Source organism: Streptomyces sp. NBC_01176, assembly GCF_045039825.1.
Classification (GTDB): domain Bacteria; phylum Actinomycetota; class Actinomycetes; order Streptomycetales; family Streptomycetaceae; genus Streptomyces.
This window is the reverse complement of record NZ_CP108600.1, coordinates 3326671-3384341: the sequence shown is the minus strand read 5'-3', so window position 1 is coordinate 3384341 and position 57671 is coordinate 3326671. Positions and strand designations below refer to the sequence as shown.

At 71.0% G+C, this 57671-nt stretch carries 50 protein-coding genes and 5 tRNA genes (2 of these 55 only partly in view); 34 read left to right on the top strand and 21 right to left on the bottom strand.

From position 1 onward, the window contains the following. The 8 genes from OG199_RS14355 to OG199_RS14320 form a co-directional block, all read right to left on the bottom strand. Positions 1 to 384 carry the 5' portion of an ATP/GTP-binding protein gene (locus OG199_RS14355; RefSeq protein WP_030793786.1) on the bottom strand. 198 nt of this gene lie to the left of the window's left edge, so only the first 384 of its 582 coding nucleotides appear in the window; the start codon lies at positions 382 to 384; its stop codon lies off the left edge, out of view. Continuing rightward, a complete protein-coding gene (locus OG199_RS14350) occupies positions 365 to 955 on the bottom strand; it encodes a DUF742 domain-containing protein (RefSeq protein WP_266701590.1) in 591 nt (196 codons plus the stop codon). Before OG199_RS14350 ends, OG199_RS14355 begins: the two co-directional genes overlap by 20 nt. Positions 956 to 1049: 94 nt before the next feature. Further along, the gene (locus OG199_RS14345) at positions 1050 to 1463 is read right to left on the bottom strand and encodes a roadblock/LC7 domain-containing protein (RefSeq protein ID WP_005479603.1); all 414 of its coding nucleotides are present in this window, start codon (positions 1461 to 1463) and stop codon (positions 1050 to 1052) included. Between the two features lie 10 nt (positions 1464 to 1473). Beyond that, positions 1474 to 4725: a nitrate- and nitrite sensing domain-containing protein gene (locus OG199_RS14340; protein WP_405829767.1), complete on the bottom strand. Its 3252-nt coding sequence runs from the start codon at positions 4723 to 4725 to the stop codon at positions 1474 to 1476. A 350-nt stretch (positions 4726 to 5075) separates the two neighbouring features. Next, positions 5076 to 5651 (bottom strand): ATP/GTP-binding protein, encoded by a 576-nt coding sequence (locus tag OG199_RS14335; RefSeq protein ID WP_028802395.1) that lies wholly within the window; start codon positions 5649 to 5651, stop codon positions 5076 to 5078. After that, positions 5632 to 6030, bottom strand: coding sequence for a DUF742 domain-containing protein (locus OG199_RS14330; RefSeq protein WP_148010631.1), 399 nt, complete (start codon positions 6028 to 6030; stop codon positions 5632 to 5634). The genes OG199_RS14335 and OG199_RS14330 overlap by 20 nt, the downstream gene beginning before the upstream one ends. A gap of 111 nt (positions 6031 to 6141) precedes the next feature. Beyond that, complete coding sequence (locus OG199_RS14325; RefSeq protein ID WP_010984127.1) at positions 6142 to 6555, bottom strand: roadblock/LC7 domain-containing protein; 414 nt, start codon at positions 6553 to 6555, stop codon at positions 6142 to 6144. Positions 6556 to 6564: 9 nt separating this feature from the next. Further along, the gene (locus OG199_RS14320) at positions 6565 to 10362 is read right to left on the bottom strand and encodes a nitrate- and nitrite sensing domain-containing protein (RefSeq protein ID WP_405829765.1); all 3798 of its coding nucleotides are present in this window, start codon (positions 10360 to 10362) and stop codon (positions 6565 to 6567) included. A 598-nt stretch (positions 10363 to 10960) separates the two neighbouring features. Between OG199_RS14320 and OG199_RS14315 the strand changes: the two genes are divergently transcribed. From OG199_RS14315 to OG199_RS14270, 10 genes are all read left to right on the top strand, one after another. Beyond that, complete coding sequence (locus OG199_RS14315; protein WP_356807643.1) at positions 10961 to 11149, top strand: hypothetical protein; 189 nt, start codon at positions 10961 to 10963, stop codon at positions 11147 to 11149. Positions 11150 to 11269: 120 nt separating this feature from the next. After that, complete coding sequence (locus OG199_RS14310) at positions 11270 to 12058, top strand: fumarylacetoacetate hydrolase family protein (RefSeq protein WP_266701605.1); 789 nt, start codon at positions 11270 to 11272, stop codon at positions 12056 to 12058. Next, positions 12051 to 13565: a glutamate--tRNA ligase gene (gene gltX / locus OG199_RS14305; protein WP_356807641.1), complete on the top strand. Its 1515-nt coding sequence runs from the start codon at positions 12051 to 12053 to the stop codon at positions 13563 to 13565. The genes OG199_RS14310 and gltX overlap by 8 nt, the downstream gene beginning before the upstream one ends. 173 nt (positions 13566 to 13738) lie before the next feature. Then, a complete protein-coding gene (locus OG199_RS14300) occupies positions 13739 to 15976 on the top strand; it encodes a FlgD immunoglobulin-like domain containing protein (RefSeq protein WP_405829764.1) in 2238 nt (745 codons plus the stop codon). Positions 15977 to 16012: 36 nt separating this feature from the next. Next, on the top strand, positions 16013 to 16744 hold the full coding sequence (locus tag OG199_RS14295) for an HAD family hydrolase (RefSeq protein WP_356807638.1): 732 nt from the start codon (positions 16013 to 16015) through the stop codon (positions 16742 to 16744). A 90-nt stretch (positions 16745 to 16834) separates the two neighbouring features. Continuing rightward, positions 16835 to 16906 (top strand) — tRNA-Gln (locus OG199_RS14290). A 42-nt stretch (positions 16907 to 16948) separates the two neighbouring features. After that, positions 16949 to 17021 (top strand) — tRNA-Glu (locus OG199_RS14285). A gap of 62 nt (positions 17022 to 17083) precedes the next feature. After that, positions 17084 to 17156: transfer RNA gene (locus tag OG199_RS14280), tRNA-Glu, on the top strand. A gap of 33 nt (positions 17157 to 17189) precedes the next feature. Beyond that, positions 17190 to 17261: transfer RNA gene (locus tag OG199_RS14275), tRNA-Gln, on the top strand. A 29-nt stretch (positions 17262 to 17290) separates the two neighbouring features. Continuing rightward, a tRNA-Glu gene (locus OG199_RS14270) sits at positions 17291 to 17363 on the top strand. 102 nt (positions 17364 to 17465) lie between these two features. Here the strand turns inward: OG199_RS14270 and OG199_RS14265 are convergent. Further along, positions 17466 to 18110, bottom strand: a complete 645-nt coding sequence (locus OG199_RS14265; protein WP_356806427.1) for a MerR family transcriptional regulator — start codon at positions 18108 to 18110, stop codon at positions 17466 to 17468. Between the two features lie 81 nt (positions 18111 to 18191). Between OG199_RS14265 and OG199_RS14260 the strand changes: the two genes are divergently transcribed. Beyond that, on the top strand, positions 18192 to 18731 hold the full coding sequence (locus OG199_RS14260; RefSeq protein ID WP_405829762.1) for a DUF4188 domain-containing protein: 540 nt from the start codon (positions 18192 to 18194) through the stop codon (positions 18729 to 18731). Between the two features lie 182 nt (positions 18732 to 18913). Here the strand turns inward: OG199_RS14260 and ndgR are convergent, their stop codons facing one another. Then, the gene (ndgR, locus tag OG199_RS14255; protein WP_037625007.1) at positions 18914 to 19630 is read right to left on the bottom strand and encodes an IclR family transcriptional regulator NdgR; all 717 of its coding nucleotides are present in this window, start codon (positions 19628 to 19630) and stop codon (positions 18914 to 18916) included. Between the two features lie 190 nt (positions 19631 to 19820). Between ndgR and leuC the strand changes: the two genes are divergently transcribed. The 4 genes from leuC (at position 19821) to OG199_RS14235 (ending at position 23166) form a co-directional block, all read left to right on the top strand. Continuing rightward, on the top strand, positions 19821 to 21257 hold the full coding sequence (gene leuC, locus OG199_RS14250) for a 3-isopropylmalate dehydratase large subunit (protein ID WP_356806432.1): 1437 nt from the start codon (positions 19821 to 19823) through the stop codon (positions 21255 to 21257). 3 nt (positions 21258 to 21260) lie between these two features. Then, complete coding sequence (gene leuD, locus OG199_RS14245; RefSeq protein ID WP_356806434.1) at positions 21261 to 21854, top strand: 3-isopropylmalate dehydratase small subunit; 594 nt, start codon at positions 21261 to 21263, stop codon at positions 21852 to 21854. A 289-nt stretch (positions 21855 to 22143) separates the two neighbouring features. Then, positions 22144 to 22374, top strand: coding sequence for a hypothetical protein (locus OG199_RS14240; RefSeq protein ID WP_168530399.1), 231 nt, complete (start codon positions 22144 to 22146; stop codon positions 22372 to 22374). Positions 22375 to 22512: 138 nt separating this feature from the next. Next, positions 22513 to 23166, top strand: a complete 654-nt coding sequence (locus OG199_RS14235; protein ID WP_356806436.1) for an HU family DNA-binding protein — start codon at positions 22513 to 22515, stop codon at positions 23164 to 23166. A 92-nt stretch (positions 23167 to 23258) separates the two neighbouring features. On the opposite strand, the gene OG199_RS14230 is transcribed toward OG199_RS14235, so the two are convergent. Together OG199_RS14230 and cofC are read right to left on the bottom strand one after the other, a co-directional pair. Continuing rightward, a complete protein-coding gene (locus OG199_RS14230; RefSeq protein WP_099943501.1) occupies positions 23259 to 23462 on the bottom strand; it encodes a hypothetical protein in 204 nt (67 codons plus the stop codon). A 628-nt stretch (positions 23463 to 24090) separates the two neighbouring features. Further along, entirely contained in the window at positions 24091 to 24738 is a 648-nt protein-coding gene (gene cofC / locus OG199_RS14225; protein WP_356806438.1) for a 2-phospho-L-lactate guanylyltransferase, read from the bottom strand. Between the two features lie 145 nt (positions 24739 to 24883). On the opposite strand from cofC, the gene OG199_RS14220 reads away from it, so the two are divergent. The 3 genes from OG199_RS14220 (at position 24884) to OG199_RS14210 (ending at position 28030) form a co-directional block, all read left to right on the top strand. After that, positions 24884 to 25720 carry a lysophospholipid acyltransferase family protein gene (locus tag OG199_RS14220; RefSeq protein ID WP_401799921.1) on the top strand — a complete coding sequence of 279 codons (837 nt, stop codon included), beginning with the start codon at positions 24884 to 24886 and terminating at the stop codon, positions 25718 to 25720. Beyond that, on the top strand, positions 25717 to 26727 hold the full coding sequence (locus tag OG199_RS14215) for an NAD(P)H-dependent glycerol-3-phosphate dehydrogenase (RefSeq protein WP_266701633.1): 1011 nt from the start codon (positions 25717 to 25719) through the stop codon (positions 26725 to 26727). The genes OG199_RS14220 and OG199_RS14215 overlap by 4 nt, the downstream gene beginning before the upstream one ends. Before the next feature lie 145 nt (positions 26728 to 26872). Beyond that, positions 26873 to 28030 carry a D-alanine--D-alanine ligase family protein gene (locus OG199_RS14210; protein ID WP_356806442.1) on the top strand — a complete coding sequence of 386 codons (1158 nt, stop codon included), beginning with the start codon at positions 26873 to 26875 and terminating at the stop codon, positions 28028 to 28030. A 98-nt stretch (positions 28031 to 28128) separates the two neighbouring features. Here the strand turns inward: OG199_RS14210 and OG199_RS14205 are convergent, their stop codons facing one another. Continuing rightward, entirely contained in the window at positions 28129 to 28623 is a 495-nt protein-coding gene (locus tag OG199_RS14205) for a DUF3515 domain-containing protein (protein ID WP_356806444.1), read from the bottom strand. A gap of 20 nt (positions 28624 to 28643) precedes the next feature. Beyond that, complete coding sequence (locus tag OG199_RS14200) at positions 28644 to 28877, bottom strand: Lrp/AsnC family transcriptional regulator (RefSeq protein WP_003997603.1); 234 nt, start codon at positions 28875 to 28877, stop codon at positions 28644 to 28646. Positions 28878 to 29083: 206 nt separating this feature from the next. Between OG199_RS14200 and OG199_RS14195 the strand changes: the two genes are divergently transcribed. After that, on the top strand, positions 29084 to 30049 hold the full coding sequence (locus OG199_RS14195; protein ID WP_266701639.1) for a thiamine-phosphate kinase: 966 nt from the start codon (positions 29084 to 29086) through the stop codon (positions 30047 to 30049). A 144-nt stretch (positions 30050 to 30193) separates the two neighbouring features. Here OG199_RS14195 and rpmB read toward each other — a convergent pair whose 3' ends face one another. Beyond that, positions 30194 to 30379, bottom strand: a complete 186-nt coding sequence (gene rpmB, locus OG199_RS14190) for a 50S ribosomal protein L28 (RefSeq protein ID WP_003973430.1) — start codon at positions 30377 to 30379, stop codon at positions 30194 to 30196. A 260-nt stretch (positions 30380 to 30639) separates the two neighbouring features. Here rpmB and OG199_RS14185 point away from each other — a divergent pair, with 260 nt between their 5' ends. Then, on the top strand, positions 30640 to 32400 hold the full coding sequence (locus OG199_RS14185; protein WP_405829759.1) for a DAK2 domain-containing protein: 1761 nt from the start codon (positions 30640 to 30642) through the stop codon (positions 32398 to 32400). A gap of 434 nt (positions 32401 to 32834) precedes the next feature. On the opposite strand, the gene OG199_RS14180 is transcribed toward OG199_RS14185, so the two are convergent. Together OG199_RS14180 and OG199_RS14175 are read right to left on the bottom strand one after the other, a co-directional pair. Further along, positions 32835 to 35870, bottom strand: a complete 3036-nt coding sequence (locus tag OG199_RS14180; protein ID WP_405829758.1) for a tetratricopeptide repeat protein — start codon at positions 35868 to 35870, stop codon at positions 32835 to 32837. Next, complete coding sequence (locus tag OG199_RS14175; protein ID WP_405829756.1) at positions 35867 to 37705, bottom strand: HSP90 family protein; 1839 nt, start codon at positions 37703 to 37705, stop codon at positions 35867 to 35869. Before OG199_RS14175 ends, OG199_RS14180 begins: the two co-directional genes overlap by 4 nt. Before the next feature lie 166 nt (positions 37706 to 37871). On the opposite strand from OG199_RS14175, the gene recG reads away from it, so the two are divergent. The 8 genes from recG to mutM all read left to right on the top strand — a co-directional run bounded on the left by recG (position 37872) and on the right by mutM (position 45844). Beyond that, positions 37872 to 40097, top strand: coding sequence for an ATP-dependent DNA helicase RecG (recG, locus tag OG199_RS14170; protein WP_356805449.1), 2226 nt, complete (start codon positions 37872 to 37874; stop codon positions 40095 to 40097). A gap of 587 nt (positions 40098 to 40684) precedes the next feature. Then, the gene (rsmD, locus tag OG199_RS14165) at positions 40685 to 41272 is read left to right on the top strand and encodes a 16S rRNA (guanine(966)-N(2))-methyltransferase RsmD (protein WP_356805451.1); all 588 of its coding nucleotides are present in this window, start codon (positions 40685 to 40687) and stop codon (positions 41270 to 41272) included. A gap of 26 nt (positions 41273 to 41298) precedes the next feature. Continuing rightward, positions 41299 to 41778, top strand: a complete 480-nt coding sequence (gene coaD / locus OG199_RS14160) for a pantetheine-phosphate adenylyltransferase (protein ID WP_266706294.1) — start codon at positions 41299 to 41301, stop codon at positions 41776 to 41778. A 99-nt stretch (positions 41779 to 41877) separates the two neighbouring features. Next, positions 41878 to 42948: an ATP synthase F0 subunit B gene (locus tag OG199_RS14155; protein WP_401799936.1), complete on the top strand. Its 1071-nt coding sequence runs from the start codon at positions 41878 to 41880 to the stop codon at positions 42946 to 42948. A 132-nt stretch (positions 42949 to 43080) separates the two neighbouring features. Further along, positions 43081 to 43737, top strand: coding sequence for a YceD family protein (locus tag OG199_RS14150; protein ID WP_356805464.1), 657 nt, complete (start codon positions 43081 to 43083; stop codon positions 43735 to 43737). Between the two features lie 2 nt (positions 43738 to 43739). Beyond that, positions 43740 to 43913: a 50S ribosomal protein L32 gene (rpmF, locus tag OG199_RS14145; protein ID WP_006139588.1), complete on the top strand. Its 174-nt coding sequence runs from the start codon at positions 43740 to 43742 to the stop codon at positions 43911 to 43913. 19 nt (positions 43914 to 43932) lie between these two features. Further along, the gene (gene rnc / locus OG199_RS14140) at positions 43933 to 44790 is read left to right on the top strand and encodes a ribonuclease III (RefSeq protein ID WP_356805453.1); all 858 of its coding nucleotides are present in this window, start codon (positions 43933 to 43935) and stop codon (positions 44788 to 44790) included. 193 nt (positions 44791 to 44983) lie between these two features. Next, the gene (gene mutM, locus OG199_RS14135) at positions 44984 to 45844 is read left to right on the top strand and encodes a bifunctional DNA-formamidopyrimidine glycosylase/DNA-(apurinic or apyrimidinic site) lyase (RefSeq protein WP_356805454.1); all 861 of its coding nucleotides are present in this window, start codon (positions 44984 to 44986) and stop codon (positions 45842 to 45844) included. A 59-nt stretch (positions 45845 to 45903) separates the two neighbouring features. On the opposite strand, the gene OG199_RS14130 is transcribed toward mutM, so the two are convergent. Beyond that, entirely contained in the window at positions 45904 to 46311 is a 408-nt protein-coding gene (locus OG199_RS14130; protein ID WP_356805456.1) for a helix-turn-helix domain-containing protein, read from the bottom strand. A gap of 100 nt (positions 46312 to 46411) precedes the next feature. On the opposite strand from OG199_RS14130, the gene OG199_RS14125 reads away from it, so the two are divergent. Further along, entirely contained in the window at positions 46412 to 46996 is a 585-nt protein-coding gene (locus OG199_RS14125) for a flavodoxin family protein (protein ID WP_351717732.1), read from the top strand. 187 nt (positions 46997 to 47183) lie between these two features. Here the strand turns inward: OG199_RS14125 and OG199_RS14120 are convergent, their stop codons facing one another. Then, entirely contained in the window at positions 47184 to 48158 is a 975-nt protein-coding gene (locus OG199_RS14120; RefSeq protein WP_356805458.1) for a CAP domain-containing protein, read from the bottom strand. Positions 48159 to 48300: 142 nt separating this feature from the next. Between OG199_RS14120 and OG199_RS14115 the strand changes: the two genes are divergently transcribed. The 4 genes from OG199_RS14115 to OG199_RS14100 all read left to right on the top strand — a co-directional run bounded on the left by OG199_RS14115 (position 48301) and on the right by OG199_RS14100 (position 54809). Beyond that, complete coding sequence (locus OG199_RS14115) at positions 48301 to 48582, top strand: acylphosphatase (RefSeq protein ID WP_356805460.1); 282 nt, start codon at positions 48301 to 48303, stop codon at positions 48580 to 48582. A 381-nt stretch (positions 48583 to 48963) separates the two neighbouring features. Next, positions 48964 to 49167, top strand: a complete 204-nt coding sequence (locus OG199_RS14110) for a hypothetical protein (RefSeq protein ID WP_107021972.1) — start codon at positions 48964 to 48966, stop codon at positions 49165 to 49167. A gap of 208 nt (positions 49168 to 49375) precedes the next feature. Next, positions 49376 to 53086 (top strand): AAA family ATPase, encoded by a 3711-nt coding sequence (locus tag OG199_RS14105; RefSeq protein ID WP_405829752.1) that lies wholly within the window; start codon positions 49376 to 49378, stop codon positions 53084 to 53086. 304 nt (positions 53087 to 53390) lie between these two features. Further along, positions 53391 to 54809 carry a sugar porter family MFS transporter gene (locus OG199_RS14100; protein ID WP_356809176.1) on the top strand — a complete coding sequence of 473 codons (1419 nt, stop codon included), beginning with the start codon at positions 53391 to 53393 and terminating at the stop codon, positions 54807 to 54809. A gap of 83 nt (positions 54810 to 54892) precedes the next feature. Here OG199_RS14100 and OG199_RS14095 read toward each other — a convergent pair whose 3' ends face one another. Both OG199_RS14095 and OG199_RS14090 read right to left on the bottom strand, forming a co-directional pair. Next, a complete protein-coding gene (locus OG199_RS14095) occupies positions 54893 to 55873 on the bottom strand; it encodes an LLM class flavin-dependent oxidoreductase (RefSeq protein ID WP_356809177.1) in 981 nt (326 codons plus the stop codon). Positions 55874 to 55919: 46 nt separating this feature from the next. After that, positions 55920 to 57362, bottom strand: a complete 1443-nt coding sequence (locus OG199_RS14090; RefSeq protein WP_405829750.1) for a cytosine permease — start codon at positions 57360 to 57362, stop codon at positions 55920 to 55922. A gap of 129 nt (positions 57363 to 57491) precedes the next feature. Here OG199_RS14090 and ftsY point away from each other — a divergent pair, with 129 nt between their 5' ends. Then, positions 57492 to 57671, top strand: the 5' end (the start) of a protein-coding gene (ftsY, locus tag OG199_RS14085; protein WP_401799953.1) for a signal recognition particle-docking protein FtsY. 1032 nt of this gene lie beyond the right edge of the window; the window shows 180 of its 1212 coding nt (coding positions 1-180); the start codon lies at positions 57492 to 57494; the stop codon falls past the right edge of the window.

Below are 57671 nucleotides of genomic sequence, written 5' to 3'. Positions count from 1 at the left end.
GAAGTAGTCGACCGCGGGGAAGCAGTCGGCGAGACGGCGGGTGTCGACCAGGACGATCGCGCCGATGGCGCCGCGGACCAGGTCGTCCCACATGAACCAGAAGCGGTCCTGACCAGGGGTGCCGAAGAGGTACAGGATCAGGTCCTGGTCCAGGGTGATGCGGCCGAAGTCCATGGCGACGGTGGTCGTCGTCTTGTCTCCGGTGTGCGTGAGGTCGTCGATGCCCGCGGACGCGGACGTCATGACGGCCTCGGTGCGCAGGGGGTTGATCTCCGAGACGGCGCCGACGAACGTGGTCTTGCCCACGCCGAAGCCGCCCGCCACCACGATCTTCGCGGACGTGGTGGAGCGGGAAGGCCCTCCGCTAGAGCTTGCGAAGTCCACTGAGCACCCTTTCGAGCAAAGTCACGTCTGGCTGGCCGCCGGCGTTTTCGTCGCCGCCCGGCTGATGGATGGCGACCAGGCCCGCCTCCGCCAAGTCGGCGACGAGAATCCTGGCCACGCCGAGAGGGATGGTCAGCAGGGCCGAGATCTCGGCCACCGACTTGATCTCCCGGCAGAGATTGCAGATCCGCTGATGCTCGGGCAACTGGCCCTGCATCTGGTGCGGTTGTGCGGTGGTGTGCACCAGCGCCTCGATGGCGAGCTGGTAACGGGGCCTGGTGCGGCCGCCCGTCATGGCGTACGGGCGCACCAGAGGGTTGTTCGACGAACCCGCGGGCGCCGCCTCCGGTGTGCGTCGCTGTGGCTGCACGGGCTGGATGCGCGGCGCCGGGGGCTGGTCGTACGGCGAGGGGCCGGGGCCCTGCGGCGTGTACGGCTGCTGACGGCGGTGGCTTGGTGCGGAGGGGAAGTTGTACCGGTTCGGGTTCTGCGAACCGTCACCCTGGCCCTGCCCCTGGCCGGGGCCGTACGACCAGTTGCCCGAAGACGAACCGCCTGGGGGTGTTGCCACTTTCTCCTCCTCCGACTGTGCCTGGCACCCATCAGTGTGGGACCGCGTCCCGAAACCTTACGGCCCCGGGACGCCAAAACGCACGGTCTGACTGTTAGTTGAGAAGGCTCCCTTGGAGCTCCGCTCGAAGATCCGGTGTCAGGACCGTACCCGCACGGTCCACCAGAAGGGCCATCTCGTACCCGATGAGACCGATGTCCGCTTCGGGATGTGCAAGGACCGCGAGCGATGAACCATCGGAAACGGACATGATGAAGAGGAATCCTCGCTCCATCTCCACAACTGTCTGGTTCACACTGCCGCCCTCGAAGATGCGGGACGCACCCGCGGTCAGCGAGGTCAGACCGGACGCGACAGCCGCGAGCTGGTCGGCGCGGTCACGGGGAAAGCCTTCGGACATCGCCAGAAGGAGTCCGTCGGCGGAGACCACCACGGTGTGGGACACCCCGGGGGTGTTGTCCACGAAGTTGGTGATCAACCAGTTCAGGTTCTGCGCCGCCTGGCTCATCGGGCTCACACTAACGCTCCTGGTTGTAGGTGCTGTCAGAACCGAAGCCCTGACCGTTCGTGTCACTACTGGCATTGCGTCCCTGCTGCACGCCGCGGCGCAGGTTGCTGAGCCTGCCCCGGATGTCCTCGGGAGCGCGGGAGACCTGAGGGCCACCCTGCGGGGTCGATTCCGCGGTTCCCTCGACCAGGTTGGCCTTGGGGACCCGACGCGGCAGCCCGGACGAGGTGACCCCGCCCGCCTTGGGCTTCTTGAGCTGCTCGGCACGCTGCCAGCGGTCGTCGTTGTTCGAACGCCAGTCGTCGTTGCCGTTGCCGTCGCTGTTGCCCGCGGGCGGTGTCTGGACCTCCTGGGCACCCGGGACGGCAGGGCGCCGGCCGTTCGCCCCGTTCGCGGCCGATCCGCGGCGCGGCAGCCCGGCGTCGGTCATCTGGTGCGCGGACGAGGGGGCAGGTCCCGGTCGGCCGAAGCCTACGCGGTCCTGCTCACCCGCGTCAGCGACCTGCGCGGATTCCGTCTCCGGAGCGTACCCGGACCGGTAGTCGTTCTGGTACGCGTCCCGCTGCGGCCAGTCGTCCTGGTAGGACGGCTCCTCGAACGCGGAGAAGGTCTCCGGGGCGGCGCCGCGGGCCTCCACGGGCTCCGCCTGGGAGGGCTCCGGGTACCCGGGTTCCGGGTAGCCACCGTTCGTCGGGAAGTACGTCTCGTCGTACGTCGGCTGCTGCGGTGCCTCGTACGCCGACTGCTGGTCGTACGCCGCGGGCTGCTCCTCGTACGCGCTCTGCCCGTTGCCGTACGCCGGCTGTCCGCCCTCGAAGGACGGCTGAGCGCCTTCGTAGCCGGGCTGGGGCGCGTTGAAGTCGTCCGGGTACTGCCCGGCCTCCAGCGCGTCCGGCTGACCCGTCGTCTGGGCCTCCAGGGCCGCGCGGCGCTCCTCGCGGACCAGAGAGCGGCCGACCGGGTCCAACTCGCGGATGTCGTCCGGGACTTCGGTGTAGCGGCTGTCGTCGAAGCCGAGTTCCGCGGCGGTGCGCGTCGACTCGGCCTGGAAGGACTCCGCGCGGAAGGACTGCTGTTCCGGGATGATCTGCGACACGGTGAACTCGTCGCGCTGCACCTGCTGTTCGCCTCCACCACCATGGGTGATCGCGTCGGGGAGCATGACCAGCGAGGTCGTTCCGGCCTGCTCGCCCGAGGGACGCAGCTGGACGCGGATGCCGTGCCGGTCGGACAGCCGGCCGACCACGAACAGGCCCATGCGCTGGGAGATCGCGGCGTCCACGGTCGGCGGGTTGGCCAGCTTGTGGTTGATGTCCGCGAAGTCCTCGGCGGTGAGGCCGATGCCCTTGTCGTGGATCTCGACCATGACGCGGCCGTCCGGGAGACGGGTCGCGGTGACGCGGACCTTGGTCTGCGGGGAGGAGAACGTGGTGGCGTTCTCCAGCAGCTCGGCGAGCAGGTGCACGAGGTCGGTCACGGCGCGGCCGTGGATCTCGGCCTCCGGGACGCCGGAGAGCTCGACGCGCTCGTACTGCTCCACCTCGGAGGAGGCGGCGCGCAGGACGTCCACGAGGGGCACCGGCTGGTCCCAGCGGCGGCCGGGCTCCTCGCCGGCGAGGACGAGGAGGTTCTCGCCGTTGCGGCGCATACGGGTCGCGAGGTGGTCCAGGCGGAAGAGGTTCTCCAGCTGGTCCGGGTCGGCCTCGTTGTTCTCCAGGTCGGTGATCAGGGTCAGCTGGCCCTCGATCAGCGACTGGTTGCGGCGCGACAGGTTGGTGAAGATCGCGTTGATGTTGCCTCGCAGGAGGGCCTGCTCGGCGGCCAGTCGGACGGCCTCGCGGTGGACCTGGTCGAAGGCGCGGGCGACCTCGCCGATCTCGTCCGTGGTGGTGATCGGGATGGGCTGGACGCGGGTGTCGACGCGGCCGGGATCGGTGCGCGAGAGCTGGTCGACCAGCATCGGCAGACGCTGTTCGGCGACACCGAATGCCGCGTTGCGCAGCTGGCGCATCGCGCGGCTCATCTGGCGGGCCACCATGCCGGCCAGGATGAACGCGAAGAGCAGGGCGAGCACGACGGCGCCACCGGTGATGAACGCGTCGGTCTTGGCGCTGTCGGCGATGTCGGCGGCCTCGGCCACCGCCTTGTCGGCGAGGTCCGACTCGATCTGCCGGTAGCCGTTGTACTTGGCGGTGTTGACCGCCCACCAGTTCTGCGGGGTGACGCCCTCCGCGGCCAGCGCGGCGCGGTCGGAGTCGAGCGGCGACTTCAGGCCGACGACCCGCGCGAGCATGTCGCCCGGCGGGGGGACGTACTTCTCGCCCTTGGCCGCGGCGGCGGTCGCGGCCTGGGTGGCCTGGCTCTTCAGCTCGACCGGGATCTGCTTCTGCAGCGCGTCCAGCTTGGCCGCGTCGGCCTCGGTGCCACCGCCGAGGTACTCCTCGACGGCGATGCCCTCCAGGTAGGCGAACGAGGAGAGAGCGGTGCGCTGGGTGGTGAGAGTGCCCAGGCCCGGGCCCGGCTTGACCAGGAGGTGCATGCCGATGGACCGCTCGAGGGACAGGGCGGCCTTGGAGAGCGAGATCGCGTAGACCGTACGGCCGTAACTGGTGATGTTTCCGGTGCCCAGACCGAGCTCGTTGGCGAACTCCATCAGCGGGTGCTGGATATTGAGGTAACCCTGCTCGGTCTGTACGCCCGGGTTCGATCCGCCCTCGGCCTTGGCCGTGTAGGCGACCTTGCGCAGGGTGGCCAGTCCCGGCTCCACCTTGCGGAAGTTGGCGAGCCGACGCTCCAGTCCCGGCGTCTTCGGCATGTTCTGGGCGGCCTGGTTGAAGACGGTCGCGGCCTGGTCCGTCTCCTTGTAGGCCTTGACGACCACGGGGTCGCTGGCGCCCTTGCCGTCCTTGTTCTCCAGCAGCGGCTGGGCCGTGACGTCACGCTCGACGAAGAGCTTGTCGCCGTAGGCCAGCGCGGCCTGCACCAGACGGGCCGTCTTCTCCGCGTCCTGGGCCTGCTGCCAGGTGTCGATCGAGCCCTTCACCTGGAAGCCGCCCATGATGAGGCCGACGACCACGGGTATGAGCAGGATCGCGTTCAGCCTGGTGGGTACACGCCAGTTGCGGGGGGACAGACGACCGCCGCTCGGCGCGGGCGCCGGCACGGACTCCGGAACAGGCACCTGTGCGGGCGCCGCTCCGCGCGGCGGCGGGGTGAAGTTGCCCCGTGCCGACGGCTCGGGACCGTTCTTGCTTCGCCTCACTCGACCAACAACCTCTCGGCGTCGGCACCTACGTTGTGCCGCGGTGTCTCCAGCGCCCTTGACTACTGGGCAGTTCAGCGCATTCCAGCACGTCAGGCGGCGCCCTTCCAAACACTCGGAACCGACGGTTCCGAGTGATGCATCCCCCAGATAAAACGGTCATAAAGAACGAGCCCCGTCAAAAGACGGGGCTTTTGTGAGCGCAGCGGCACCGGGTGACCGCGATGCGTGGTGGTGCCCATCGAATTCCATGTCGAAACGTTATGAACACTGTGGCCGGCCGTGTCAAACGACACAGCCGGCTCCAATGCGTCTACGACAACTTCCTTATGAACCTGTCGACTTGAGTGCTAACGCAGGCGTGCCATGAGCGCGTGCTCGACCAGCGTGATGAGCGCGCTCTTCGCGTCCGCGCGGTGCCGGGCGTCCGTCGTGATGATCGGAGCGTCCGGGCCGATCTGCAGTGCCTCGCGCACTTCTTCGGGGTTGTAGGGCTGGTGTCCGTCGAAGCCGTTGAGGGCGATGACGAAGGGCAGTCCGGAGTTCTCGAAGTAGTCGACCGCGGGGAAGCAGTCGGCGAGGCGGCGGGTGTCCACCAGGACCACGGCGCCGATGGCGCCGCGGACCAGGTCGTCCCACATGAACCAGAAGCGGTCCTGGCCCGGCGTACCGAAGAGGTACAGGATCAGGTCCTGGTCCAGGGTGATGCGGCCGAAGTCCATGGCGACGGTGGTGGTCGTCTTGTCTCCGGTGTGCGTGAGGTCGTCGATGCCCGCGGACGCGGACGTCATGACGGCCTCGGTGCGCAGCGGGTTGATCTCCGAGACGGCGCCGACGAACGTGGTCTTGCCCACGCCGAAGCCGCCCGCCACCACGATCTTCGCGGAGGTGGTCGCCCGACCTCCGTCAGAGCTTGCGAAGTCCACTGAGCACCCTTTCGAGCAAAGTCACGTCTGGCGCGCCGCCGTTGTTCTCATCGCCGCCAGGCTGGTGGATGGCGACGAGTCCGGCCTCCGCGAGGTCCGCGACGAGGATCCTGGCCACACCGAGAGGCATGGACAGGAGGGCCGACACCTCGGCCACCGACTTGACCTCACGGCACAGGTGGCAGATCCGCTGGTGCTCCGGGAGCAGCCCCATCAACTGCGTGGGGTCGGCCGTGGTGCTGATCAGCGCCTCGATGGCGAGTTGGTACCGCGGCCGGGTCCGGCCGCCGGTCATCGCGTACGGACGTACCAGCGGCTGGTCGCCCTCGTCCCCGTACGGCTCAGCGTACGGATCATGAGAGGCGGTGGGCGGGGTCATGAATCCTCCGGGCGGGACAGCAGGTCGGTCAGTCGTGCCGTCTGTTGGGGCCGGTGGGGGGATTGTGGCGGCCGGACGGTGATTTCGTGCAGTCGGTAGAACCAGGAGCCGTCAGTGGAGCAGACTTCCCTGTAGTTCGGCGCGCAGGTCCGGAGTGAGTACAGCGCCCGCCCGGTCGACGAGCAGTGCCATCTCGTAGCCGACAAGGCCGATGTCGCACTCCGGGTGTGAGAGGACCGCCAGGGACGAGCCGTCCGAGACGGACATCAGGAAGAGGAAGCCGCGCTCCATCTCGACGACCGTCTGGGCCACCGTGCCGCCCTCGAAGATCCGGGAGGCCCCGGCGGTCAGTGAGGTCAGCCCGGAGGCGACGGCCGCGAGCTGGTCGGCGCGGTCGCGCGGGAATCCTTCGGACATCGCCAGAAGGAGCCCGTCGGCGGACACGACGACGGTGTGGGACACCCCGGGGGTGTTGTCCACGAAGTTGGTGATCAACCAGTTCAGATTCTGTGCGGCCTGGCTCATCGGGCTCAACTAACGCTCCTGCTGGTGAGTGGGGCTGGGGAAGCTGCCGGTCTGGCCGGTACCGGCCTGGCGACCCTGCTGAATGCCCCGACGGAGATTGGTCAGCCGGCCGCGTACGTCATCGGGCGCACGGGAGACCTGCGGACCTGTTTGGTGCTGTTGCTGCTGTGCCGTGCCCGCGACGAGATTGGCTCGCGGGACCCGGCGCGGCAGGCCGGAGGTGGTGACCCCGCCTGCCGACGGTTGACGGACGCGCTCGGCCTGACGGACGAGGTCGTCGTTCGGGGACGTCCGCCAGGAGGCGGAGGCCTGTGGGGTGGCGGCCCGCTGGGGGGCGGCGGGAGCCTGGGGCTGCTGCTGGGGAGGCTGCGAGCCGTTGGTGTGGGCGCCGTTCTGGACACCGCTCTGGGCGCCGTTCTGAACGTTGTGGTGAGCTCCCGTCTGGGAGCCGTTCGCCTGACCGTGGAACCAGTTGGTCTCCAGCGTGTCGTACAGCGGCGTACGTCCGTCACCGGGTCCGGCGGCCGGCGGCAGCGCCTCCGGCTCCTGGGCACGCGCGGGCCGCTGCTGCGGCCGCTCGTACTGACCGCTGGACGAGGGATCCTGCGGGTTGCCGTAGCCGGGGTTGGCGAACTGGCCGGTGGACGAGGGGTCCTGGCCGTTGCCGTACCCCGGCCGCTGGAACTGGCCGGTGGACGAGGGGTCCTGCGGGTTGCCGTAGCCGGGGTTGGCGAACTGGCCGGTGGACGCAGGGCCCTGGCCGTATCCCGGGTTCGCGAACTGACCCGTGGAGGACGGATTCGTGGTCGCGGTGCCGAACACGTCCGGGCGCACGAACTGGCCGGTGTTCTGGCCGTGGTTCTGCCCGTTGTTCTGCGGCGCGCCCATACCGGGGCGGGGGCCGTTGAAGTCGGGGCGGGTGAACTCGGAGGTGACGGCGGGACCTTGACGGTCGTCGATGCGCGGCATCTCCGAGGTCGAGGCCGGGCCGTGCCGGTCGTCGATCCGCGGCATGCGCGAGGTGGCGTCGGGCTCCTCGTGACCGCGCGGGGAGTCCAGCGAGGCGCGCGGCACGGGCGGCTGCGCGTTCTCGTCGCTCCAGCTCGGCCGGGACTGCTGCGGGCTGCCACCGGGCAGCTCGGCACGCGGACCACCGCGTCCCGGCAGCTGCGGCCGGCGACGGCCGCCGCCCTTGTTGCCCGAGGGCTGCTGCTGCGGGGGCGTCGCCGCGGGGGCGCTGTCACCGAAGCTGAAGCCCTGGCGGGTGCCGGATCCGTCGCCGAAGCCCTGGGGCGTGCCGGTTCCGGTGGACTGCGGACCCTGCGAGGCACCGGGCGCGCTCTGTCCGAAGACACCCGCACCGGCACCGGCCGGGGCCGGCCTGCCCTGCTGCGGGTTGCCCGGACCCTGCGGTCCGCGCGCTCCACCCGGAGCACCCGGGTGACCGCCCTGGCTGCTGCCGGGAAGTGCGGCCCGCGGGCCCTGTCCCGCGCCGACCTGTCCGCGCTGCGGCGCGCCGCCGAGCAGACCGCCGCCGGCGGCGGGCGCGCCCGCTCCGAGGGACGGACCGCCCTGGCCGCCGCCGCGGCGGGCCGCGGCCACACCGGCCGAGGCCTGCGCGGCGGCCGGGCCGCCGGAGGAGGGAGCACCCTGGCCCGGCTTGCCCGGAGCCTTCTTGCCGCCCTGGGCGACATCGACGGGGAGCATGACGAGCGCGGTGGTGCCGCCGGAGTCCGACGGACGCAGCTGGATGCGGATGCCGTGACGCTGGGACAGACGACCGACCACGAAGAGGCCCATGCGCCGGGAGACGGAGACGTCCACGGTGGGCGGCGCGGCGAGCCGCTCGTTGATCGCGGCGAGGTCCTCGGGGGACAGGCCGATACCGGTGTCGTGGATCTCGATCAGCACCCGGCCGTCGGGCAGCGCGTGACCGGTGACCTTGACCTTGGTCTGCGGGGAGGAGAACGAGGTGGCGTTCTCGAGGAGCTCGGCGAGCAGGTGCACGAGGTCGTTGACGACGCGGCCCGCGACCTGGGTCGTGGGGACGGACGCCAGCTCGATGCGCTCGTACTGCTCCACCTCGGAGGCGGCGGCGCGGAGCACGTCGACCAGCGGGACCGGGCGGGTCCAGCGGCGGCCGGGCTCTTCACCGGCGAGAACGAGGAGGTTCTCACCGTTACGGCGCATGCGGGTCGCGAGGTGGTCGAGCTTGAACAGGGAGGACAGCTGGTCCGGGTCGGCCTCGCGGGACTCCAGTTCGGAGATGAGCGAGAGCTGACGCTGGATGAGGCCCTGGGAACGGCGCGAGAGGTTGGTGAACATCGCGTTGACGTTGCCTCGCAGGAGGGCCTGCTCGGCGGCGAGGCGGACGGCCTCGCGGTGCACGTCGTCGAAGGCCGCGGCCACCTTGCCGATCTCGTCCCGGGAGTGCACACCGACCGACTCGACGGAGGTGTCGACGTCCTGCGGGTCCGACTCCGAGAGCTGCTTGACCAGCTCGGGCAGCCGGTCCTGGGCGACCCTGGTCGCGGTGTCCTGCAGCCGGCGCAGCGAGCGGATCATGGACCGGGCCACGACGAAGGCGCCGACGAGGGACACGCCGAGGACGAGGAGGATCAGCGCACCGGAGATGATCGCTTCCTGCTGGGAGGCGTTCTTCAGCTCACGGGACTTCTGCGTCATCTCGCCGAGCAGCGAGAGCTCGATCTTCGCCATCTGGTCGATCTTGGCGGTGTCGGCGTCGAACCAGTCGCTGTACGACTTCTTGTCCTGGGTGCTCAGACCACCCGCCGAGTCCAGTACGCGCTTGGAGTACTGGTCGGCCGCCTGGATGGTCGGGTTGCCCTGGTCGATCGGCTCGGTGAGCTTCTCGGCGCCGGCGCCGTAGATGCTCGCGAAGCTGGTGCGCTCGGAGGCCTCGCTGTCCTGGGCCGAGGTCGCGTACAGCCGGTCGTTCTCGGAGAGCTTGCCGAAGGTGTCGTCCTTCGTCGGCAGCGCGGCGGCGATGATCGCGCGCTGGACGGAGGCGTACTCCTTGGCCGAGGAGAAGGCCGACAGGGCGCGGGTGCGCTGGATCATCTCCGGGTTGCTGGTCGCCTCCGCCATGTCCTGCGACAGGTCGATCAGCTCGGTGATGAGGCGGTGGTAGCCGTCGACCGTCTGTGAGGCGTTCTGCGGGTCGCTGTAGGACGAGTTGCGGATGGTGCCGAGCTTGTTCAGCTCGCCCGCGATGGCGACGAGGCTGTCACGGACACCGGAGAGCTGTCCGCTCGCACTGGCGTCGTCGATCTCCTGGGTCCCGGAGAGGAACTGCGTCTTGGCACGGTCCGTCGCGTCGCGGATCAGTGTGATCCGGGAGTCCTTGGCCGAGACGCCGTGCGCCATGGGACCGGCCGACCCGTCGCGCTCCTTCTGGAGCGCCGCGGCGAGCTCGGTCGCCTGCTTGGTCATGTCGGTCAGCAGCTTCATGTTCTCGAGCTGCTGGATGTCGTCCATGGACTGGTTGATGCGCAGCGCGCCCAGCGTGGTCGCGGCGACCACGGGGAGCGCGAGCAGCGACACCAGTCGCGTGGAGATGCGCCAGTTGCGCAGAGCCACTCGGGGGCCGGGGCCCGGAGGGGCCTTCGGCTTCACGGGCGGTGTGTCGGGAGCCGTAGCGCCGGGGCGCGCGGAGCGCTCACCACCACCGCCGAGCTCTGATTGTCCCGGGTTCTGGGCGTGCTGGGGCGAGGAACCGCGGTCGGTCCCGCCGTGCGGCTCCGGCTCCGCCGAAGCGCTGCCATCCCTCTTGAAACGTCCCTGCACTAGCGTCGCAACCTCTGGACCAGGCGCCCCTCCGCGCAAACGGCGGGACGGTGTCGGCGTCGTTCAGGGGCGCAGACGCGCCCCCTGGTGTGGTCGTGAGTGACCGGCGCTGCTCCCCCTCCCCGCCGCCACTCGGCGCTGAGTCGCGCCTCCTGCGCGCCGGTTCGATCCCGCGGCGGTCCGTGGAATTCCAGCACAGTGCAGGATCTCCAACAAGGCCCATGTACCAGGCTGTGACCACCGTGACAGCTTGTGAGGGCAAGGTCACGACACGTAGAAAGTGATCTCGTACATTCCGGTCGTATCCCTACGATCCAGCGAGGTGCGAGGGGTGTCCCAGTCGCCATGATCAGGAGCGGAATGTTGGGTTCAGTGAACCAATGTCCGTTTCGCCGGAGCGCGTTGACGGCCTGAATTGACCGGTTTGGCAACCCCTGAGTGAGCAAACTCACATGCCGATCATGAGGTCTTCACGGCTTCCACCGGGAATCGCATGTTTAGCCTGGCGCTTTACAGGGATGGCAAATCCGACAACCTGCGCCGACGCGGGGGCTCTTGAGCCCACCCGGCGCCCGCTCCGACGAGGTCGAAGAGAACAGTGAAGACGACGATGATGTTCCGCAACATAGCCAACCCGCGACGCACCACGCTGGCGCACCTCGAGGACGCCGACGCGCTGCCGGCGCAGGAGCAGCCGGAGCACTCCGTCGACCTTCCCGCCCAGACCGCCAACCCGCGCCGCACCATCCTCATGGAAGCCCCGGTGGCGGCCTCCGTCGCCGACTAGTACGCACGCCGGCCCCCGCCCGCTCACCGCGCCGACGGATATGCGCGGGGCGCGGACCCCTCTCCGCGTTAGCCTGGAGCGTCAGACTCCAGCCAGCTCAGTGAGGGGCGCAAGGATCCCGTGCGCATCGCCAGGTTCTCCATCGACGGCAACGTCGCGTTCGGCGCGGTCGAGGGCGACAAGCCGGACGAACTCGTCCTCGACATCATCAAGGGCATCCCGTTCGCGGACTTCGAGCTCTCCGGAACGAAGGTCCCCCTCAGCAAGGTCCGGCTGCTGCCGCCGGTGCTCCCGAACAAGGTCGTGGCCTTCGGCCGCAACTACGCGGAGCACGCGAAGGAGCTGGGCAACGAGGTGCCCGACGCCCCGTTCGCCTTCTTCAAGCCGTCGACCTCGGTGATCGGCCCCGGCGACGACATCCAGTACCCCTCCTTCTCGAACGAGCTGCACCACGAGGCCGAGCTCGCCGTGGTGATCGGCCGGATGTGCCGCGAGGTGCCGCGTGAGCGCGTGAAGGACGTCATCCTCGGCTACACCTGCGCCAACGACGTCACCGCGCGCGACGTCCAGAAGCGCGAGAAGCAGTGGGCGCGGGCCAAGGGCTTCGACAGCTCCTGCCCGCTCGGCCCCTGGGTGGAGACGGACCTGGACCTCGCCGCGATCTCCGAGGGCATCACCATCCAGTGCACCGTCAACGGTCAGCAGCGCCAGCTCGGCCGCACCAGTGAGATGACCCACTCCGTCGAGGACCTGATCGTCAACATCACCGAGGCCATGACGCTGCTCCCCGGCGACGTGATCCTCACCGGCACCCCCGCTGGGGTCGGCCCCCTGAACGTCGGCGACGAGGTCGCCGTCACCATCGAAGGCATCGGCACTCTCACCAACAAGGTGATCAAGCGTGGCTAACGCGAATTCCCCCAAGTCCTCGGCGCCGCTCGGACAGGGGGTGCCCCCACGCGTACGTTTCTGTCCGTCCCCGACCGGCAACCCCCATGTGGGCCTGGTCCGTACGGCCCTGTTCAACTGGGCGTTCGCCCGGCACAACGAAGGCACTCTGGTCTTCCGCATCGAGGACACCGACGCGGCCCGCGACTCCGAGGAGTCGTACGGCCAGCTGCTCGACGCGATGCGCTGGCTGGGCTTCGACTGGGACGAGGGCCCCGAGGTCGGCGGACCGCACGCGCCCTACCGCCAGTCGCAGCGGATGGACCTCTACAAGGACGTCGCCCAGAAGCTGCTGGACACCGGCCACGCGTACCGCTGCTACTGCTCCACCGAAGAGCTGGACGCCCGGCGCGACGCCGCCCGCGCCGCCGGCAAGCCCTCCGGCTACGACGGCCACTGCCGCGACCTCTCCGCCGAGCAGAAGGCCGCGTACGAGGCCGAGGGCCGCACCCCGATCGTCCGCTTCCGGATGCCCGACGAGGCGATCACCTTCACGGACCTGGTCCGTGGCGAGATCACGTACCTCCCGGAGAACGTGCCCGACTACGGGATCGTACGAGCCAACGGCGCGCCCCTGTACACGCTGGTCAACCCGGTCGACGACGCCCTGATGGAGATCACCCACGTCCTGCGCGGCGAGGACCTGCTCTCCTCCACCCCGCGGCAGATCGCCCTCTACAAGGCGCTGACCGAACTGGGCATCGCCAAGGAGACCCCGGCCTTCGGCCACCTCCCGTACGTCATGGGCGAGGGCAACAAGAAGCTCTCCAAGCGTGACCCGGAGTCCTCGCTCAACCTCTACCGGGAGCGCGGGTTCCTCCCCGAGGGGCTGCTGAACTACCTCTCCCTGCTCGGCTGGTCGCTCTCGGCGGACCGCGACATCTTCGGCATCGACGAGATGGTCGCCGCCTTCGACGTCACGGACGTGAACCCGAACCCGGCCCGCTTCGACCTCAAGAAGGCCGAGTCGATCAACGCCGACCACATCCGGCTGCTCGACGTGAAGGACTTCACGGAGCGCTGCGCCCCCTGGCTGAAGGCCCCCTTCGCCCCCTGGGCGCCGGAGGACTTCGACGAGGCGAAGTGGCAGATGATCGCCCCGTACGCGCAGTCCCGGCTGAAGGTCCTCTCCGAGATCACGGACAACGTCGACTTCCTGTTCCTGCCGGAGCCGGCCCACGACGAGGCCTCCTGGACGAAGGCGATGAAGGAGGGCTCGGACGCGCTCCTGCGTACGGCCCGCGAGAAGCTGGACGCGGCCGACTGGTCCTCCCCGGAGTCCCTCAAGGAGGCCGTCCTGGCCGCCGGCGAGGAGCACGGCCTCAAGCTCGGCAAGGCCCAGGCCCCCGTCCGCGTCGCCGTCACCGGCCGCACGGTCGGCCTGCCGCTCTTCGAGTCCCTGCAGATCCTGGGCCAGGAGAAGGCGCTGGCGCGGGTCGACGCCGCGCTGGAGCGGCTCACCGCGTAGGCAAACGGTGTACGCGCAGGGGGCGGTGTCCGGTTCGGGCGCCGCCCCCTCGTTCGTACACCGACCCGTCACCCGGAGTTCACCGGTTCTGTCAACTCCCGCTCTTGCGGCGACAGTTGGATGTCCTCTGTGTACATGATGCGTCTGTGCACCATGTTTCAGGGGAGGGGAACGTGACCCGTTCACGAAGACTTGCCGCACTGGCCCTCAGCGGGGCCGCGGCCCTGTCGTGCGCCGTGCTCACCGCGCCCGCGCACGCCGCGCCGGCCGTCGACACACCCGTGGCCACCGTGCAGCTGAGCAGCACGCTGCCGACCGAGATCGACTACACCTGGGCGGGATCGTCCGGGTTCCGCTACCGGCTGCCCGAGAGCTTGGGTTCGCTCCAGTGGGCCGACTACCCGGGTGTCACACCGCCCGCGCACGCGGGCCCGGACGACCTGCCCACCGGCACCGACGTCGTCACCACCGTCTCCGGCGCCACCGTGACCCAGCGGCACCGCTCCACCGGCGTGACCGCCACGGTCACCGTCCCGTCCGGCCAGACGTACCGGACCGCCTCCGGCTGGAGCGTGCTCACCCAGGACGCCGCGGGCGCCCCGCACGTGCTGCGCGCCGCCGCCGACGGCACCACCACCGATCTCCCGGTGACCGGGCTCCCCGACGGCGCCCAGCTCACCGGCACCTTCGTCACCGGCGGCTCGGTCCGCCGCCTCGCGGTCGTCTACACGCGTGACGGCGCCACCGACGTGGGGCTCGTGGACCTCGCCGACGGCACCTTCCGCACCTATCTCACCGGCGTCGGCACCTCGCCCCGGGTCGTCTTCAACGACCGCTGGCTGGTCGACGGCACCAAGGCGATCCGCGTGGACTCCGCCCCCGGCACCGCCCCCAGCACCATCACGGCTTCCTTCTTCGGCGAGGCGCAGGCCGTGGTGGGCGACCAACTCCTCGCCGCCAACGCCATGTTCCTGCCCGGCGGCACCACCCCCGAGCTCACGGCCGTCTCGCTCACCGACAACACGGCCCGCACCCTGCTCGCCAACTCCAAGGGGTCCTACCTGGCCACCCCGGACGGCGGTGCCCTCGCCACCGCCGGCCCGTCGAGTGTCGACTGGCACGTGTACCGCGTCACCCCCGCCGAGGACGGCACCGCCACCACCGAGAAGGCGCTCGACCTGCCCGCCTGGCAGGCCACCCCGGACGGCATGACGCTCGCCGGGGGCGAGCTGCTGATGTACGGCAACACGACGCACACCGGCGGCATCTACGGTTTCTACGGCATCCCGCTGGACACCGCGGGCAAACCCACCGGCCTGCAGACCCGCCGCGGCCCCACCCTCCAGGGCGCGACCTGCCCGGGCGGCGACGCCGCGTGCCCGCAGCTCGAAGCACTGGGCGACGGCCGGGTGGCCTCGCTGTGGACCGACACCCAGGGCCAGGAGCACGTCCTGGCCGTCGGGCTCGACACGACCACGATCGCCGACGCGCCCACCGGCGACGCCGGCGGCCGCATCGGCACCGGCACCGGGCGCTACGTCCTCTACAACGGAGGCACCCCCGGCAGCCAGCGGGTCACCGACTTCCCCCGCGGTGCCACCGCCGGTGCGACCGCGCTCGACCGCACCCGCACCGCCGCCGCGGTCTGGGGCCAGCGCCTGTGGACCCCCGGCAGCACCCGGGGCACCGTCGTGGCGTACGACCTCAAGACCAAGAAGAACGTCGCCACCGTCGACACCGGCGCCCCCTGCACGCCCAGCGAGATCCAGGCCGTCAACGCCTGGCTGTACTGGAGCTGCGGCTCGGCCGGCCCCGCGGGCGTCTACGACCGTGCCACGAACCGCGCCGTCACCGTCCCGGCCGGCCAGGCCCGCCTCGCCGACGGCTATCTCGTCCGCGAGAACCGCACCACCCACGAACTGCTGCTCACCGACTTCCACACCGGCAGCGCGACCACCCGCACCCTGGCCGTGCTGCCCAGCGCGGACCAGAACACCGGGGGCAGCACCGGCCGCTGGGCGGTGGACCGGTTCGGCGGCAACGTCGCCTACCTCACCGACAGACGTCAGGTGGCGATCGTCACGGCGGGCGTGCCGACCTCGGCGCTCGCCCAGATGGAGGCACAGACCGACCCGCAGCCGGGCGGCCCCACCACCGCGAACCCCTGGCGGCCCGTGTGGCAGCTGAACAAGCCCTCGACGTGGCGGCTGACCCTGAGCAACGCCTCCGGCACCGTCGTGCGCACCCTCACCGGCGCTTCCACCGCCGCCGCGGTCCGCCCCGCCTGGGACGCCCGTACGGACTCCGGCACCTTCGTACCGCCCGGCACCTACACCTGGAAACTGACCGCAGAGCCGCGCGACGGCCAGGGCGCCGCGCTCGCCCTGACCGGCACGACCACCGCCGGCTGAGGGACATCCGCCCGCGCCCGGGGATACGGTCGGTGCATGAGCATCGACGCGGTGGTCTGGGACATCGACGACACGATCTTCGACTACACGGCCGCGGACCGGGCGGGCATGCGGAGCCATCTGGCGGCCGAGGGCCTGCTCGGCGGCGCGTCCGTCGAGCAGGCCCTCGCGCGCTGGCGCGAGGTCACCGACGCGCAGTGGGCGCGGTTCTCGGCGGGCGAGACGGACTGGCAGGGTCAGCGCCGGGAACGGGTCAGGGTGTTCCTGGGGGAGTCGCTGAGCGACACCGAGGCCGACGCCTGGTTCGACCGCTACATCACGCACTACGAGTCGGCCTGGACCCTCTTCCCGGACGTCCTGCCCGTCCTGGACGACCTCGTCGCCAGCCACCGGCACGCGGTCCTGTCCAACTCCAGCCTTCTCGTACAGGACCGCAAGCTGCGCGTCCTCGGCGTGCACGACCGCTTCGAGGCGATCCTGTGCGCCGCCGAACTCGGCGTCTCCAAGCCCGCCGCGGCCGCCTTCCACGCGGCCTGCGAGGCCCTGGGCCTGCCGCCGCACCGGGTCGCCTACGTCGGTGACCATCCGGAGATCGACGGACGGGGCGCCGCCGAGGCGGGTCTGCTCTCCGTCTGGATCGACCGTGACGGCACTCACACCGCCGTCGGCGACCCGCCGACGGGTCCGCACCGGATCGTCTCGCTGGCCGAACTCCCCGCGGTCCTCCGCGCCGATACCCGTTTTGGAGCGCCGTCCACCTTCAGGTAATGTTCTTCCTGCGCCGCCGAGAGAAGGCCGAAAGGCCGGAGCTCGGAGGCGCAAGCTAAAACGAGATCCCAACAGGGGATTGAGTTTCAGTGGCCTATGGTGTAATTGGCAGCACGACGGTTTCTGGTTCCGTTAGTCTAGGTTCGAGTCCTGGTAGGCCAGCTCGCAGAGCTCATCTGCAACCGCGGAGATCAATTCCGCAACGCCCCCGTTGTGTAGCGGCCTAGCACGCTGCCCTCTCACGGCAGTAGCGCCGGTTCGAATCCGGTCGGGGGTACAGATCCTTCCCAGGAAGGCAGTCCGGGTCGCACCCGCTGCCTCTCATGCAGGATCGCTAGGGCCCCCGTTGTGTAGCGGCCTAGCACGCTGCCCTCTCACGGCAGTAGCGCCGGTTCGAATCCGGTCGGGGGTACTGATCTAAACCATCTAATGGTCTAGACCACCATGGGCTATGGTGTAATTGGCAACACTACGGTTTCTGGTACCGTCATTCTAGGTTCGAGTCCTGGTAGCCCAGCTCGGATCTGCGGAAACGCAAGATCCAAGGCCCCCGTTGTGTAGCGGCCTAGCACGCCGCCCTCTCAAGGCGGTAGCGCCGGTTCGAATCCGGTCGGGGGTACAAGAGTCCTACGGGCCTCCACTTCGGTGGGGGCCCGTAGGCGTTTCCCGGGCGGCCCCGGACCTCGTCGTACGGATCGACGAACCCTGCCCGGACGGCCGCTCACTCGATGCCGTACCGCCGCGCCGACTCCTGCTCCTGCGCCAGCCGGTGCAACGCCCGCAGCACCGGCTCGAAGAGCACGGCCGAGGCGACCGCGGTCTCCACCCGCTCCGCGTCGGACGTGTGCGTCTCCAGGTAGTCCAGGTCCCGCACGGCCACCTGGCGCATCAACTCCGCGTACGGCGCGAGGAGTTCGGCATCCCAGGAATAGCCGAGCCGGATCAGCGTGGCCACCGCCGCCACCAGCGAGCGGTGCACGGGGGAGAGCGGGGCGAGCTCCCGCGCGGTCTCCCAGCCCAGGTCCGCCAGCAGCCGGTCCACCTCGCGGCGCGCGGACCGGACCGCCGGGTCCTGATCATCCGGCTCGGGCTCCTGCGGCAGCGCCCACAGGGCCGCCCCCAGCCGGATCGTCCGGCCCAGGGACTCGTCGTCGACGTGCCCGAGGACCTCCCTGGCCGTGGCCACCGGCACCCGGCCCACCTGGATCAGTGCCCGCACCAGTCGCAGCCGGCGCAGATGACTCTCGTCGTAGTCCGCCGTCGTCGCGTTGACCTGGCGCCCGGGAGTCAACAGCCCTTCCCGCAGGTAGTACTTGATCGTCGCGGTGGACACTCCGCTCCGCTCGCTCAACTCCGCAAGCCGCATCTCTTGCGCCCTTCCTTGGATGGCGCGACTATCCAAGCATGGCGCCATCGGATAGCGCCGCTCGCCAACGGAGGGGACGAGATGTCCGGCACCCGCGTGACCGCAGGCCGTACCACCGCAGCCGCCGAGGGGGACGTGGTCGTCCTGCTGATCGGTATGCGCGTCAACCACTTCTGGGCGGTGCACCAGTGGGTTCCGGTGTTCCTCGCCATGCTGCGCATGCTGCGGGGTCTGGAGAAGGAGCCCGGCCGAGGGCTGCTCGGCCGCATCCTGCTGACGGCGTCGCCGCGGACGTACTACGTCGTCCAGTACTGGGAGTCCAAGGAGAAGCTCTACGCGTACGCGTCGGCGCCCGACATGTTCCACCACCAGGCGTGGGCGATCATCAACCGCAAGGAGCGCGCGGGCAAGCTCCGGCAGCACGTGGGGCTCTGGCACGAGACGTACGTCGTGCCGGAGGGGTCGTACGAGTCGATCTACGCGGACATGCCGCCCTTCGGACTGGTCGCCGCGCACGGGGTCCTGCCGGTGGAGAAGCGGGGACGGCGGGGGGCCGACCGGTTCGCGCACCGGTCGCCCCGGGCGGAGGCGGGAGCGGAGGCCGGGGGAGGGGCGGGTTGACCGGACGGCGCGGGCCGGCTGCGGCCGGGCGCGCGGTTCCCCGCGCCCCTGTACGCGTGGGGCGCTGGTCGGTCGCAAGGTGCGTTACCCCGGGCCCCTTGCGAGGGCCGGGAGGTCTCCGGGGGACGAGCCTGCCGCGGCGTTGAGGCCGGCCCGTTCCCGTGACGTGGGCGGGGTGTGGCTCAGCCGGTGCGGCGCAGGGCCTCGGAGAGGCGGCCGGCCGCATCGATGACCGCCTGCGCGTGCATCCGGCCCGGGTGCCGGGTCAGACGCTCGATCGGCCCGGAGACCGAGACGGCGGCCACCACGCGGTTCGACGGACCGCGCACCGGCGCGGAGACGGAGGCGACGCCCGGCTCGCGCTCGCCGATCGACTGGGCCCAGCCCCGGCGCCGCACGCCCGACAGCGCCGTCGCCGTGAAGCGGGCGCCCTGCAGACCTCGGTGCAGCCGCTCCGGCTCCTCCCAGGCCATCAGGATCTGGGCCGAGGACCCGGCCTTCATGGTGAGCGTGGAGCCGACCGGGACCGTGTCCCGGAGGCCGGACAGACGCTCGGCCGCGGCGACACAGATACGCATGTCGCCCTGGCGGCGGTAGAGCTGGGCGCTCTCGCCCGTGATGTCGCGCAGGTGCGTGAGCACCGGGCCCGCCGTGGCGAGCAGGCGGTCCTCGCCCGCGGCCGCGGCCAGCTCGGAGAGCCGGGGTCCGAGGATGAAACGCCCCTGCATGTCGCGCGCCACCATCCGGTGGTGTTCCAGCGCCACGGCGAGACGATGTGCCGTGGGTCGTGCCAGTCCGGTCGCCGCGACCAGGCCCGCGAGGGTGGCCGGACCGGACTCCAGAGCGCTCAGGACAAGGGCTGCCTTGTCCAGAACGCCGACGCCGCTACTGTTGTCCATGAAACGATACTCGCGTCTCACTCTGTGAAACGCAAGTTCAATTTTCGGTGGAACGCGCCACCCTTGTAGACACAGCGGCCCGCGGACCAACGGGCCTGGCGGACGACGTCCGGACGAGGGGTACGAACGTCTGCCGCACCGGAAATCTCTAGTTGGGCCGGCGCCACACAGGCCGGCCGGAGGGAAAGCGATGGGTAGGACACTCGCGGAGAAGGTCTGGGACGACCACGTCGTCCGGCGCGCCGAGGGCGAGCCCGACCTCCTCTTCATCGATCTGCACCTGCTGCACGAGGTGACCAGCCCCCAGGCCTTCGACGGTCTGCGTCAGGCGGGACGCCCCGTGCGCCGTCTCGACCTCACCATCGCCACCGAGGATCACAACACCCCGACCCTCGACATCGACAAGCCCATCGCGGACCCGGTCTCCCGGGTCCAGCTGGAGACGCTGCGCAAGAACGCGGCCGAGTTCGGTGTGCGCCTGCACTCCCTGGGCGACGTCGAGCAGGGTGTCGTCCACGTCGTGGGACCGCAGCTGGGCCTGACCCAGCCGGGCACCACCGTGGTCTGCGGCGACTCGCACACCTCCACGCACGGCGCCTTCGGCGCGCTGGCGTTCGGCATCGGCACCTCGCAGGTCGAGCACGTGCTGGCCACCCAGACGCTGCCGCTGGCCCGCCCCAAGACCATGGCCATCACGGTCGACGGCGAGCTGCCCGAGGGCGTCACCGCCAAGGACCTGATCCTGGCGATCATCGCCCGGATCGGCACCGGCGGCGGCCAGGGCTACATCCTGGAATACCGCGGCTCCGCCATCGAGAAGCTCTCGATGGAGGCCCGGATGACCATCTGCAACATGTCGATCGAGGCCGGCGCCCGCGCGGGCATGATCGCCCCCGACGAGACGACCTTCGCCTACCTGCGGGGACGCGCCCACGCGCCCGAGGGCGAGGACTGGGACGCGGCGGTCGCGTACTGGAAGACGCTGAAGACGGACGAGGACGCGGTCTTCGACGCCGAGGTCGTCATCGACGGTCCCTCGCTGGCCCCGTTCGTGACCTGGGGAACCAACCCCGGTCAGGGCGCGCCGCTTTCGGCGTCCGTCCCCGACCCGGCTTCGTACGAAGACGCTTCGGAGCGCCTGGCCGCCGAAAAGGCCCTGGAATACATGGGGTTGACCGCCGGACAGCCGCTGCGCGACATCGAGGTCGACACCGTCTTCGTAGGTTCGTGCACCAACGGTCGCATCGAGGACCTGCGGGCCGCCGCCGCGATCGTCGAGGGCCGCAAAGTCGCCGAGGGCGTACGGATGCTGGTGGTCCCCGGCTCCGCGCGGGTCGGCCTGCAGGCCGTCTCCGAGGGCCTGGACGTGGTCTTCAAGGAGGCCGGCGCCGAATGGCGGCACGCGGGCTGCTCGATGTGTCTGGGCATGAACCCCGACCAGCTGGCCCCCGGTGAGCGCTCCGCGTCCACCTCCAACCGCAACTTCGAGGGCAGGCAGGGCAAGGGCGGCCGTACGCACCTGGTCTCCCCGCAGGTCGCCGCCGCCACCGCCGTGCTGGGCCATCTGGCCTCCCCGGCCGACCTGTCCGACGCGCCCGCCGCCCGTACGCCCGCTGGAGTCCGATAAGCCATGGAAGCATTCACCACGCACACCGGCCGGGCCGTCCCGCTGCGCCGCAGCAACGTCGACACCGACCAGATCATCCCCGCCCACTGGCTCAAGAAGGTGACCAGGGACGGCTTCGAGGACGGGCTCTTCGAGGCCTGGCGCAAGGACTCGTCCTTCATCCTCAACCAGCCCGAGCGCAAGGGCGCCACGGTCCTGGTCGCCGGCCCGGACTTCGGTACCGGCTCCTCGCGCGAGCACGCCGTCTGGGCGCTGCAGAACTACGGCTTCAAGGCCGTCGTCTCGTCCCGCTTCGCCGACATCTTCCGGGGCAACTCGCTCAAGAACGGCCTGCTCACGGTGGTTCTGGAGCAGAAGACCGTGGACGCGCTGCAGGAACTCACCGAGAAGGACCCGCAGGCCGAGATCACGGTCGACCTGGAGGCCCGTGAGGTGCGCGCCGAGGGCATCACCGCGGCCTTCGAGCTCGACGAGAACGCCCGCTGGCGGCTGCTGAACGGCCTGGACGACATCTCCATCACCCTCCAGAACGAGGGCGACATCGCGGAGTACGAGGCCAAGCGGCCGTCGTACAAGCCGAAGACGCTCCAGATCTGACGCCCGGCGCGCCGCGCGACCCGTCGCGCGGCCGTCGCACGGCTGATTTCAGCCACCGCAACACCCCTCTGTACCCCCAATCGTGGACGGTTGGGGGTACAGCTGTGTCTGCCCCCGGAAGGCCTCCACGCGCCGCTTCGAATGCCTCCAACTACCCCATTTCAAAAGGGAATTGCCTGGGTACGCGGCTCTTGCGGCGGTGCCCTCCGGAGGCGTCCAGAACCCCCTCGGGGCGCGGCAGTTACCCCCTGGGCAGGCGACAACTCGCCCCAGATGGCACAATCTGTGCATGGAACACGACGGCCAACTCGAGCTCTATACGGCAGTCGCGGTCCAACTCAAGGAAGCGCACACAAGAGTGCGTGCACTGCAAGTCCCGGAGGGCGTACGGATGGCGCTGACCCGGAAGCTGCTGGTCATTACGGCTGTGGCCAAGCACGATCTCGCCGATGCGGCAAGGCGGCTGGAGCGGTTCACCACCGACCTCGACGAGGGCCGATTCCTCGAAGGGGAACGCTGAGGAACTGCGCTGCAGCCCGAGTTCGTTGCGGCACAAGGGTGATTAGCCCGTTTCGTGTTTGATTTGCGGTATATATCTGCCTAACGTGCGAAAAAGCTTGAACGCATTCGTTCGGGCAATGTCTCCGAAGGGGAAGACGTGAACAAGGCGCAGCTCGTAGAAGCGATTGCCGACAAGGTCGGCGGGCGTCAGCAGGCCGCCGACGCGGTCGACGCCGTACTGGACGCCATCGTCCGTGCAGTTGTCGGCGGGGACCGGGTCTCGGTCACCGGCTTCGGTTCCTTCGAGAAGGTCGACCGTCCGGCTCGTTACGCCCGCAACCCGCAGACGGGTGAGCGCGTTCGGGTCAAGAAGACCTCTGTGCCGCGCTTCCGCGCCGGTCAGGGCTTCAAGGACCTGGTGAGCGGCTCGAAGAAGCTCCCGAAGAACGACGTGGCGGTCAAGAAGGCCCCGAAGGGCAGCCTCTCCGGCGGCGCCTCGGCCACCGTCAAGAAGGCCGCGGCCAAGAAGGCCACCACCGCCAAGAAGGCGACGGCCAGGAAGACCACCGCCGCCGTGAAGAAGACGGCCGCGAAGAAGACCACCACCGCCGCCGCGAAGAAGACCACGACGGCCAAGAAGGCCACCGCCAAGAAGACCACGGCGACGGCCAAGAAGGTCGCGGCGAAGAAGACGACGGCCAAGAAGGCCACCGCCAAGAAGGCCCCGGCGAAGAAGGCCACCGCCAAGAAGGCCCCCGCCAAGAAGTCGACGGCTCGCAAGACCACCGCCAAGAAGGCCACCGCCCGCTGAGAAGCAGGGGCGCAGGGCAACTCACGCGCCGGGCCGGGCTCCCACGGGGAGCCCGGCCCGCGGCGTGTTTGGGGACGGTCCGGTGCGCCCGGTCAGAACGTCTGGAGCGTCACGAGGGTGATCCGCCGTGCCGCGCCGTCGCCCTCCGTCTCGATGCGCACGCGCTGCCCCGGGCGCAGCAGCCGCAGGCCGCCGGCGTCGAACGCCGCGCCGTCGAAGGGCACGGGCGTGCCGTCGTCGAGCAGCACCTGCCCGCTGCGGGTGTCGGGGTCGTACGTGTACGCGGTCGCCTGCATGCCGAGAGCTTATCCAGCACCGGTCCCGCCGGGGGTGTGTACCGGGGGACCGGTGGGGCTCACGGGCGGACGGGAGAGGCCCGCGGCGGCGGAGGGCGAGACGGGGCGCCGCACGGTACCGAGGGGCCGCGGACTCGCCGCAGTTCGCGGCCCGGGTGTCGTGGAGCCGCGGTACGGGCGTCGGGGGGCGCGGTGCGGGCGCCGGAGCCGCGCGGACCGGTCGGGGGCGCCGTGGTCCGGTACCGGGTCCTGGAGGACCGACGGACGGACGTCGTGCGGCCGGTGGGCGGGTGTCCTCACGGCTTCGAGGCGTGGGACGTACGTGGTCGGCGGGCGGACCCGACACCGGCGCACGAGCGGGACGCGCGACGTGGGACCCGGCATTCCGGTCCGGGCGGCCGAAGTCCGGTCCCCAGAGGCCCGCACCGGGTGCGCGAAGCACCGGTACACCGGCACACGGGTCCTCGACGCGAGCGGTCGACGCCGGCCGGCACGGACGGTGCCGGCACGGACGGAGGACGGCGCCCGAGGGCGGGTCCGGGAGCCCGGGGACCGGCGACGGGAACAGCGGCGGGGACCGAGGACCGGGGCCGCGGGAGCGAGGACCCGGGGCCACCGCGGCCCGACGTCAGGTGCCGGGGTGGCCCGGGATGAGGAGTCTCGCCGCCACCGCGGCCGTGCGCGGGCCCACGCCCAGGGCGAGCGCCGCGCGCAGATCGTCTCCGGTGTCCACGTCCTGACGTACGGAATCCACCGTCGCGAGGAGGAGTTCCACGGCACCCGAGGCGCGATGCCGGGCACGGGAATCGGTGCCGAAAGCGGGGCGCAATTCATGGCCCGGTGAGGCGGCCAGCAGCGTGGTCCCGATTGCCGCCGCGTCGGCAAGAAAAGCGCGCGGGAATTCGGCCGCGGCGTCGAGTACCCGGGCCAATTCCGGGGGGCGCAGCGCGGGCAGATCGGCGTTCAGGGCCGCCACGGCGCATTCGGGGCTGTGGGAACGTACGACGGCCGCCGCGTGCCCCAGCGCGGCGTTCAGGCCGCCGCCCGGCTCGTCCGGGACGATGCGCGCACCCAGTGCCGCGAGCTCCCGCCCGGCCAGTTCGTCGTCCGTGACTACCGCCACATCATGGACCGCGGCGCAGGCCAGCGCGGCCGCCACGGTGTCCTGTGCGAACGCGAGGGCGAGCCCCGGGCGCACTCCGTCGGCGGCGGTGTCCGACAGCCTGCTCTTGGCCCGCGCCAGGGGTTTGAGGGGTACGACCAACGTCCACTGCACGGGCGCTCCGTTCCTGCCTTGTCGCGCCCATTGTGACCCGGTGGCCCTGGCGGTCCGGACGTCGGGGCGTACGGTGTTCTCGACAGACTGGCGGCCTGGGGCGACACTTGTGCGGCCCCCCAGGCCCTAAGAGGAAGGTGCCCGCGTGCCCCGCCGCAGAATCGGCTTCTGGTACCGCTTCGCAGCGGTTCTCTGCAAACCGCCGCTCGTGGTTCTGATCAAGCGGGACTGGCGTGGAATGGAGAACATTCCGGCCGAGGGCGGATTTATCACCGCGGTGAACCACAATTCGCATGTGGACCCGTTCGCGTATGCCCACTATCAGTACAACACCGGGCGTGTTCCGCGTTTCCTGGCGAAGGCCGGGCTTTTCAGGAAGGGATTCGTGGGGGCCGCGATGCGCGGCACCGGACAGATCCCCGTCTACCGCGAGAGCACCGACGCGCTGAGCGCCTTCCGGGCCGCGATCGACGCCGTGGAGCGCGGCGAGTGTGTCGCGTTCTACCCCGAGGGCACCCTCACGCGGGACCCCGACGGCTGGCCGATGACCGGCAAGACCGGCGCCGCCCGGGTCGCCCTGCAGACCAAGTGCCCGGTGATCCCGGTCGCCCAGTGGGGCGCCAACGAACTGCTGCCGCCGTATGCCAAGAAGCCCAACCTCCTTCCGCGCAAGACCCACATCGTCCTCGCGGGCCCTCCGGTGGACCTGTCGCGTTTCTACGACAAGGAGATGAGCCCGGACCTCCTCAAGGAGGCCACCGAGGTCATCATGGCCGCCGTCACCGTGCTGCTGGAGGAGATCCGCGGCGAGAAGGCGCCCGAGACGCCCTACGACCCGCGTCAGGTGCGGATCGAGCAGCGCAGGCGCACCGCGGCCCAGGAGAAGGCCCAGGCGCAGGCACAGGCCCATGCGCAGGCCCGGACCCACGCCCAGGGAAAGGCGCAGGTCCAGGCGCAGCGTGAAGAGGGGCAGGGCACGTGAGCAAGCCCGTCAAGGCGGCCGTCTTCGGGTCCGGGTCGTGGGGCACGGCCTTCGGCATGGTGCTCGCCGACGCGGGGTGCGAGGTCACCCTGTGGGGGCGGCGCCCGGAACTCGCCGAAGCGGTCAACTCCACGCACACGAACCCGGACTACCTGCCGGGCGTCGAACTCCCGGGCAACCTGCGGGCCACCACCGACGCCGCCGAGGCCGCGCGCGACGCCGACTTCACCGTGCTCGCGGTGCCCTCCCAGACCCTGCGCGCCAACCTCGCCGACTGGGTGCCGCTGCTGGAGCCGGACACCGTGCTCGTCTCCCTCATGAAGGGCGTCGAACTCGGCTCCGCCATGCGGATGAGCGAAGTGATCGAGGACGTCGCCAAGGTCGGTGCCGACCGCGTCGCCGTGGTCACCGGGCCCAACCTCGCGCGGGAGATCGCCGCCCGGATGCCGGCCGCCGCCGTCGTCGCCTGCACCTCCGAAGCGGTCGCGCGGCGTCTCCAGGCCGCCTGCCACACCCCGTACTTCCGCCCGTACACCAACACCGACGTGGTGGGCTGTGAACTCGGTGGCGCGGTCAAGAACGTCATCGGTCTCGCCGTCGGCATCGCGGACGGGATGGGCCTCGGGGACAACGCCAAGGGCTCGCTCATCACGCGCGGGCTCGCCGAGACCACCCGGCTCGGCCTCGTCATGGGCGCCGACCCGCTGACCTTCTCCGGTCTCGCGGGCCTCGGCGACCTGGTGGCCACCTGCTCGTCGCCCCTCTCGCGCAACCACACCTTCGGCACCAACCTCGGCAGGGGCATGACCCTGCGGGAGACCATCGCCGTCACCAAGCAGACCGCCGAGGGCGTCAAGTCCTGTGAGTCCGTGCTGGATCTGGCCCGCCGGCACGGTGTCGACATGCCCATCACCGAGACGGTCGTCGGCATCGTCCACGAGGGCAAGCCGCCGGTGGTCGCGCTCAAGGAACTGATGTCGCGCAGCGCGAAGCCCGAACGCCGCTGAGCCGTCGCGGCGCCGCCGCACGGCCCCCGGCGACGCCTCCCGCGACACCGGGGAACAACGCTGTGCGACCACTCGCGCGACGCTGAGCAACGGCCGCCGCGGGGCGCTGACTCAGCGCCGGACCACCGGGTACTCTCAACGCGATATGAGCACCGAGAACCTCCCCCAGAGCCCTGAGCAGGCGCCTCGCAAGCCGCGCGTGGCCGTCGTCTTCGGCGGGCGCAGCTCCGAACACGGGATCTCCGTGGTCACGGCCGGCGCCGTCCTGCGCGCCATCGACCGTACGAAGTACGACGTCCTGCCGATCGGTATCACCCTGGACGGCCGTTGGGCGCTCACCGCCGACGAGCCGGAACGGATGGCCATCGTCGACCGGCGGCAGCCGAGCGTGGACCTCCTCGCGGAGTCGGACGAGGGCGCCGTGATCCTGCCCGTCGACCCGTCCAACCGCGAAGTCGTCTACAGCGAGCCCGGATCCGTCCCCAAGGCCCTGGGCGAGGTCGACGTCGTCTTCCCCGTGCTGCACGGCCCCTACGGCGAGGACGGCACGCTCCAGGGCCTCCTGGAGCTCTCCGGGGTCCCGTACGTCGGCTCGGGCGTGCTCGCCTCGGCCGTCGGCCAGGACAAGGAGTACATGAAGCGGGTGTTCACCTCCTTCGGGCTGAAGGTGGGCCCGTACACGGTGATCCGTCCCCGGGAGTGGGAGCTCGACCCGGCGGGCGCCCGCAAGCGGGTCGCGGAGTTCGCGGGGGAGCACGGCTGGCCGCTGTTCATCAAGCCCGCCCGGGCCGGCTCCTCGTTCGGCATCACCAAGGTCGACTCCTTCGAGGGCCTGGACGAGGCGTTCGAGGAGGCCCGGCGCCACGACCCGAAGATCATCGTGGAGGCGCTGCTGCGCGGCCGGGAGATCGAGTGCGGGGTCCTGGAGTTCGAGGACGGCCCCCGCGCCAGCGTGCCGGCCGAGATCCCGCCGGTGCAGTCGCACGACTTCTACGACTTCGAGGCGAAGTACATCGACTCGGCCCCGGGCATCGTGCCCGCGCCGCTCACCGAGGAGCAGACCGCCGAGGTGCGGCGGCTGGCGGTCGAGGCCTTCGACGCGGCGTCGTGCGAGGGTCTCGTCCGCGCGGACTTCTTCCTCACCGAGGACGGCGAGTTCGTGATCAACGAGATCAACACGATGCCGGGCTTCACGCCGATCTCCATGTACCCGCGGATGTGGCAGGAGACCGGGGTCGGCTATCCGGAACTGGTCGACCGCCTGGTGCAGGCGGCGCTGCGGCGCTCCACCGGCCTGCGCTAGCCCCTGGACCCGGGCCGCTCCGGCCCGGTCCCACGGTCAGGTCGTCACGGCCCGGTCACTCCGGTCGGGTCCGGACACTCCGGTTCTGCCGGTTCGTCTCAGTCGGCGATCCCTGCGGGGATCGCCTTCTTGATGGGCGCCGCCAGGTCGACGAGCGCGGCCGAACCGTCCCGCTGGGCCCACTTCTTCGGCACGCTGACCTCGACGTACGCCCGGCGCAGGCTGCTGGTGAAGCGGTACGCCCCGTCGCTCTGCTTCTCCATCAGCCAGCCGACGCCGTTCACCTCGCCGCTGAGCGCGTCCTCGTCGCTCATCTTCGAGGGCCGTTCGACACCGCAGCGCAGTATGATCGCCGGGCTTCCCCAGCCCGCGGTCAGCGCGGACCGGGGCTCGGGATCGTTCCGGTCGAGGCCGTCCACCTTCTTCGGCAGCGCCTCGTCCAGGTTCTGGCACAGCGCGGAGACCTTCGCGTCCGGACCGGGAACCACGGCCGAGGCGCCGTCGTCTGCTGAGGAGCAGCCCGTGGTGGAGATCAGCAGGGCGAGAACGGGCAGCCCGAGAAGAGTGGTGTGCCGGTGACGGGAAGAGTTCACCGGCCAAGGGTAGACGGGGGCTAGAGGTGCACCACCGGGCAGGTCAGGGTGCGGGTGATGCCGTCCACTTGCTGGACTTTCGCGACCACCATGCGGCCGAGATCGTCCACGGTGTCGGCCTGGGCCCGCACGATCACGTCGTACGGCCCTGTCACGTCCTCGGCCTGGATCACCCCCGGGATCTTGCTGATCGTCTCGGCGACGGTCGACGCTTTGCCGACCTCCGTCTGGATCAGGATGTACGCCTGTACCACGGAACCTCCAGGGCGGCCACGAGGATCATGTGGGGAAAAGGAACGCCACGGTATCGCGTCGCCGCACGCCGCGGGGAGACCCCCGGTGACTGGGGCTTGCGCGCCGGGGTGCGTGGACTGCACAAGTCGACGGTCAACTCGACCGTACCGAGGACAGAGACGGCTCGCGACCGGGCACCGGTGGCGGCAGAGGGAGCAGTACGACGATGAAGGGCACCGTGGGCGAGTTGGGGGAGTTCGGGCTCATCAAGGAGCTCACCTCGCGTCTGACCACCACCCCGGCGGTCCGGGTCGGCCCCGGCGACGACGCCGCGGTGGTGGCCGCGCCCGACCGCAGGGTCGTGGCGAGCACCGACATCCTCCTGGAGGGCCGGCACTTCCGCCGCGACTGGTCGACGGCGTACGACGTCGGGCGCAAGGCGGCCGCCCAGAACCTCGCGGACATCGCCGCGATGGGCGCCGTACCGACCGCGCTGCTGCTCGGTCTCGTCGTACCGGCCGAACTGCCGGCGACCTGGCCGTCCGAGCTGATGGACGGGCTGCGCGACGAGTGCCAGGTCGCGGGCGCGGCCGTGGTCGGCGGCGACGTCGTACGGGGCGACACCATCACCGTCGCGATCACCGCGCTCGGTGATCTGCGCAACCACGAGCCGGTGACCCGGGGCGGCGCACGGCCCGGCGACGTGATCGCCGTGACGGGCTGGCTGGGCTGGTCGGCGGCCGGGCACGCGGTGCTCTCCCGCGGCTTCCGTTCGCCGCGCGCCTTCGTCGAGGCGCACCGGCGCCCCGAACCGCCGTACCACGCGGGTCCCGCGGCCGCCGGGCTCGGCGCGACGGCGATGTGCGACGTGAGCGACGGGCTGATCGCCGACCTGGGGCACATCGCCGAGGCGAGCAAGGTCAGGATCGACATCCGCTCGGGCGCCATCGACATCCCGTCGCAGATGAACGACATCGGCCAGGCCGTCGGCGTCGACCCGATGCAGTGGGTGCTCACCGGCGGCGAGGACCACGCGATCGTCGCGGCCTTCCCGCCGGACGTGAAGCTGCCCGCGCGCTGGAAGGTGATCGGCGAGGTCCTCAACCCCTCCGCGCTGCCGCAGGTCACGGTGGACGGCGCACCCTGGACCAGCAAGGGCGGCTGGGACCACTTCGGCGACATCGAGTCGTGAGACCGTCGGGGCCGGTGCGGTGCGCGTCGAGGGCGTGCGCCGCGCTTGCCCGTGAGTGCGCGGGCGGACAGCAGAAAACCCGCCCACCGTGAGGTGGACGGGTTCAGTGCAAGCGAACCAGCAGTGGCCGCGCGCTGGCGGTTGTCAGCGCGAAACCTTGCCGGCCTTGATGCACGAGGTGCAAGCGTTCACGCGCTTCGGCGTCCCGCTCACCACGGTACGTACACGCTGGATGTTGGGGTTCCAGCGGCGGGACGTACGGCGGTGCGAGTGCGAGATGTTGTTGCCGAAGCCCGGCCCCTTGCCGCAGACGTCGCAGTTGGCAGCCACGGGTCACTCCAAAGACTTCAGATGCACTTACGGTGGATCCCGGCATGCCGGGATCAAGATCTAGGATCTGAGTGGCGGTGCCAGGGGGAAGACCCGATCGGAATCGGGCAACTGGAGCAGCATACAACGACTGCGTCCAGAGAACGAAACTACCATGGCCGCCCCGGGGTCGGCCCCGGCCCTCCTCCGGACCCGCTACCGTCAGTAACCCGCTCTGGGTCTACGCTGCGTCCCACGTCCAGCAGCTCAAGGAGGCGCAGGTGCCGCAGGTGCCGCAGACATTGGATGCTCTCGCGGTGCGCACCTGGTGCGGCCTCGCGCTGGAGGCGCTGGGCCGGGCCCGCGAGGAGATCGACGCCATCAATGTCTATCCGGTGGCCGACGGGGACACCGGGACGAACCTCTATCTGACCGTGGAGTCGGCGACGGCGGCGGTGGAGGCGGTCTTCGCGGGCCACGAGACGGTGGCCGCCGCGGGCGACGGCCGCGCGAGCGCGGGGGGCGGACGGCCCACTCTCGCCGACGCCGTGCGGGCGATGGCGCACGGGGCGCTGATCGGGGCCCGCGGCAACTCCGGGACGATCCTCGCGCAGCTGCTGCGCGGTATGGCGCTGGTGCTGGCCGCCGAAGGAGAGAGCGGTCGCACCGACGCGGAGGGACTCCGTCTCGCCCTGCGGCAGGCCGCCGACTCCGCGCGCGACGCCGTCGCGCACCCGGTCGAGGGCACGGTCCTCACGGTCGCCGCGGCAGCCGCCGACGCGGCCGGCGGCGCCGAGGGGGACTGCGGCACCGTCGCGCGCGCGGCCTACGAGGGTGCGCGGGCGGCCCTGGTGGCGACCCCCCGGCAACTCGCCGTCCTGGCCCGTGCCGGTGTGGTGGACGCGGGCGGGCGGGGGCTGGTGGCGGTGCTGGCGGCGCTGGTGGAGACGTTCACGGGGGAGTCCCCGCGCGCCGGGTGGGCGCTGGGGGAGGTGCACGCGCGCGTGGCGGTGGCGGCCGGGCCCGTGACCGCTGCCGCCGGTCACGTCGAGCCGGATCACGTCGAGCCCGGTCACCTCGAGCCCGGGTGCGTGGACGACCGGCCGGACGACTCAGGGCCGGCCTTCGAGGTCATCTACCTCCTGGAGGCGCAGGACGCGGCCGTGACACGGTTGCGCGACCGGCTCGACCGCCTCGGGGACTCGCTCGTGGTCGTCGGCGGCGACGGACTGTGGAACGTCCACGTCCATGTGGACGACGCGGGTGCCGCGGTCGAGGCGGGCGTCGAGGCCGGGCGGCCGCACCGCATCAGGATCACGCACTTCGGGCTCGGTGACGCGCACACCGCGGGTGCGGCGGGGCTGCCGCCCCGGGAACGGGCGCAGCGGGCCGTCGTGGCGGTGGTGCCCGGCGAGGGACTGGCCGGGCTGTACGCCGAGGCCGGGGCGACCACCGTGCTCGCGCGGCCCGGTGAGCCGCCCGCCAGCGGGGAGCTCGTGGACGCCGTACGACGGGCCCACGCGCGCGAGGTGGTACTGCTGCCCAACGACGCCGACCTGCGGCACACCGCGGCGGCCGCGGCCGAGCAGGCCCGTACGGAGGGGGTACGGGTCGCGCTGATCCCGACCCGTTCCGCGGTCCAGGGCATCGCCGCGCTGGCCGTGCACGAGCCCGGGCGGCGCTTCGACGAGGACGTCGTCGCCATGACCTCGGCGGCGGGTGCCACCCGGTATGCCGAGGTCGCCGTCGCCGAGCGGCAGTCCTGGACCATGGCGGGCATCTGTCAGGCCGGGGACGTTCTCGGTCTCATCGAGGGGGATGTCGCGGTGATCGGTGCGGACATCGCGGCCACGGCCGAGGCCGTCATCGACCGGATGCTCGCCGCCGGGGGGGAGATGGTGACCCTGGTCCTCGGTGACGAGGCGCCCGGCGCCATCGCCGCGCGTCTCGAATCCCGGGTCAGGGAGAGCTACTTGGCGGTCGACACGGTGGTGTATCGAGGGGGGCGGCAGGGTGCGTTGCTGTTGATCGGCGTGGAGTAGCGCGGCCCGGGTGCCACCCCCCGGTTCTCTCGCCCCCGCCGCCCCTACCCGACCCGTCCTGGGGGCTCCGCCCCCAGACCCCCGCCAGGGGCGCTGCGCCCCCTGGACCCCCGCCTCGCCCGAAGGGCTCGTCCTCAAACGCCGGACGGGCTGCAATACATGACCCCGGGCGTCGGAAATACGTGACCCCGGGGCGTCGGTAATACGTGACCCCCGGGCGTCGGCAATACATGACCCCGTGCGTCGGCCTTCCAGCACCCTTTCGGCGCGGGCCCGCGTCTCCAGCCCGTCCGGCGCTTGAGGACGAGGCCGTCCAGGCCGAACGGGGGTCTGGGGGCGGAGCCCCCAGGGGCCGGCGGGGGCGAGGGCAAGGCGGGGGACCGGCAGGCGGGCGCTGGGCTCGCGGACCGGTCACCCCTGCTCCTCGCTATCCCTCACCCCTCACCCCGCTCCTCCATCAGCCTCAGCATGTTCTCGGCCTCGGCGCGGCGCGCCCCCGCGGGCTCGTCCCCCTCCGACGCCCCCGCGTAGGCGGACAGAACACCGCGCGCCCGCGCAGCCGCGGCGGCGGGCCGGAGCAGGTCCGCCTCCAGCCACCCCGCGGCGAGCTCCGCACCGGTCCGCGCGTCGAGCGCCTCGTCCCCGAGGGACGCGAACACCGACACGGCCCGCGTGACATGACCCAACGCCTCCTCGAAGAGACCCCGGGCGACGCCCTCCTCGACGTCGTCGGTGACGGACCGGGCGACGAGGTCGCCGAACTGCCGGTGGGTGTGGCCGAGTTCCGCGACGAGGCGGAGGGGGACCTGCGGGTCCTGCCCGTCCCCCGTCCCGGAAAGCCGTACCCCCTCCTCGCAGTCCCGCACCGCCTCCGCCATCAGCTCCCGTGACCGGTCCAGCCCCGCCCCCGTACGCAGGGAGGCCCAGGCCCGGGCCCGCAGCGACCGGACCAGCGCGTGCACGTTGCCGAGCTCCCGCCACAGGTCGCCGGCCCGGGCGTACGCCCGCTCCGCCTCGGCGGGCAGCCCGGCGTGCCCGAGCGCCTCGGCGGCCAGATGGGCGAGCATCGCGTGGTCGCGCTGCTCGGGCCAGTGCCGGGCGACGTCCGCGGCCCGCAGCCAGTTCTCGGCCGCGGCCCGGTGCTCGCCGAGCTCGGTGAGACAGTCGCCGAGCCACCACCGTGTCTGCACGATCGCACCGTCGCCGTGCATGTCGCCGGTCAGATCGGGGAGCGCCGACTCAAGGATCTCCGCGGCCTCGGCCCAACGCTCCTGCCGGAGCAGGAAACCGCCCAACTGGTGGCGCGCCCAGGCCCCGAGCGTGGGCCCCTGCCCGGCCTCGTCGGCCCAGTGCGCGGCCTCCAGCGCGTGTTCCGCGGCGTCCGCGACCTGCTCGGTCTCGCCGAGGATCTCGGCGAGCTGGAGGTGCAGCTGCGCCTGTCCCATCGGCTCCAGGCGGGGCCCGCCGTGCTCCAGCGCGGCCCGTGCGGCCCGCTCGGCGCCCTCCGCGTCGCCCAGGTGCCGGGCGATTCCGGCGAGCCGGGACTCGTACTCCACGGCGAACGACGGCAGCCCGGCCGCCACGAACGCCTCCGCCGCCCGTCCGAGCAGTTCCGCGGCGGCCTCGGCGTCCCCGGACTGAGCGGCGAGCTCGCCGAGCATGGCCTGCGCCTCCGCGGCCCGCGAGGCCATCCGTACGTCCGCGACGTGCGGCTCCGCGAGCGCCAGCAGCTCCCGTACGGCCGCCTCGGCGGTCCGGATCCCGTCGGCGCCGGCCGAATCGGGCCCACCCGGGCCGGACCCGTTCGCGTCGCCGCTCTCCTGCACCCGGTGCACCAGGATCCGTGCCCGTCCCACCAGCACGGATGCCGTCTGCGACACCTCCGTCCCGCCGTCCGCGAAGAGCGCGAGCGCCTTCTCGTGCAACTCCGTGACGGCCGCCAGTGCCTCCTCGGACCCGCCGACGAGGGCGAGGACGTACGCGGCGCGGGCCCGGGCGGCGAGGGCCTCGCCGGGGTCGCCCGCCGCGTCGTACAGCTCCGCGGCCTCGTGGAAGAGTTCGATGCCCTCGGGCCCGCGCTCCATCGCCGCATGATCGGCGATCTCCGCGCGGTCGCGGACCTCCAGCTCCCGGCCCTCGGCGGCGCGCGAGACCGCCGCCCAGGCCGCCACGGCGTCCGGGTCGCGGGACTGCGACAGCCGCCGGGCCTCGGCGAGCAGTGCGGGCAGGTCCGACCCGGTGGCCGGCTCAGGGCCGTCGTCCCCCGTCCGCGGCGCCGTGTCCGGGCCCGCGACCGACCCCGTGCGCGCATCCGTGTCCGACGCGGTGGCAGCCGTGGCCGTCGGTACGTGCCGCGCCGAACGCACGCCCAGCGGCAGCCGGTCGACCAGCGGAGGCCGGTCCATCCGCGCCCGCGCCCGCCCGCTGACGTACGACGTGCCGTTGCGCGCGTCGAAGCGCGCCGCGAGGGAAAGGGCCTGCTCGCGCGCGTGGGCGGCGAGTTCGCCCGCGGTCCACGTGCGCCCGGCCGGTCCCGGCACCGTCCGTCCGCCGAGGCCGAGCCCGGTCAGGCGGTCCATCACCAGGGCGGTGACGGCCATGAAGTCGAGCTTGCTGCGCGGGTCGCCGGAGTCGGTGAAGTAGGCGGGCCGTTCGGCGAGCAGTTCCAGGGCGCGCGCCTCGTTCCCCGACAGCGCGCAGAACTCCACGTGGTCCGCGTAGGCCGCGCGCATGCTCTCCATGGGGCGCACCAGACGCAGGCCCCGGAGGTGATGGGCGCGGGCCTCCTCCAGACGGCCCAGGCGCAGCAGCGGGACGAGGGAGGACGCCAGCACGGTGTGCGGCTCGTGAGCGCAGCTGTGCTCGCCCTCCAGGACCGGGCGCCACAGCTCCAGCGCCCGCGTGTCGGCGTCGCGTTCGGCCTGCCACCAGCCCTGGCTGTGCAGTTCGCACGCGTGGCAGTCCGCCATGCTGTCGCGGTCGGCCGCCAGCCAGGCGGCGTAGGCGCGTTCCGCGCGCTCCATGTCCCCCAGGTGCGCGGCCACACTGAACTCGGCACCGCGCACGGCCCGTTCGGAGTGCCCGGCGAGCCGGTAGCGGTACTCCATCTCGCCGAGCCACTTCTCTATGGAGGCGAGCGGAATGTGCGGCTGGTCGAGCATGCCGGCCGACATCCACTTGAAGACCCAGTGCAGCGAATGGATCTCGTACTCGTCGAAGTCCTCGGGGTGTTCGTCCCACAGGCGCAGCAGGCGCGCGAAGGGGACGAACATCTTGTCCTTCTCGGAGCTGTAGTTGTAGACCTTCAGCTGGTGCCCGAGCGCCTCGATCACGGCGAGCGGGATGTCCAGCTTCTCCGCCTCGGCGAGCAGCTGTTCCGCGCGCGCGTTGCGGGCGGGCCCCTCCGGCTGCTCGTAGTTGTCCCCCATCGCCTGGCGCAGGGTGTCGAAGTCCATGGCCGGGCCGGTCATCGGCGGTCGTCCTCTCCGGTGTCGGGGTGGGTGGCCCATTCCAGGAGGCCGATGAACGCGCGGTTCAGGAGCGCCGAGTCGGCGGGCCGCAGCGGGCGCTGCGCCATCAGGAGGGCCTGGCCGTAGAGGGACTCGACGGCGGTGCCGATCAGCTCCGGGTCGCGCAGTGAGCTGATCCGCCGGATCAGCGGGTTGAGATGGTTGAGCACCAGCCGCGCGCGCGGAGCGCTGCCGCGCAGCGAGCCGAGAATGCCCGCCCACAGGTCGTCCGCCTGCTCCTCCGCCTCCGCGCGGGCCTGCTCATGCCGGGCCGCCCGGTCGTCCAGGTGCAGGGCCGGGACCGAGAGGGGGTGGAAGGCGCGCAGCGACACGTCGCAGCCCAGCGGGTCGAGCCTGGCCCGCGCGGCCGCCAGGAAGCCCGACAGGGCCAGCTCCTCGGCGGGATCGATCGCGTCCAGGTGCGCCGTGACGGTGTCGGCGTCCAGCTCCGCGACCACCGAGCCCGGACGCACCGACGGCAGCGCCTCCACCAACTCGCTGTCGTAGGTGTAGCCACCGTTGACGACGCCGATGCCCTGTGCGGAGGCGATGGGCGCGACCTGGCGGTACTCCTCCACCGTGCGCGTGAAGTGCACCACCGGGTGGCGCAGCGCGAACTCCTCCAGCGACAGCCGTCCGTCGGTCGTCTCGAAGGGCAGCCACGGCAGCATCGTGCGCAGCATCTCGTTGTCGTGCCGCGCCAGTGACTTCACGCCCAGGTGATGGACGGACAGGAAGGCCGCCAGCCGCTCCGGGTCACCCGCCGCGAGCCCCGTCAGCCACGACCGGATGCGCTCGCCGAGGGCCTCGCGCACGGCCGCCAGGGTCTCGTCCTCGTAGAGCGACTCGCGCGACGCGGTGGGCCGCAGGCTGTCGGTGTCCAGGACACAGCGTACGAAGAACGCCCAGTCGGGCAGCAGCTGTTCGGCCCGCTCGGTCAGCAGCATGCCCTTCAGGTGCACCCGGTGGCTCGCGCGCTGCGCCGGGCTGACCGCGGACGGCAGGACGTACGCGACGCCCCGCACCCCCGCGAGCGGCACGTTCAGCTCGATCGAGTCCAGCGGGGTGAAGCCGAACAGCTCGTGGCAGTGCCGGGCCAGGGCCACCCTGCGGGTGGTGGGGCTCGGGTGGGCGCGGTCCCAGGGCGCGGGAAGGTCCGCGATCGGCTCGTCGCCGACACGTACGTCGTACGGCAGCAGGGAGCCGAAGTCGCGGGCCAGTGACCGCACCCGCTCCTCGGCGAGCCATTCGCCGGCTCCGGCGCGCGCCACCAGGTGCACGGTGGTGCCCGGTTCGGTGCGGGCGTCGTGCGGCAGTGTGCGCACGGTGTACGAGCCGTCGTCGGTCGCCGTCCACTCGACGGGCGCCGCGTCGGGCGTCCGGGCGCTGCGGCTGACGACCCGGATGCGCTCGGCGACCACGAAGCACGCCAGCAGTCCGATGCCGAACTGCCCCAGGAACTCCGAGCGGGCCGCCTGGATGCCGTCGTCCCGTTTGGAGCTGCGGCCGATCGTCGCGAGGAGGCTGTGCACGTCGGACTCGGTGAGCCCGATGCCGGAGTCCTCCACGCGCAGGGTGCCGTCCACCGCGTGCAGCCGCACGGTGGCGGGCGCGTCCGGCTGTTCGGCACGCCGGGCGGTGATCGCGTCCACGGCGTTCTGCAGCAGTTCGCGCAGATAGACCTTGGGGCTCGAGTACAGGTGATGGGAGAGCAGGTCCACCAGACCACGCAGGTCGACCTGGAACGAATGGGGTGACGGGGATGCCTGTGAGGGCTGTGAGGTCTGGGAGTCCATCGTCGCTGCGCCGAGGGTGGGGGGACGGGCGACGGCGCGGGGTCGGGCGGTCCCGGCGGACGGTGACCGCGAAGAGGTCCGGAGCGCGCCATCCTAGGCCCGGAACGAGCCGTCTGACCAGCGGATTTCCAGGACGTATACGGCATTGTCGGTGGTGTGGTGTGCAATGGATCTCGTGCCCGCGCTCGATGAACCACTGAAGAAGGTGCTCGGTCCCCCCACCGCGAAGGTGATGGCCGAGCATCTCGGCCTGCACACCGTCGGTGATCTCCTGCACCACTACCCGCGCAGATACGAGGAGCGCGGCCAGCTCACCCACCTCGCCGACCTGCCCATGGACGAGCATGTGACGGTGGTCGCCCAGGTCGCCGACGCTCGCCTGCTCACCTTCGCCTCCGCCAAGGCGCCCCGCGGCAAGGGCCAGCGTCTGGAGGTGACCATCACGGACGGCAGCGGCCGCCTCCAGCTGGTCTTCTTCGGCAACGGCGTGCACAAGCCCCACAAGGACCTGCTGCCCGGCACCCGCGCGATGTTCTCGGGCAAGGTCTCCGTCTTCAACCACCGCCTCCAGCTGGCCCATCCGGCGTACGAGCCGCTGCGCGGCGACGGTGCCGACGACACCGCCGCCGCCGAGAGCGTCGACTCCTGGGCGGGCGCGCTCATCCCGATCTACCCGGCCACCGCCAAGCTGGAGTCCTGGAAGCTCGCCAAGGCCGTCCAGACGGTGCTGCCCAGTGCCCAGGAAGCCGTCGACCCGCTGCCGGACTCCCTGCGGGAGGGCCGTGGCCTGGTCTCCCTGCCCGAGGCCCTGCTGAAGATCCACCGTCCGCACACCAAGGCGGACATCGGCGACGCCCGCGCCCGCCTGAAGTGGGACGAGGCCTTCGTCCTCCAGGTGGCGCTGGCCCGCCGCCGGCACGCCGACGCCCAACTCCCCGCCGTGGCCCGCAGACCCCGCCCGGACGGCCTGCTCACCGCTTTCGACGCCAAGCTTCCCTTCACCCTCACCGAAGGTCAGCAGAAGGTCTCCAAGGAGATCTTCGACGACCTCGCCACCGAACACCCGATGCACCGGCTCCTCCAGGGAGAGGTGGGCAGCGGCAAGACGATGGTCGCCCTGCGCGCCATGCTCGCCGTCGTCGACGCGGGCGGGCAGGCCGTGATGCTCGCGCCCACCGAGGTGCTCGCGCAGCAGCACCACCGGTCGGTCACCGAGATGATGGGGGAGCTGGCCGAGGGCGGGATGCTGGGCGGCGCCGAGCACTCCACCAAGGTCGTGCTGCTCACCGGATCCATGGGGGCGGCGGGGCGCCGGCAGGCGCTGCTCGACCTGGTCACCGGTGAGGCCGGCATCGTCATCGGCACGCACGCGCTGATCGAGGACAAGGTGCAGTTCCACGATTTGGGCCTGGTCGTCGTCGACGAGCAGCACCGCTTCGGCGTCGAGCAGCGCGACGCCCTGCGCGGCAAGGGCAAGCAGCCCCCGCACCTGCTGGTGATGACCGCCACGCCCATTCCCCGCACGGTGGCGATGACCGTCTTCGGCGACCTGGAGACCTCCGTCCTCGACCAGCTCCCCGCCGGGCGCTCACCGATCGCCAGTCATGTCGTCCCCGCCGCGGACAAGCCGCACTTCCTCGCCCGCGCCTGGGAGCGCGTGCGCGAGGAAGTGGACAACGGCCACCAGGCGTACGTGGTCTGCCCCCGCATCGGCGACGAGGAGGACGACCCGAAGAAGAGCGGCAAGAAGAAGTCGCCCGAGGACGAGGCCGAGAAGCGCCCGCCCCTCGCCGTCCTCGACATCGCCCAGCAGCTGGCCAAGGGGCCTCTCCAGGGGCTCCGGGTCGAGGTCCTGCACGGCCGCATGCCGGCCGACGACAAGGACGCCGTGATGCGCCGCTTCGCGGCCGGTGAGACCGACGTCCTGGTCGCGACGACCGTCATCGAGGTCGGCGTGAACGTGCCGAACGCCACGGCGATGGTGATCATGGACGCCGACCGGTTCGGCGTCTCCCAGCTCCACCAGTTGCGCGGCCGGGTGGGCCGGGGTTCCGCCGCCGGACTCTGCCTGCTGGTCAGTGAGATGCCCGAGGCCAGCCCGGCCCGTCAGCGGCTGAACGCGGTGGCGTCCACGCTCGACGGTTTCGAACTCTCGCGCATCGACCTCGAACAGCGCCGTGAGGGCGACGTCCTGGGCCAGGCCCAGTCCGGCGTCCGCTCGTCGCTGCGCATGCTCACCGTCATCGAGGACGAGGAGATCATCGCCGAGGCCCGTGAGGAGGCGGCCGCGGTCGTCGCCGCCGACCCGGAGCTCGCCGGCTTCCCGGGCCTGCGGACCGCCCTGGAGGCGCTCCTGGACGAGGAACGCGAGCAGTATCTCGACAAGGGCTGACGGGACTTCGCGAAAAAGGCCGACCGGGACTCCCGACGGGCCCACGGAAGCCGAAGGGCACCGACCGGACAGCCGACGACCGACGGGAGCCCGGCCCGTCGCGGCCGGGACGCGCCTCGGACATCAGCCGCGGCCAGGGAAGCCCCGGGACCGGGAAGGGCCCCGGACGCGGAAGCCCCGGAACGGGGAGGCCGCGGACGGGAAGGCCCGGAATGGGAAGCCCCCCGGACGGGGAAGGCCCCGGACAGGGAAGGCCCGGATGGGAAAGCGCCGGAATGGGAAGCCCCCGAACAGGGAGGCCGCGGACGGGAAGGCCCGGATCGGGAAGCCCCCGGACGCGGAAGCCCCCGGACCGGGAGGGCCCGGATGGGGAGGGCCCGGACGGGAAAGCGCCGGAACGGGAAGCCCCCGGACAGGGAACCCCCGGACGGGAAAGCGCCCCGGACCGGGAAGCACCTCGGACAGGGAGCCCCCGGACGGGAAAGCGCCCCGGAGGGGCAAGCGCCCCGGACGCGGGGCGGGGAGGCGGGATCCGGGCTCCGGCTGAGACACTGGCAGCCGACACGTCACCAGCGCAAAGGACCCTCATGACCCGCGTGATCGCCGGCCGGGCCGGCGGACGCCGTCTGGCCGTCCCGCCGGGCACCGGCACCCGGCCCACCTCCGACCGGGCGCGCGAGGGCCTCTTCTCCACCTGGCAGTCCCTGCTCGGCGGCCCGCTGGAGGGCGAGCGCGTGCTCGACCTGTACGCGGGCTCCGGCGCCGTGGGCCTGGAGGCGCTCAGCCGCGGTGCCGGCCACGCCCTGCTCGTCGAGGCCGACGCCCGCGCCGCCCGCGTCATCCGGGAGAACGTGAAGTCACTGGGCCTGCCCGGCGCCGAGGTCAGGCCGGGCAAAGCGGAACAGATCGTTCAGGCACCGGCACCGGCGGAACCGTACGACCTCGTCTTCCTCGACCCGCCGTACGCCGTGTCGGACGACGATCTTCGCGAGATTCTGCTCACACTCCGGACGCAGGGCTGGCTCGCGGGCGAAGCGCTCGTCACCGTGGAGCGCAGCACCAGAGGCGGCGAATTCGGGTGGCCGGACGGTTTTGACGCGCTCCGGGCCCGTCGTTACGGCGAGGGGACCTTTTGGTACGGTCGCGCCGCCTCTACGTGCGAAGACGCACGATGACCGGACCGGAGAGCGAGGGACCACAGTTGCGCCGCGCCGTCTGTCCGGGGTCATTCGACCCCATCACCAATGGACACCTCGACATCATCGCCCGCGCTTCCAGGCTCTACGACGTCGTGCACGTCGTGGTGATGATCAATCAGTCGAAGCAGGGCCTGTTCACCGTCGACGAGCGGATCGAGCTGATCCGCGAGGTCACCGCGGATTTCGGCAACGTCCAGGTCGAGCCCTACCACGGCCTGCTCGTCGACTTCTGCAAGCAGCGGGACATCCCCGCCATCGTCAAGGGCCTGCGCGCCGTCAGCGACTTCGACTACGAACTGCAGATGGCCCAGATGAACAACGGCCTCTCGGGCGTGGAGACGCTGTTCATCCCGACCAGCCCCACCTACAGCTTCCTCTCCTCCTCACTGGTCAAGGAGGTCGCGACCTGGGGCGGCGACATCTCCCACCTGGTGCCGCCGGTGGTCCTGGAGGCGCTGAAGGGGCGGCTCGGCCAGGACTGACGGGCTGACAGTCCGTCACCCGGTGTCGGGTGGGGCGGGAGTGGTCGTACAGTCGAACCGTCCGTCTCCATCACAGCTGTAGAGAGTGGCGAGCACACGGTGGACGTGCAGAAGAAGCTCGATGAGATCGTCTCGGCGGTCGGCAGCGCCCGCTCCATGCCCATGTCGGCCTCGTGCGTGGTCAACCGCGCCGAGCTGCTCTCGATGCTCGAAGAGGTGCGCCAGGCCCTGCCCGGCTCCCTCGCCCAGGCCGAGGAGCTCATCGGCGGCCGCGAGCAGATGGTCGAGCAGGCCCGCATGGAGGCCGAACGGATCATCGAGACCGCGCACGCCGAGCGCGGCTCCCTGATCTCCGACACCGAGGTCGCCCGCCGTTCCCAGAACGAGGCGGACCGCATTCTCGCCGAGGCCCGCCAGGAGGCCGAGGAGATCCGCGCCGAGGCCGACGACTACGTCGACTCCAAGCTCGCCAACTTCGAGGTCGTCCTCACCAAGACCCTCGGCTCCGTCGGCCGCGGCCGCGAGAAGCTCCTCGGCACGGGTCCCGGCATCGACGAGCAGGGCTACGAGGACGAGGACGCCCCCGAGCGCAGCCACGACCCGGAGACGCTGCGCCGCAACGCCGACGAGTACGTCGATGTGAAGCTCGGCGCCTTCGAGGCCGTCCTCGCCAAGACCCTGGACGCCGTCGGCCGCGGCCGGCAGAAGCTGCACGGCCGGATCGCCAGCGACGACCTGGGCGACCTGGGCGCCTTCGGCGAGGACGGGAACACCGTCCAGCACACCAGCGACGCCGACTACCTGGCCGGTCTCGCCGAGCTCTCGGAGGCCCCCGAGCGGGCCGTCCCGGCCCCTGAGGTGCCGGCCCAGCCGACGTACGCGCAGCAGCAGGACGCCTACGCGTACCAGCAGCAGGCGGACCCCTACGGCTATCAGCAGCAGTACGCCCAGCAGGACGCGTACGGCTACCAGCAGGCCGATCCGTACGCCGCCTACCCGCAGCACGGCTACGACCAGCAGCAGGCCTACGACCAGGGCGGTCAGCAGGGCTATCCGCAGCAGCCGACGCACGCCCTGGACCCCCACGCGAACGCCCTGGACGAGACCAGCCTCTTCGACACCACCATGATCAGTGCCGAGCAGCTGCGGGCGTACGAGCAGGGTCGCTGACACCGGATTGGGACGAGAGCGAAAGGTCCAGTATCCTGGCTCTTCGGTCGCGTGTACGTCCGCGATCACCGCTGCCCGGGAACACCAGGGGCGGCGCCCCTCAAGTTTTGAAGATCGAAAGCAGGAACGGCTCTGAACACCCACCTCGACCACCGCAACCCACTCGTGTTCGACACACACGAGCTGGGCCGGCGTCCTGGTGCGCTGCAGCGCCTGACCCGCACGATCGACGCCCCCGCGGATCTCGGGATCCAGGGAGTCATCGGAGTGCCGGAAGGCGCCCCGGTGGAGCTCGAGATCAGGCTCGAGTCGGTCATGGAAGGTGTGCTCGTCACAGGCACCGCCCGTGCACAGGCCGAGGGGGAGTGCGTAAGGTGTCTGGAGCCGCTCGAGCAGTCGCTCGCCGCGGACTTCCAGGAGATGTTCTCGTACCCTGACGCCGACGACCGGGGCCGCGCCAAAGCGGAGCCGGCCGACGACGCCGGGGAATCCACGGATAACGAGGACAGGCTCTTCATCGAGGACGGCCTGTTCGACCTCGAACCCGTGCTGCGTGATGCGGTGGTGCTCGCACTGCCGATGCAGCCGGTGTGCCAGGACGACTGCCCCGGCCTGTGTTCCGAATGCGGAGTACGGCTCGCGGACGACCCGGACCACCACCACGACGCCGTCGACATCCGTTGGGCGGCACTGCAGGGACTCGCTGGTTCATCCGGAGACGGCGAGAAGGACGAGTTGAGCGGCGGCGCGCTTCCATCAGCGCACGTCGACGAGAAGCAGGAGAAGTAGCCGTGGCTGTTCCGAAGCGGAAGATGTCGCGCAGCAACACGCGCCACCGCCGGTCGCAGTGGAAGGCTGCGGTCCCCACCCTGGTTGCGTGCGAGCGCTGCCACGAGCCCAAGCTGCAGCACATCGCGTGCCCGGCTTGCGGCACCTACAACAAGCGCCAGGTCCTCGAGGTCTGAGCGGCCGGTGAGAGGTCTGATGTCTGACGCCAAGGCGGAAACCAACGCCAAGAAAAAGGCGGAGAACACAGCCTCGTCCCACACGCTTCTGGAAGGGCGGCTCGGGTACAAGCTCGAGTCCGCCCTTCTGGTGCGTGCGCTGACCCACCGTTCCTACGCGTACGAGAACGGCGGTCTGCCGACCAACGAACGGCTGGAGTTCCTCGGGGACTCCGTGCTCGGCCTCGTGGTCACGGACACGCTGTACCGCACCCACCCCGACCTGCCCGAAGGCCAGCTGGCCAAGTTGCGGGCCGCGGTGGTCAACTCGCGTGCGCTGGCGGAAGTGGGCCGCGGCCTCGAACTCGGCTCCTTCATCCGGCTCGGCCGGGGCGAGGAAGGCACGGGAGGCCGGGACAAGGCATCCATCCTCGCCGACACCCTTGAAGCGGTGATCGGCGCGGTCTATCTCGACCAGGGTCTGGACGCGGCGGGTGAGCTCGTGCACCGGCTCTTCGACCCGCTGATCGAGAAGTCCTCGAACCTGGGCGCCGGCCTGGACTGGAAAACCAGTCTCCAGGAGCTCACCGCGACCGAGGGGCTCGGCGTACCCGAGTACCTGGTCTCGGAGACCGGCCCCGACCACGAGAAGACCTTTACTGCTGCCGCCCGCGTCGGAGGCGTCTCGTACGGCACCGGCACCGGCCGCAGCAAGAAGGAGGCGGAGCAGCAGGCCGCGGAGTCCGCGTGGCGTGCGATCCGCTCCGCCGCGGACGAACGCGCGAAGTCGGCCCAGGCCGCCGAGCAGGTGGCTCAGGCCGCCCAGCAGGCAGCCCAGGCCGCCGAGGAGGCCGCCGAAGCCGCCTCGGCTCCGACGAGCGACCCGGCCACGGCCTGATTCCTTCGCAGAACGCCGCCGGCACCCGCGGCGGCCGCCGAACCCGCCCACCAGCGGTGTCAGCGGTCCCGCGGGGACAGCGGCACCCGTAGCAACAGCAGTACCGCAGTAACCGCAGAGCCCGAACCCCGTCGCAGCGTCCGTGCCGCGGCGGGGTTCGAGCATCCCCGAAGCCACCCTCCGAAGGAGCGCCGTGCCCGAGTTGCCCGAGGTCGAAGTCGTGCGGCGCGGCCTGGAGCGCTGGGTCAGCGGGCGGACCGTGACCTCGGCCGAGGTACGGCATCCACGGGCCGTACGCCGTCACCAGGCCGGGCCCGAAGCCTTCGCCGGTGCGCTCGCCGGGCAGCGCGTCGGACCGGCGATGCGCCGCGGCAAGTACCTCTGGCTCCCCCTGGACGACTCCCCGTTCTCCGTACTCGCGCACCTCGGCATGAGCGGTCAGCTCCTGGTGCAGCCGCAGGACGCCCCGGACGAGAAGCACCTGCGCATCCGGGTCCGTTTCGACGACGACCAGGGCACCGAACTGCGCTTCGTCGACCAGCGCACCTTCGGCGGCCTCTCCCTGCACGAGACCACCCCGGACGGCCTGCCGGACGTCATCGCGCACATCGCCCGCGACCCACTCGACCCGCTGTTCGACGATGCCGCGTTCCACACCGCCCTGCGTGCCCGCCGTACGACGATCAAGCGCGCCCTGCTGGACCAGTCGCTGATCAGCGGCGTCGGCAACATCTACGCGGACGAGGCGCTGTGGCGCGCCAGGCTCCACTACGAACGGCCGGTGGGCGGCTTCACCCGGCCGCGCACGGCCGAACTCCTCGGCCACATCCGTGACGTCATGAACGAGGCCCTCGCCGTCGGCGGCACCAGCTTCGACAGCCTGTACGTCAACGTCAACGGCGAGTCCGGCTACTTCGACCGCTCACTCGACGCCTACGGGCGCGAGGACGAGCCCTGCCGCCGGTGCGGTACGCCCATGCGCCGGCGCGCCTGGATGAACCGGTCCAGCTACTTCTGCCCCCGCTGCCAGCGACCGCCCCGGGTCACCGGCTGACGCCGACGCCCGCGAAAGGCCCGCCGACGGCGCGCGGGGGCGCGGATTCAGAGGCTCTCTCAGGCCTCGCGCGTCCCGTCGTAGCGCTCACGCGCCTCCAGGACGTCGTCCATGCGTCCCTCCAGGAAGTGGATGAGGGTGAGCAGCCGCTCCGCGACCTCGAGCCCGAGCGGTGTGAGGGTGTAGTCGACGCGCGGCGGGTTCGTCGGCCGGGCGTCGCGGTGCACCAGGCCGTCGCGCTCCAGCGCGTGCAGCGTCTGGGAGAGCATCTTCTCGCTGACACCGTCGACCCGGCGCCGCAGCTCGTTGAAACGGAACGTGCCGCCGTGCAGCGCTCCGAGCGTGAGCGATCCCCAGCGTCCGGTCACGTGCTCCAGCGTGCCCCGGGACGGGCAGCTGCGCGCGAACACGTTGTACGCGAGGTCCTGACACTCACCGCTCGCGGCGGTCGGCACGGCGATTTCCATGGGATCACCATACTCCCGGACAGCGCTAACCAGAAGGTTGCACTAACTAGAAGTTAGTGCTTTCCTTTGGTTCGTTGTCATCACCTGGAGGAGTCCCATCGTGAGCACCCCTGTTGTCTCCATCGCCTACCACTCCGGCTACGGCCACACCGCCGTTCTCGCCGAGGCCGTCCGCTCCGGTGCGGCCGACGCCGGTGCCGAGGTCCATCTGATCAAGGTCGACGGGATCACCGACGCGGAGTGGGAACGCCTCGACGCGTCGGACGCGATCGTCTTCGGTTCGCCGACCTACATGGGCACGGCGTCCGGCGCCTTCCACGTCTTCGCCGAGGCGTCCTCGAAGCGCTGGTTCGGGCAGGACTGGCGGGACAAGCTCGCCGCCGGATTCACCAACTCCGGCTCCAAGAGCGGCGACAAGCTGCACACCCTGCAGTTCTTCCAGATCCTGGCCGCGCAGCACGGCATGAACTGGATCAACCTCGGTCTGCACCCGGGCTGGAACAGCAGCTCGGCGTCGGAGCACGACCTGAACCGCCTCGGCGTCTTCGCCGGTGCCGCCGCGCAGACCAACGTCGACGAAGGTCCCGAGACCGTGCACAAGGCCGACATCGCGACGGCGGAGCACCTCGGCCGCCGGGTCGCGGAGGCGGCGCGGGTGTTCTCGCTCGGGCGCGCCGCCGCGTAGACGACGGCGGGAGCGCCCCCAGGTGTTCTTCGGAGCCCGTCCCCGCACCCGCGGCCGCGCCCTACGGGCAGGCCCAGCCTGCTACGACAAGCCCGCACCTGCCACGACAAGCCCGCACCTGCCACGACAAGGCCGCACCCACCGTTCTCGGCGGGCGCGGCCTCGGTCGTGCGTCGGGGGGGGGCGGTCAGTACCCGAAGTCCTGCGTCCACCAGGGACCGCCGGCGCCGAAGTGCACACCGACGCCCAGGGTCTTGAAGTCGCAGTTCAGTATGTTGGCGCGGTGGCCCTCGCTGTTCATCCAGGCGTCCATGACCGCTGCCGCGTCCGCCTGGCCACGGGCTATGTTCTCGCCGCCGAGCGCGGTGATGCCCGCCTTCGCCGCACGGTCCCAGGGGCTGAGCCCGCTCGGGTCGGTGTGGTCGAAGAAGTCGCGCAGGGCCATGTCCTCGCTGAAGGACTGGGCGAGGTCCGTCAGGGCGCTGGTCCCCACGACCGGGGTGCAGCCGACCTTGGCGCGCTCCTCGTTGACGAGCTTGAGCACCTCGGCCTCGGCGGCGGCCTCGGCCGTCACCGTCACCGGGGCGGTGGTGACCGGCGCCTTCGGCCTCGCGACCTCGGAGACCGGAGCCGAGGGCTCCGCCGGCTCGGCGGTCTTGCCCGGCTTGGTGGTGACCGGCTCCTGGGAAGGCGTCGCCGTCGGCGCGGCGGCCGCCGAGGTGGAGGGAGGCGCGGAAGGGGAGGAAGCGCGGTCGGAGTCGCGGCTCGTCGACTGGTCGTCGCGGCTGTCCGCACTGCCCGAGGTGCCGCCCTGCTGGGTCTCCTGGCCGGACGGGGAGCCGACTGCCTGCACCTGGTCGGAGTTGTTGCCCCCACCGCCGAGCGCGTAGTTCTCCGCGCCGGGCACTACTCCCGCGGCGACGGCGACGGTGCCCAGGGCCACGGCCGCCGAGACACCGAGCAGACCCGTGCGGACGGGCGTCGCGGCCTTCCTCTTGCGGTGCGAGCGCGCGGCGGCGTTGCCGGGGAGGTCGGCGATGGCGGCGTAGCCGTACAGGTTCTCCGGCCCATAGCTTTCCGTGAGGGGTCCGTGCGTATCGGTGACCCCGGTGGCGCGGCTTGTGGCGGCGCGGCCGGCGGCGGAGCGTCGGTGGCGTCCCATCTCCTGGCCTTCCTCGATCTTTCGGTCAGCGTCCCTCACTCGAAAGAGTGAGTTTCATATGAGACTCATTGGACCGGGACGGTACCGCATGGCGGGAGGGGAGGAAGTGCCCGGAGAGACTTTGTCCGGTTAGCGTGCAGGCATGAACGAGGTTGTACGACTGGTTGTCTGGGTACGCGGGCGCGTCCAGGGTGTGGGTTTCCGCTGGTTCACGCGGGCCAGGGCGCTGGAGATCGGCGGCCTGAGTGGTTTCGCTCTCAATCTGGACGACGGACGGGTCCAGGTGGTCGCGGAGGGCCCCAGGTCCGCGTGCGAGGGTCTGCTGGACTGGCTGCGAGGTGACGACACACCCGGGCGGGTGGACGGAGTCACTGAGATCTGGGACACGCCCCGGGGCGTGTACGACAGCTTCGCCATCCGGTGACGGTGACGGGCATGCGGCCCCCGCCGGACGCGGCGGCGCATGCCTTTGGCACCTGCCGGGAACGGAAACGGGCTGGTGGTTGCCAAGAACGGCTTGTCGTGGCAGGCTCCCGGGAGAAGGATGATCTCCACACCCCCAGGGCACCGCAGGAGTCGCAGCGCAGCCGCCCCAGAGCCGCGCGACAGTGGGTCGGCCCCCAATACGGGGTGTGATCGTGTTGACCGTCAAACTTTTTGGTGAGACGCTGAAAGCCCCGCGCACCTTAGCTGTTTGGCATGTGGAACCGCAGTAAGAATTTAGCAAGTGTCAAGCATCGCGGGTGCGATTCCCTCACGACCCACACCGCTTCGGTCGGTCACTCAGTGTGGAGGACCATCCATCATGGCAAAGGCGCTTCTCGGTTACGTCGGCGGTTCCGACCCGCGACTCATTGCCGAGATGCGACGGCTCCAGCAGCGCGTCCAGGACCTCGAATCCGAGCTCGGACGGATTCAGGCCGAGAACGACGCGCTCGCGGCTGCCGCTTCTCACGACTCGCTTCTCGAGAGCATCGACGTACCCCAGGCGGAGCCTGCGCTCACCTGATCACTGCACCGCACCACGACAGCAGTGGTTGGGCAGCCCCCTATCAACCGCTAAGTTGTCAGATTTGCAAGGGACGCCTCTTCGGCGTCCCTTCTTCTTTCCCCCGCCTGTACCTCAAGCTCTTGTACGTCTGGTGTGCCCTGCATGTTCATGGGTGAAACCGCGGGTTCATGGAGTGAGACCGGCCCGAAAGGTAGAGTCCGGCGGCGTGCACCTCAAGGCCCTGACCCTGCGCGGGTTCAAATCGTTCGCCTCGGCGACCACGCTGCGGTTCGAGCCGGGCATCACCTGCGTCGTGGGCCCGAACGGCTCGGGCAAGTCCAACGTCGTGGACGCCCTGAGCTGGGTGATGGGCGAGCAGGGGGCCAAGTCGCTGCGCGGCGGGAAGATGGAGGACGTCATCTTCGCCGGCACCACCGGCCGCCCGCCGCTGGGCCGTGCCGAGGTGTCCCTGACCATCGACAACTCCGACGGGGCGCTGCCCATCGAGTACGCCGAGGTCACCATCACGCGGATCATGTTCCGCAACGGCGGCAGCGAGTACCAGATCAACGGCGACACCTGCCGGCTCCTCGACATCCAGGAACTCCTGTCCGACTCCGGCATCGGCCGCGAGATGCACGTGATCGTCGGACAGGGACAGCTCGACTCCGTCCTGCACGCCGATCCCATGGGCCGCCGCGCGTTCATCGAGGAGGCGGCCGGCGTCCTCAAGCACCGCAAGCGCAAGGAGAAGGCGCTGCGGAAGCTGGACGCGATGCGGGCGAACCTCGCCCGGGTCCAGGACCTGACCGACGAACTCCGGCGCCAGCTCAAGCCTCTCGGCAGGCAGGCCGCCGTCGCCCGCCGCGCCGCCGTCATCCAGGCCGACCTGCGCGACGCCCGGCTCCGCCTCCTCGCCGACGACCTCGTACGCCTCAGGCAGGCGCTCCAGACGGAGATCGCGGACGAGGCGGCGCTCAAGGAACGCAAGGACGCGGCCGAGGCCGAGCTGAAGAAGGCGCTCCAGCGCGAAGCGCTCCTGGAGGAGGAGGTGCGCCGCCTCACGCCCCGCCTCCAGCGTGCCCAGCAGACCTGGTACGAGCTGTCGCAGCTCGCCGAGCGGGTGCGCGGCACGGTCTCGCTGGCCGACGCGCGCGTGAAGAGCGCCACCTCGGCGCCCCCGGAGGAGCGGCGCGGGCGCGATCCCGAGGACATGGAACGCGAGGCCGCGCGCATCCGCGAGCAGGAGGCCGAGCTCGAAGCGGCCCTCGAGGCGGCCGAGCACGCCCTGGAGGACACGGTCGCGCACCGGGCCGAGCTGGAGCGCGAACTCGCCGTCGAGGAACGCCGCCTCAAGGACGTGGCCCGGGCCATCGCCGACCGCCGTGAGGGCCTGGCCCGGCTCAACGGCCAGGTCAACGCCGCGCGTTCACGGGCCGCCTCCGCCCAGTCCGAGATCGACCGGCTCGCCGCCGCCCGCGACGAGGCCCAGGAGCGGGCGGTCACGGCGCAGGAGGAGTACGAGCAGCTGAAGGCCGAGGTGGACGGCCTCGACGCGGGCGACGCCGAACTGACGGAGCGGCACGAGGAGGCCAAACGGGCGCTGGCCGACGCCGAGTCCGCCCTCACCGAGGCCCGCGAGGCGGCCACGGCGGCCGAACGCAGGCGCGCCGCGACCCAGGCCCGCCACGAGGCACTGGCGCTCGGCCTGCGCCGCAAGGACGGTACGGGCGCGCTGCTGGGAGCGAAGGACCGGCTCACGGGGCTTCTCGGCCCGGCCGCCGAACTGCTGTCCGTCACCCCCGGGTACGAGGTCGCCCTCGCCGCCGCCTTCGGTACGGCGGCGGACGCCATCGCGGTCAGCACGCCTGCCTCGGCGGCCGAGGCGATCCGCCTGTTGCGCAAACAGGACGCCGGGCGGGCGGCGCTGCTGCTGGCGGGTGCCCCGGAGGAGCCGGCCGCGCCACGGGCCGGGGACGGCGTCGCGTCGAACGGGACCGTGCGCCGGGACGCGCACACCGGCGCACCGGCCGAGCAGGACCGGACCGGCGGCCACCCCGACACCCGACAGCCCGCCCATCACCACGGCGACGGCGACGACCGGAACGCCGGGAGCGTGCCGGCGCACCCCGTCCACCCTCCTCACGCCGCGGACCTCGTCCGGGGACCCGCGGAACTCATGCCGGCCGTACGGCGGCTGCTGCGCGGGATCGTCGTGGTCGGCACCCTGGAGGACGCCGAGGACCTGGTCTACGCGCGGCCGGGGCTGACCGCGGTCACCGCCGAGGGGGACCTGCTCGGCGCGCACTTCGCGCACGGCGGCTCCGCGGGGGCGCCCAGCCTGCTGGAGGTGCAGGCGTCCGTCGACGAGGCCGCGGCCGAGCTCGAGGAGCTCGCCGTGCGCTGTGAGGACCTCGGCGAGGCGCAGCACCGGGCCGCCGAGCGGCGCGGGGAGCGGGCCGCGCTCGTCGAGGAACTGGGGGAGCGGCGGCAGGCCGCCGAGCGGGAGAAGTCGTCCGTGGCCCAGCAGTTGGGGCGGCTGGCCGGACAGGCGCGCGGCGCGGCCGGGGAGGCCGAGCGGAGCGCCGCCGCCGCCGCGCGGGCGCAGGAGGCGCTGGACCGGGCGGTGGAGGAGGCGGAGGTGCTGGCCGAGCGGCTGGCCGTCGCCGAGGAGATGCCGGTGGAGGAGGAGCCCGACACCGCCGTACGGGATCGGCTCGCCGCCGACGGGGCCAACGCGCGGCAGACCGAGATGGAGGCCCGGCTCCAGGTGCGTACGCACGAGGAGCGGGTGAAGGGGCTCGCCGGGCGGGCCGAGGGGCTCGACCGGGCCGCGCGTGCGGAGCGCGAGGCACGCGCGCGTGCGGAGCAGCGGCGGGCCCGGCTGCGGCACGAAGCGGCGGTCGCGGAGGCCGTCGCCTCCGGCGCCCGGCAACTGCTCGCGCACGTCGAGGTCTCGCTGGGCCGGGCCGAGGAGGAGCGGGGCGCGGCCGAGAACGCCAGGACGTACAAGGAGCAGGCGCTCGGGGCGGTCCGGGGCGAGGGGCGCGACCTCAAGGCGGAGCTGGACAAACTCACCGATTCGGTTCACCGCGGAGAGGTGCTCGGCGCCGAGAAGCGGATGCGCATGGAGCAGCTGGAGACGAAGGCGCTGGAGGAGCTCGGCGTCGAACCGGCGGGACTGGTCGCGGACTACGGTCCGGATCAGCTCGTACCGCCGTCGCTGCCCGCCGAGGGCGAGGAGCTGCCGGAGGATCCGGAGCACCCGCGCAACCAGCCCCGCCAGTTCCACCGCGCGGAGCAGGAGCGACGGCTCAAGTCGGCGGAGCGGGCGTACCAGCAGCTGGGGAAGGTCAACCCGCTCGCGCTGGAGGAGTTCGCCGCGCTGGAGGAGCGTCACAAGTTCCTCAGCGAGCAGCTGGAGGACCTGAAGAAGACGCGTGCCGATCTCCTCCAGGTGGTGAAGGAGGTCGACGAGCGGGTCGAACAGGTCTTCACCGAGGCGTACCGGGACACCGCAAGGGAGTTCGAGGGTGTCTTCAGCCGGCTGTTCCCGGGGGGTGACGGGCGGCTGATCCTGACCGATCCCGACAACATGCTCACCACGGGTGTGGATGTCGAGGCGCGGCCGCCGGGCAAGAAGGTGAAGCGGCTGTCCCTGCTCTCCGGTGGGGAGAGGTCCCTCACGGCCGTCGCGCTCCTGGTGTCGATCTTCAAGGCCCGGCCCAGCCCGTTCTATGTGATGGACGAGGTCGAGGCGGCGCTGGACGACACCAATCTGCAGCGGCTGATCCGGATCATGCAGGAGCTGCAGGAGGCCTCGCAGCTGATCGTGATCACGCATCAGAAACGCACGATGGAGGTCGCCGACGCGCTGTACGGCGTCTCCATGCAGGGCGACGGTGTGTCGAAGGTCATCAGCCAGCGGCTTCGCTAGTCAGCGGCCTCGACGGCCGCACCGGTCGGCGGCTTCCCGGAGCGAGGCGGCGTGCCTCCCGGTTCTCGGGGTATCCGCACCACGTCAGCTCTATTCCTTCAAGACTTGAACATGATGGCCTCACCGGACCGGGGATAAGTCACAGCAATCTGACTATTGACTTCGATACTTGAAGGCATAGTCTCTGCAACGTTGCTTTTACCTTCAGGTGTGGTTGGCGTGCGGCTGTGTGCCACGGGAACCACCACCGAAGGGCTTGCCCCCACACCCCCGGCAGCGAGGCCGGTGGCCCGAGGAGTTACACGTGACCAGCACTGCGCAGGCACCCCAATCAGGAGCCGGGACGGCTCACCCCGAACATCTCGGGCACGTCATCTTCATCGCGGCGGCGGCCGCGATGGGCGGCTTCCTCTTCGGTTACGACAGCGCCGTGATCAACGGCGCCGTCGAAGCGATCCGGGGCCGCTACGACATCGGTTCCGCGGCCCTGGCGCAGGTCATCGCCATCGCACTGATCGGCTGTGCCATCGGCGCGGCGACCGCGGGCCGGATAGCCGACCGCATCGGCCGTATCCGCTGCATGCAGATCTCCGCCGTCCTCTTCACGGTCAGCGCCGTCGGTTCCGCGCTCCCGTTCGCGCTGTGGGACCTCGCCCTGTGGCGCATCATCGGCGGATTCGCCATCGGCATGGCCTCCGTCATCGGCCCCGCCTACATCGCCGAGGTCTCCCCCGCCGCCTACCGCGGCCGGCTCGGCTCCTTCCAGCAGGCCGCGATCGTCATCGGCATCGCCATCTCGCAGCTGGTCAACTGGGGCATCCTGAACGCCGCGGGCGGCGACCAGCGCGGCAAGCTCATGGGGCTCGAGGCCTGGCAGGTCATGCTCGGCGTCATGGTCATCCCGGCCGTCCTGTACGGTCTGCTCTCCTTCGCGATCCCCGAGTCGCCGCGCTTCCTGATCTCCGTGGGCAGGCACGACCGCGCCCATGAGGTGCTCAGGGAGGTCGAGGGCGACAAGATCGACCTGAACGCCCGCGTCGCCGAGATCGAGCACGCCATGAAGAGCGAGCACAAGTCGAGCTTCAAGGACCTGCTCGGCGGCAGCTTCTTCTTCAAGCCGATCGTCTGGGTCGGCATCGGACTCTCGGTCTTCCAGCAGTTCGTCGGCATCAACGTCGCGTTCTACTACTCCTCGACGCTGTGGCAGTCGGTCGGTGTCGACCCCTCGCAGTCGTTCTTCTACTCGTTCACCACGTCGATCATCAACATCATCGGCACCGTGATCGCCATGATCTTCGTCGACCGGGTCGGGCGTAAGCCGCTCGCGCTCATCGGCTCCGTGGGCATGGTCATCGGCCTCGGACTCGAAGCCTGGGCCTTCTCCTACGACCTGGTGGGCGGCAAGCTGCCGGCCACCCAGGGCTGGGTCGCCCTGATCGCCGCGCACGTCTTCGTCCTCTTCTTCGCCCTCTCCTGGGGTGTCGTGGTCTGGGTCTTCCTGGGCGAGATGTTCCCGAACCGGATCCGTGCCGCCGCCCTCGGCGTCGCCGCCTCCGCGCAGTGGATCGCCAACTGGGCCATCACCGCGAGCTTCCCGTCGCTGGCCGACTGGAACCTCTCCGCGACCTACGTGATCTACACGGCCTTCGCCGCGCTCTCCATCCCCTTCGTGCTCAAGTACGTGAAGGAGACCAAGGGCAAGGCCCTGGAGGAAATGGGCTAGGCCCCACCTCCCCGGACTCGGGGAGAAGGGCCAAGTCCCCGCTGCCCCTCTCCTCGTACTCGTGAGAGACGTACTGCCCCGGCTCAGCCTTCGAGGTCCCTGAGCCGGGGCAGTACGTCTTCGCAGAACAGGCGCAGGCCGCGCCAGCCCTCCTCGACGGGCATGCCACCGGACAGCGGATGGAGCACGTAGTTGTCGAGGCCCTGGGCCACGCACGCGTCGGGCGTCAGGATGCGGTACACGCCCTCGGCGCGCAGCTCCTCGACCGTGGTGGCCGCCGACTTCACCGCCGAGCGGATGTCACCGGACTGCCAGGAGGCGTACGTCCGTGCCTCGTGCAGGAAGTGCCGCCCGTACGCGGCCCACGCCCGGTCCGGGTCCTCGGCGACGTGCAGCAGCGGGGTCTCGGTGGCGGGCATCATGGTCCAGCCCTCGGTGCCGTACTCGATCAGCCGTTCCTTGTAGTACGCCTCCAGGTCGGGAAGGTGCGCGCTGGGGAAGAACGGCAGGCCGAGCCGGGCGGCGCGACGGGCGGCGGCCCGGGAGGATCCGCCCACCAGCAGCAGGGGATGCGGATCCGAGAACGGGCGCGGGGTGACCCGTACCGTTCGGCCCCGGTAGGTGAACTCCTCGCCGGTCCATGCCTTCAGCACCGTCTCCAGCACCTCGTCCTGGAGCCGGCCGCGCCGTTTCCAGTCGACGTCGAACAGGGCGTACTCCTCCGGCCGGTAGCCGATGCCCGCCACCGTGACCAGACGCCCGCCGCTCAGCAGATCGAGTACGGCGACGTCCTCGGCGAGCCGCAGCGGATCGTGCAGCGGGCCGATGATCGCCGAGACGGTGACGGCGAGGTGCCGGGTCGCGCCGAGGACCGCACCCGCGAAGGTGAACGGCGAGGGCAGCCAGTTGTTGGGCACGCCGTGATGTTCCTCGGTCTGCACGGTGGTGACGCCGTGGTCGTCGGCGTAGGCGGACATCTCGACCGCGGCCCGATAGCGGGCGCTCAGTGACGCGGGGGTCGCGTCCGGGTCGACGAGGTTGAAGCGCACGACCGTCACGGGCATGGGGAGCCCCCTTCGTGTGTGGAGGGGGACGGTAGCTGACGGATCGTCAGACAGCCATAGTCGCGCACTCCTCGGCGGGTTCCGCCCCGGGGGCCACCGGGGGTTTCGGCAGGACGGCGTAGAGGACGAAGGAGGTCACCATCGTCGCCACCCAGCCGAGGCCGTACGCGCCGACCGGGTTGCCCGTCGCCAGCGGGCCCGTGAACCAGTCGGACGCGGTGAACAGCAGTCCGCAGCCGAGGCCGAGCGCCCACGCCGCGACCGCGGCCGGGCTGAAGCCGCCCCGGTACCAGTAGGCGCTGGTCCGTGTGGTGTCGAGCAGGGCGCCGGCGTCGTACGCCGGGCGGCGCAGCATGTCCGCGCCGAAGACGCCGGCCCAGGCGGAGAACGTGACCGCCAGCAGGGTCAGGAACGCGAGGAACGAGCCGATGAAGGAGGGCGCGACCAGCATCAGGACGCCGCCGAGGAGCAGCGAGATGAGGGCGTTGACCGCGACCGCCCAGGGGCGGGGCAGCCTGAGGCCGAGGGCCTGCGCGGTGAAGCCCGCCGAGTACATCGACATGGCGTTGATCAGCACCATGCCGACCAGGGCGATGAGCAGGTACGGCACCGCCATCCACAGGGGGAGGACCGAGCCGAGGAACGAGACCGGGTCGACGGCCGAGGCCAGGTCCGGTGTGGCGACCGCCATGACCGCGCCCGTCAGGGTCAGCGGGAGTACGACGACGACGGCGCCGCCGAGCGAGCTGCACACGATCGCCGCGGACGAAGTCCGGCGCGGCAGATAACGCGTGAAGTCCGGAGCCGAGGGCACCCAGCTGATCCCGCCCGCCGCGATCAGCCCGATGCCCGTGATCATCAGATGCGTCGGTCCCGCCGGCCGCCGCAGGACCTCGTCCCAGTCCGTCCTGACGATCAAGCGGCCGAGAACGAGCAGGGAGAAGGCGGCGAAGAGGAAGGCCGCCCACCTGTTGCACCGGCGCACGGCGTTGATGCCGAGGCCGGAGATCACGAACGTCGCGACCACGAAGAGCAGCAGGGTCACGAGGACGAGGAACGTGTTGCTCCTGACACCGAAGACGATGTCCAGGACGGTCAGCAGGGCGTAGGCGCCGGTCACCGCGTTGATCGTCTCCCAGCCCCAGCGCGAGACCCAGATCAGCGAGCCGGGCAGGAGGTTCCCGCGCTGGCCGAAGACCGCACGGGACAGGGCCATGCCGGGCGCGCCGCCCCGTCTGCCCGCGATGCCGATCAGCCCGACCAGGCCGTACGACACGGTCGGCGCCACGGTGGCGACCACGAGGGTCTGCGAGAGATCGAGTCCGTACGAGACGGCCAGGGTGGCGCCCATGGTCAGCAGCAGGACCGTCATGTTGGCGGCCACCCAGGTGGGGAAGAGATCGCGGGTTCTCGCGTGCCGCTCGGAGTTCGGCACGGGCTCGATGCCACGCGTTTCGAGGGCGCCATCGGGGGGCTCGGTGGTGCTCATGGGTAATGATCATAGATTATGTCGGTTTGTCGCCTTTAGTCCTTCCTTGCCCTTGTGCGAGGTCACGGATTCCCTTCCCGGCAAGGGAATCTCCCTCCCCGGGGAGCGATGACTGATACTGGGGGCGTTATGGAAACCGTCATCCTTGCTGTAGTCATCGCCGTGGTCGTGATCGGCGCACTCGGCGGGCTCGTCATCGGCAGTCGCCGCAAGAAGCCGCTGCCCCCGCCGCCCCCCACCACGCCCGACATCACCGCACCTCCCGCCGAGCCGCACCTCGGCGACGAGGCCGAGACCCCGCGCGACGAA

Coding starts and splice junctions, on each gene's coding strand:
- OG199_RS14180 (WP_405829758.1), bottom strand. CDS start 35,870: ATGACCGGCCCGGCCATGGACTTCGACACCCTGCGCCAGGCGATGGGG.
- rsmD (WP_356805451.1), top strand. CDS start 40,685: ATGACCCGCGTGATCGCCGGCCGGGCCGGCGGACGCCGTCTGGCCGTC.
- OG199_RS14090 (WP_405829750.1), bottom strand. CDS start 57,362: ATGAGCACCACCGAGCCCCCCGATGGCGCCCTCGAAACGCGTGGCATC.
- OG199_RS14120 (WP_356805458.1), bottom strand. CDS start 48,158: ATGGGACGCCACCGACGCTCCGCCGCCGGCCGCGCCGCCACAAGCCGC.
- OG199_RS14260 (WP_405829762.1), top strand. CDS start 18,192: ATGTCCGGCACCCGCGTGACCGCAGGCCGTACCACCGCAGCCGCCGAG.
- OG199_RS14175 (WP_405829756.1), bottom strand. CDS start 37,705: ATGGACTCCCAGACCTCACAGCCCTCACAGGCATCCCCGTCACCCCAT.
- OG199_RS14330 (WP_148010631.1), bottom strand. CDS start 6,030: ATGACCCCGCCCACCGCCTCTCATGATCCGTACGCTGAGCCGTACGGG.
- ndgR (WP_037625007.1), bottom strand. CDS start 19,630: ATGGACAACAGTAGCGGCGTCGGCGTTCTGGACAAGGCAGCCCTTGTC.
- OG199_RS14325 (WP_010984127.1), bottom strand. CDS start 6,555: ATGAGCCAGGCCGCACAGAATCTGAACTGGTTGATCACCAACTTCGTG.
- OG199_RS14095 (WP_356809177.1), bottom strand. CDS start 55,873: ATGCCCGTGACGGTCGTGCGCTTCAACCTCGTCGACCCGGACGCGACC.
- OG199_RS14265 (WP_356806427.1), bottom strand. CDS start 18,110: ATGCGGCTTGCGGAGTTGAGCGAGCGGAGCGGAGTGTCCACCGCGACG.
- OG199_RS14240 (WP_168530399.1), top strand. CDS start 22,144: ATGGAACACGACGGCCAACTCGAGCTCTATACGGCAGTCGCGGTCCAA.
- OG199_RS14230 (WP_099943501.1), bottom strand. CDS start 23,462: ATGCAGGCGACCGCGTACACGTACGACCCCGACACCCGCAGCGGGCAG.
- OG199_RS14110 (WP_107021972.1), top strand. CDS start 48,964: ATGGCAAAGGCGCTTCTCGGTTACGTCGGCGGTTCCGACCCGCGACTC.
- OG199_RS14210 (WP_356806442.1), top strand. CDS start 26,873: ATGAGCACCGAGAACCTCCCCCAGAGCCCTGAGCAGGCGCCTCGCAAG.
- OG199_RS14195 (WP_266701639.1), top strand. CDS start 29,084: ATGAAGGGCACCGTGGGCGAGTTGGGGGAGTTCGGGCTCATCAAGGAG.
- rnc (WP_356805453.1), top strand. CDS start 43,933: ATGTCTGACGCCAAGGCGGAAACCAACGCCAAGAAAAAGGCGGAGAAC.
- OG199_RS14130 (WP_356805456.1), bottom strand. CDS start 46,311: ATGGAAATCGCCGTGCCGACCGCCGCGAGCGGTGAGTGTCAGGACCTC.
- leuC (WP_356806432.1), top strand. CDS start 19,821: ATGGGTAGGACACTCGCGGAGAAGGTCTGGGACGACCACGTCGTCCGG.
- OG199_RS14345 (WP_005479603.1), bottom strand. CDS start 1,463: ATGAGCCAGGCGGCGCAGAACCTGAACTGGTTGATCACCAACTTCGTG.
- leuD (WP_356806434.1), top strand. CDS start 21,261: ATGGAAGCATTCACCACGCACACCGGCCGGGCCGTCCCGCTGCGCCGC.
- OG199_RS14295 (WP_356807638.1), top strand. CDS start 16,013: ATGAGCATCGACGCGGTGGTCTGGGACATCGACGACACGATCTTCGAC.
- OG199_RS14115 (WP_356805460.1), top strand. CDS start 48,301: ATGAACGAGGTTGTACGACTGGTTGTCTGGGTACGCGGGCGCGTCCAG.
- recG (WP_356805449.1), top strand. CDS start 37,872: ATGGATCTCGTGCCCGCGCTCGATGAACCACTGAAGAAGGTGCTCGGT.